This is a genomic window from Lysobacter sp. 05T417 (assembly GCF_056396405.1).
Genome location: NZ_JBFTLK010000007.1, coordinates 226,653 through 281,762, shown reverse-complemented (window position 1 = coordinate 281,762; position 55,110 = coordinate 226,653). Strand labels below are relative to the sequence as shown.

52 protein-coding genes and 3 pseudogenes (2 of these 55 running past the window's edge) are annotated in these 55,110 nt (G+C 68.1%); 20 read left to right on the top strand and 35 right to left on the bottom strand.

Annotated features, from left to right (window positions below; genetic code table 11):
• Positions 1-540, top strand: partial view of an anhydro-N-acetylmuramic acid kinase gene (locus tag AC1DER_RS14845; RefSeq protein WP_477247553.1) — the end only. It extends 612 nt beyond the left edge of the window; the window shows 540 of its 1,152 coding nt (coding positions 613-1,152); its start codon lies beyond the left edge, outside the window; its stop codon occupies positions 538-540.
• A gap of 49 nt (positions 541-589) precedes the next feature.
• On the opposite strand, the gene AC1DER_RS14840 is transcribed toward AC1DER_RS14845, so the two are convergent.
• From AC1DER_RS14840 to AC1DER_RS14830, 3 genes are read right to left on the bottom strand one after another with little or no spacing between them, the layout of a single operon-like run.
• Positions 590-925, bottom strand: a complete 336-nt coding sequence (locus AC1DER_RS14840; RefSeq protein WP_441815824.1) for a hypothetical protein — start codon at positions 923-925, stop codon at positions 590-592.
• A 27-nt stretch (positions 926-952) separates the two neighbouring features.
• Complete coding sequence (locus tag AC1DER_RS14835; protein ID WP_441815823.1) at positions 953-2,362, bottom strand: AmpG family muropeptide MFS transporter; 1,410 nt, start codon at positions 2,360-2,362, stop codon at positions 953-955.
• The gene (locus AC1DER_RS14830) at positions 2,352-3,140 is read right to left on the bottom strand and encodes an exodeoxyribonuclease III (RefSeq protein ID WP_441815822.1); all 789 of its coding nucleotides are present in this window, start codon (positions 3,138-3,140) and stop codon (positions 2,352-2,354) included. Before AC1DER_RS14830 ends, AC1DER_RS14835 begins: the two co-directional genes overlap by 11 nt.
• 67 nt (positions 3,141-3,207) lie before the next feature.
• Between AC1DER_RS14830 and AC1DER_RS14825 the strand changes: the two genes are divergently transcribed.
• From AC1DER_RS14825 to AC1DER_RS14815, 3 genes are all read left to right on the top strand, one after another.
• Entirely contained in the window at positions 3,208-3,771 is a 564-nt protein-coding gene (locus AC1DER_RS14825) for a GNAT family N-acetyltransferase (protein WP_477247556.1), read from the top strand.
• 5 nt (positions 3,772-3,776) lie between these two features.
• Positions 3,777-4,439, top strand: a complete 663-nt coding sequence (gene pyrE, locus AC1DER_RS14820) for an orotate phosphoribosyltransferase (protein WP_441815820.1) — start codon at positions 3,777-3,779, stop codon at positions 4,437-4,439.
• 76 nt (positions 4,440-4,515) lie between these two features.
• Positions 4,516-5,148: a hypothetical protein gene (locus AC1DER_RS14815; protein ID WP_441815819.1), complete on the top strand. Its 633-nt coding sequence runs from the start codon at positions 4,516-4,518 to the stop codon at positions 5,146-5,148.
• Positions 5,149-5,215: 67 nt separating this feature from the next.
• Here the strand turns inward: AC1DER_RS14815 and AC1DER_RS14810 are convergent, their stop codons facing one another.
• From AC1DER_RS14810 to coaBC, 3 genes and pseudogenes are all read right to left on the bottom strand, one after another.
• Positions 5,216-7,534, bottom strand: a complete 2,319-nt coding sequence (locus AC1DER_RS14810; RefSeq protein WP_477358095.1) for a phosphomannomutase/phosphoglucomutase — start codon at positions 7,532-7,534, stop codon at positions 5,216-5,218.
• A 27-nt stretch (positions 7,535-7,561) separates the two neighbouring features.
• Positions 7,562-8,020, bottom strand: a complete 459-nt coding sequence (gene dut, locus AC1DER_RS14805; RefSeq protein ID WP_477247562.1) for a dUTP diphosphatase — start codon at positions 8,018-8,020, stop codon at positions 7,562-7,564.
• Between the two features lie 120 nt (positions 8,021-8,140).
• Positions 8,141-9,377, bottom strand: a pseudogene (coaBC, locus tag AC1DER_RS14800) (bifunctional phosphopantothenoylcysteine decarboxylase/phosphopantothenate--cysteine ligase CoaBC).
• A 222-nt stretch (positions 9,378-9,599) separates the two neighbouring features.
• On the opposite strand from coaBC, the gene radC reads away from it, so the two are divergent.
• The 4 genes from radC (at position 9,600) to AC1DER_RS14780 (ending at position 13,365) form a co-directional block, all read left to right on the top strand.
• Positions 9,600-10,274: a RadC family protein gene (gene radC, locus AC1DER_RS14795; protein ID WP_477247564.1), complete on the top strand. Its 675-nt coding sequence runs from the start codon at positions 9,600-9,602 to the stop codon at positions 10,272-10,274.
• A gap of 72 nt (positions 10,275-10,346) precedes the next feature.
• Positions 10,347-12,035, top strand: a complete 1,689-nt coding sequence (gene argS, locus AC1DER_RS14790) for an arginine--tRNA ligase (protein WP_477247566.1) — start codon at positions 10,347-10,349, stop codon at positions 12,033-12,035.
• A complete protein-coding gene (locus tag AC1DER_RS14785; protein ID WP_477247568.1) occupies positions 12,036-12,857 on the top strand; it encodes an SPOR domain-containing protein in 822 nt (273 codons plus the stop codon). It begins immediately after the preceding gene.
• 100 nt (positions 12,858-12,957) lie between these two features.
• Positions 12,958-13,365, top strand: coding sequence for a hypothetical protein (locus tag AC1DER_RS14780; protein WP_441815813.1), 408 nt, complete (start codon positions 12,958-12,960; stop codon positions 13,363-13,365).
• Here AC1DER_RS14780 and AC1DER_RS14775 read toward each other — a convergent pair.
• Positions 13,349-14,371, bottom strand: a complete 1,023-nt coding sequence (locus tag AC1DER_RS14775) for an NAD(P)-dependent oxidoreductase (RefSeq protein WP_441815812.1) — start codon at positions 14,369-14,371, stop codon at positions 13,349-13,351. The genes AC1DER_RS14780 and AC1DER_RS14775 overlap by 17 nt on opposite strands.
• Positions 14,352-16,250 carry an arginine decarboxylase gene (speA, locus tag AC1DER_RS14770; RefSeq protein ID WP_477247571.1) on the bottom strand — a complete coding sequence of 633 codons (1,899 nt, stop codon included), beginning with the start codon at positions 16,248-16,250 and terminating at the stop codon, positions 14,352-14,354. Before speA ends, AC1DER_RS14775 begins: the two co-directional genes overlap by 20 nt.
• Before the next feature lie 258 nt (positions 16,251-16,508).
• Here speA and speE point away from each other — a divergent pair, with 258 nt between their 5' ends.
• Positions 16,509-17,360, top strand: coding sequence for a polyamine aminopropyltransferase (gene speE, locus AC1DER_RS14765; protein ID WP_441815810.1), 852 nt, complete (start codon positions 16,509-16,511; stop codon positions 17,358-17,360).
• Between the two features lie 79 nt (positions 17,361-17,439).
• Here the strand turns inward: speE and AC1DER_RS14760 are convergent.
• Both AC1DER_RS14760 and AC1DER_RS14755 read right to left on the bottom strand, forming a co-directional pair.
• Positions 17,440-18,305: pseudogene (locus AC1DER_RS14760) on the bottom strand (acyltransferase family protein).
• An 81-nt stretch (positions 18,306-18,386) separates the two neighbouring features.
• Positions 18,387-18,725 carry a P-II family nitrogen regulator gene (locus AC1DER_RS14755; protein ID WP_158732151.1) on the bottom strand — a complete coding sequence of 113 codons (339 nt, stop codon included), beginning with the start codon at positions 18,723-18,725 and terminating at the stop codon, positions 18,387-18,389.
• A 191-nt stretch (positions 18,726-18,916) separates the two neighbouring features.
• Here AC1DER_RS14755 and ubiK point away from each other — a divergent pair, with 191 nt between their 5' ends.
• On the top strand, positions 18,917-19,183 hold the full coding sequence (gene ubiK / locus AC1DER_RS14750) for a ubiquinone biosynthesis accessory factor UbiK (RefSeq protein WP_200608360.1): 267 nt from the start codon (positions 18,917-18,919) through the stop codon (positions 19,181-19,183).
• A 29-nt stretch (positions 19,184-19,212) separates the two neighbouring features.
• The gene (locus AC1DER_RS14745) at positions 19,213-20,727 is read left to right on the top strand and encodes a YifB family Mg chelatase-like AAA ATPase (protein ID WP_477358092.1); all 1,515 of its coding nucleotides are present in this window, start codon (positions 19,213-19,215) and stop codon (positions 20,725-20,727) included.
• Between the two features lie 42 nt (positions 20,728-20,769).
• Here the strand turns inward: AC1DER_RS14745 and AC1DER_RS14740 are convergent, their stop codons facing one another.
• The 4 genes from AC1DER_RS14740 to AC1DER_RS14725 form a co-directional block, all read right to left on the bottom strand.
• A complete protein-coding gene (locus AC1DER_RS14740; RefSeq protein ID WP_477245293.1) occupies positions 20,770-21,264 on the bottom strand; it encodes a hypothetical protein in 495 nt (164 codons plus the stop codon).
• Between the two features lie 46 nt (positions 21,265-21,310).
• Positions 21,311-21,757, bottom strand: a complete 447-nt coding sequence (locus AC1DER_RS14735; protein ID WP_441815805.1) for a hypothetical protein — start codon at positions 21,755-21,757, stop codon at positions 21,311-21,313.
• Between the two features lie 108 nt (positions 21,758-21,865).
• A complete protein-coding gene (locus AC1DER_RS14730) occupies positions 21,866-22,321 on the bottom strand; it encodes a hypothetical protein (RefSeq protein WP_477245296.1) in 456 nt (151 codons plus the stop codon).
• A 79-nt stretch (positions 22,322-22,400) separates the two neighbouring features.
• Positions 22,401-23,579, bottom strand: coding sequence for a putative peptide maturation dehydrogenase (locus tag AC1DER_RS14725; protein WP_477245298.1), 1,179 nt, complete (start codon positions 23,577-23,579; stop codon positions 22,401-22,403).
• 117 nt (positions 23,580-23,696) lie between these two features.
• Between AC1DER_RS14725 and AC1DER_RS14720 the strand changes: the two genes are divergently transcribed.
• Positions 23,697-24,038 (top strand): NHLP-related RiPP peptide, encoded by a 342-nt coding sequence (locus tag AC1DER_RS14720; RefSeq protein WP_477245300.1) that lies wholly within the window; start codon positions 23,697-23,699, stop codon positions 24,036-24,038.
• A gap of 183 nt (positions 24,039-24,221) precedes the next feature.
• A complete protein-coding gene (locus AC1DER_RS14715; RefSeq protein WP_477245302.1) occupies positions 24,222-24,566 on the top strand; it encodes an NHLP-related RiPP peptide in 345 nt (114 codons plus the stop codon).
• Here the strand turns inward: AC1DER_RS14715 and AC1DER_RS14710 are convergent.
• The 4 genes from AC1DER_RS14710 to aceB form a co-directional block, all read right to left on the bottom strand.
• Entirely contained in the window at positions 24,553-27,129 is a 2,577-nt protein-coding gene (locus AC1DER_RS14710) for a putative peptide modification system cyclase (protein WP_477245304.1), read from the bottom strand. The genes AC1DER_RS14715 and AC1DER_RS14710 overlap by 14 nt on opposite strands.
• Before the next feature lie 22 nt (positions 27,130-27,151).
• Positions 27,152-28,210, bottom strand: a complete 1,059-nt coding sequence (locus AC1DER_RS14705) for a GGDEF domain-containing protein (RefSeq protein ID WP_477245306.1) — start codon at positions 28,208-28,210, stop codon at positions 27,152-27,154.
• Between the two features lie 208 nt (positions 28,211-28,418).
• Complete coding sequence (aceA, locus tag AC1DER_RS14700) at positions 28,419-29,720, bottom strand: isocitrate lyase (RefSeq protein ID WP_441815798.1); 1,302 nt, start codon at positions 29,718-29,720, stop codon at positions 28,419-28,421.
• Between the two features lie 75 nt (positions 29,721-29,795).
• Positions 29,796-31,472 (bottom strand): malate synthase A, encoded by a 1,677-nt coding sequence (aceB, locus tag AC1DER_RS14695; RefSeq protein WP_477245310.1) that lies wholly within the window; start codon positions 31,470-31,472, stop codon positions 29,796-29,798.
• A 111-nt stretch (positions 31,473-31,583) separates the two neighbouring features.
• On the opposite strand from aceB, the gene AC1DER_RS14690 reads away from it, so the two are divergent.
• A complete protein-coding gene (locus AC1DER_RS14690; protein WP_477245312.1) occupies positions 31,584-32,552 on the top strand; it encodes a LysR family transcriptional regulator in 969 nt (322 codons plus the stop codon).
• A 60-nt stretch (positions 32,553-32,612) separates the two neighbouring features.
• Here the strand turns inward: AC1DER_RS14690 and AC1DER_RS14685 are convergent, their stop codons facing one another.
• The 8 genes from AC1DER_RS14685 to oleC all read right to left on the bottom strand — a co-directional run bounded on the left by AC1DER_RS14685 (position 32,613) and on the right by oleC (position 39,856).
• Entirely contained in the window at positions 32,613-33,221 is a 609-nt protein-coding gene (locus AC1DER_RS14685) for a 1-acyl-sn-glycerol-3-phosphate acyltransferase (RefSeq protein ID WP_441815795.1), read from the bottom strand.
• A 58-nt stretch (positions 33,222-33,279) separates the two neighbouring features.
• Positions 33,280-33,699: an alternative ribosome rescue aminoacyl-tRNA hydrolase ArfB gene (gene arfB, locus AC1DER_RS14680; protein WP_477245314.1), complete on the bottom strand. Its 420-nt coding sequence runs from the start codon at positions 33,697-33,699 to the stop codon at positions 33,280-33,282.
• Between the two features lie 9 nt (positions 33,700-33,708).
• Positions 33,709-34,455, bottom strand: coding sequence for a pseudouridine synthase (locus AC1DER_RS14675; protein WP_477245316.1), 747 nt, complete (start codon positions 34,453-34,455; stop codon positions 33,709-33,711).
• 4 nt (positions 34,456-34,459) lie between these two features.
• Entirely contained in the window at positions 34,460-36,136 is a 1,677-nt protein-coding gene (ubiB, locus tag AC1DER_RS14670; protein ID WP_441815792.1) for a ubiquinone biosynthesis regulatory protein kinase UbiB, read from the bottom strand.
• The gene (locus AC1DER_RS14665) at positions 36,133-36,786 is read right to left on the bottom strand and encodes a ubiquinone biosynthesis accessory factor UbiJ (RefSeq protein ID WP_477245320.1); all 654 of its coding nucleotides are present in this window, start codon (positions 36,784-36,786) and stop codon (positions 36,133-36,135) included. Before AC1DER_RS14665 ends, ubiB begins: the two co-directional genes overlap by 4 nt.
• 89 nt (positions 36,787-36,875) lie before the next feature.
• Positions 36,876-37,034: a DUF1328 domain-containing protein gene (locus tag AC1DER_RS14660; RefSeq protein ID WP_441815790.1), complete on the bottom strand. Its 159-nt coding sequence runs from the start codon at positions 37,032-37,034 to the stop codon at positions 36,876-36,878.
• A 61-nt stretch (positions 37,035-37,095) separates the two neighbouring features.
• Positions 37,096-38,106 carry a 2-alkyl-3-oxoalkanoate reductase gene (oleD, locus tag AC1DER_RS14655; protein ID WP_477245323.1) on the bottom strand — a complete coding sequence of 337 codons (1,011 nt, stop codon included), beginning with the start codon at positions 38,104-38,106 and terminating at the stop codon, positions 37,096-37,098.
• Between the two features lie 88 nt (positions 38,107-38,194).
• Positions 38,195-39,856, bottom strand: coding sequence for an olefin beta-lactone synthetase (gene oleC / locus AC1DER_RS14650; RefSeq protein WP_477245325.1), 1,662 nt, complete (start codon positions 39,854-39,856; stop codon positions 38,195-38,197).
• 95 nt (positions 39,857-39,951) lie between these two features.
• Here oleC and AC1DER_RS14645 point away from each other — a divergent pair, with 95 nt between their 5' ends.
• On the top strand, positions 39,952-40,335 hold the full coding sequence (locus AC1DER_RS14645; protein WP_477245327.1) for a YkgJ family cysteine cluster protein: 384 nt from the start codon (positions 39,952-39,954) through the stop codon (positions 40,333-40,335).
• 10 nt (positions 40,336-40,345) lie between these two features.
• On the opposite strand, the gene AC1DER_RS14640 is transcribed toward AC1DER_RS14645, so the two are convergent.
• Positions 40,346-41,260, bottom strand: a complete 915-nt coding sequence (locus tag AC1DER_RS14640) for an alpha/beta fold hydrolase (protein WP_477245329.1) — start codon at positions 41,258-41,260, stop codon at positions 40,346-40,348.
• Between the two features lie 269 nt (positions 41,261-41,529).
• Here AC1DER_RS14640 and AC1DER_RS14635 point away from each other — a divergent pair, with 269 nt between their 5' ends.
• From AC1DER_RS14635 to AC1DER_RS14625, 3 genes are all read left to right on the top strand, one after another.
• The gene (locus AC1DER_RS14635; protein ID WP_477245330.1) at positions 41,530-42,060 is read left to right on the top strand and encodes a hypothetical protein; all 531 of its coding nucleotides are present in this window, start codon (positions 41,530-41,532) and stop codon (positions 42,058-42,060) included.
• 126 nt (positions 42,061-42,186) lie between these two features.
• Positions 42,187-43,203 (top strand): NADPH-dependent aldehyde reductase Ahr, encoded by a 1,017-nt coding sequence (ahr, locus tag AC1DER_RS14630; protein ID WP_441815784.1) that lies wholly within the window; start codon positions 42,187-42,189, stop codon positions 43,201-43,203.
• Positions 43,204-43,323: 120 nt separating this feature from the next.
• Entirely contained in the window at positions 43,324-43,686 is a 363-nt protein-coding gene (locus AC1DER_RS14625; RefSeq protein WP_477245333.1) for a hypothetical protein, read from the top strand.
• 1 nt (position 43,687) lies between these two features.
• Here AC1DER_RS14625 and AC1DER_RS14620 read toward each other — a convergent pair whose 3' ends face one another.
• From AC1DER_RS14620 to AC1DER_RS14605, 4 genes and pseudogenes are all read right to left on the bottom strand, one after another.
• Positions 43,688-44,647: a glycerophosphodiester phosphodiesterase family protein gene (locus AC1DER_RS14620; protein ID WP_477358087.1), complete on the bottom strand. Its 960-nt coding sequence runs from the start codon at positions 44,645-44,647 to the stop codon at positions 43,688-43,690.
• 184 nt (positions 44,648-44,831) lie between these two features.
• Positions 44,832-45,854, bottom strand: coding sequence for a 3-oxoacyl-ACP synthase III (locus AC1DER_RS14615; RefSeq protein ID WP_441815781.1), 1,023 nt, complete (start codon positions 45,852-45,854; stop codon positions 44,832-44,834).
• 193 nt (positions 45,855-46,047) lie between these two features.
• Positions 46,048-46,347 (bottom strand): annotated as a pseudogene (locus tag AC1DER_RS14610) (DUF4156 domain-containing protein); the annotation flags it as partial.
• Positions 46,348-46,596: 249 nt separating this feature from the next.
• On the bottom strand, positions 46,597-49,446 hold the full coding sequence (locus tag AC1DER_RS14605; RefSeq protein ID WP_477245337.1) for a M16 family metallopeptidase: 2,850 nt from the start codon (positions 49,444-49,446) through the stop codon (positions 46,597-46,599).
• Between the two features lie 188 nt (positions 49,447-49,634).
• On the opposite strand from AC1DER_RS14605, the gene AC1DER_RS14600 reads away from it, so the two are divergent.
• Both AC1DER_RS14600 and AC1DER_RS14595 read left to right on the top strand, forming a co-directional pair.
• Positions 49,635-50,345 (top strand): SDR family oxidoreductase, encoded by a 711-nt coding sequence (locus AC1DER_RS14600; RefSeq protein ID WP_441815779.1) that lies wholly within the window; start codon positions 49,635-49,637, stop codon positions 50,343-50,345.
• 45 nt (positions 50,346-50,390) lie between these two features.
• Positions 50,391-50,870, top strand: coding sequence for a tRNA (cytidine(34)-2'-O)-methyltransferase (locus AC1DER_RS14595; protein ID WP_441815778.1), 480 nt, complete (start codon positions 50,391-50,393; stop codon positions 50,868-50,870).
• 27 nt (positions 50,871-50,897) lie between these two features.
• Here the strand turns inward: AC1DER_RS14595 and AC1DER_RS14590 are convergent, their stop codons facing one another.
• From AC1DER_RS14590 to AC1DER_RS14575, 4 genes are all read right to left on the bottom strand, one after another.
• Positions 50,898-53,432 (bottom strand): fimbria/pilus outer membrane usher protein, encoded by a 2,535-nt coding sequence (locus AC1DER_RS14590; protein WP_477245340.1) that lies wholly within the window; start codon positions 53,430-53,432, stop codon positions 50,898-50,900.
• Positions 53,433-53,551: 119 nt separating this feature from the next.
• On the bottom strand, positions 53,552-54,346 hold the full coding sequence (locus tag AC1DER_RS14585) for a fimbria/pilus periplasmic chaperone (protein ID WP_477245342.1): 795 nt from the start codon (positions 54,344-54,346) through the stop codon (positions 53,552-53,554).
• A 41-nt stretch (positions 54,347-54,387) separates the two neighbouring features.
• Entirely contained in the window at positions 54,388-54,942 is a 555-nt protein-coding gene (locus tag AC1DER_RS14580; RefSeq protein ID WP_477245344.1) for a fimbrial protein, read from the bottom strand.
• A gap of 8 nt (positions 54,943-54,950) precedes the next feature.
• Positions 54,951-55,110 carry the 3' portion of a fimbrial protein gene (locus AC1DER_RS14575; RefSeq protein ID WP_477358084.1) on the bottom strand. 398 nt of this gene lie beyond the right edge of the window, so only the last 160 of its 558 coding nucleotides appear in the window; the start codon falls outside the window, past its right edge; it ends in the stop codon at positions 54,951-54,953.

Genomic DNA, 55,110 nt, shown 5'->3' with positions numbered 1-55,110 from the left:
ACCGGCCCGGCCAATTGCCTGCTCGATGCGTGGTGCCAGCGCCATACCGGCAAGCCCTATGACGCCGGCGGCGCATTCGCCGCCCAGGGCCAGCCCGATGCCGAACTGCTGACACGCCTGCTCGATGACCCCTGGTTCATGTTGCCGCCGCCCAAAAGCACCGGCCGCGAGCACTTCCATCTGGACTGGCTGCAGACACGCCTGGCCGGAGTGGAAGCCGCGGCGGATGTGCAGGCAACGCTGCTGGAACTGAGCGCGATCACCATTGCCGACGCGCTTCAGGCGCACCAGCCGGGCACGGAACGGGTCCTGGCCTGCGGTGGCGGCGTGCACAACCCGCGCCTGCTGGCGGCGATCGGCCGGCACATGCCGGGCACCACCGTCGAATCGACCGCGCGCCACGGCGTCGATCCGGACTTCATCGAGGCGATGGGCTTTGCCTGGCTGGCCCGGCAGACGATCTCGGGGTTGCCCGGCAATCTGCCCAGCGTCAGCGGCGCGCGCGGTCCGCGCGTACTCGGCGCGATTCATCCTGTCTAACCGACGTCCGGCCTGGCCAACTTACGGCTGAGCCAGCCTCCGGCCCGGCTCAGGGCTTGCGGATGAAGTCGAGCAGATCGCGGTCGATGTCGGTCGGGCCCTGCTGGTCCAGGGTCGGCGTCTGCACATCCTTGGGGCGTTCAACGCGGCCGATGAGGGCGTAGCCGGGGTCGCTGGGGATTCCCTCGAGCGCGGCGATCGCCGACTGCAAGGCCATTGCGTCGGAATCGGTGAAGCGCGCGGCCAGTTCGGCCTCGCAGGCAAACAGGCCGTGCTCGAGCAGATGCATCAGCGACTCCTGCATGCCCCAGCCGCTCTGGCTGGCGACGCGCTTGATGCGATCCAGCAGCAGCGGATCGATGTCGTGCAGGATGATGTCGGTCATGGGTACTCCTTACACGGGCAGCGGGGGCTACCCGGTCAAACCATTGGCTGCGGGCGCACCAGGCGCCGCGCCGGGTCGGCGCACGGCCAGGATCAGGCACAGCAGCAATGCAGGCACGCCGATCAGGGCCGTACCCACGAAGAATAGCGAATAGGCGTCGAGCAAGCTGCGTCCGACTTCCAGATGCTCGACCGCGACCCCGGAAAGTCCCTTCAGGACCTTACCAGGCAGGGCGTAGAACGAGCTCAGCAGGGCGTACTGGGTGGCGGTGTAGCCCACGTTGGTCAGGCTCGACATGTAGCCGATCAGGGCCACGCCGGCGAAGCCGCTGCAGAAATTGTCGACTGCCATCGCCGCGGTGAACACGCCCGCATCGGCGCCATGGTGGGCCAGGTAGGCGAAGGCCAGGTTCGACGCCGGCCCCAGGACCGCGCCGGCCAGCAGCGTCGGGAGGATGCCGAAGCGGACCGCCGACAGCCCGGCGGCGGCGATGCCGACGATGGTCGCCACCATGCCGAACGAGCCGCGCACAACGCCGACGGTTTCCTTGTCGATGCCCAGGTCGGCATAGAACGGATTGGCCATCGGCCCCAGCACGAAGTCCGGCAGACGGTAGAGGCTGATCGCCAGGAGCATCAGCAACGCCCAGCTGCCGTGGTCGCGGAAGAACACCACGAACGGACCGATCAGCGCGTCGAACAGGCCCTTGGGTGTGAACAGCGCCGGGTGCGGGGTCGCCGCCGCCAGCGCACTGGCAGCCGGCTCGCGCGCCACCATCACCGCGACCACGCCCACGCCCATCAGCGCCGCCATCAGTTCGTACGACATCGACCAGCCGACGTGGGCGGCGAAGATCAGGATCAACGCGTCGGTGACCAGCAGCGCGCCGCGGTAACCCAGCGCCGCGGTCGATGTCAGCAGCCCCTGCTGCTCGTTGCTGTCGGCGATCTCGATGCGCCAGGCATCGATGACGATGTCCTGGGTGGCCGAGGCGAACGCCACCACCAGCGCCAGCACGCCGAACACGACCAGCTGGTCGAGGACGAAACCGGCCAGCACCAGCTGCCCCTGCTGCGGCTGCACCAGGGCCATGCCGGTCAGGGCGGCGGCGACCACCAGCTGCGCCAGCAGCATCCAGCCGCGGCGCCGTCCAAGCCAGCGCCCGAGCACCGGCGCATCGAGCTTGTCGACCAGCGGCGCCCACAGGAACTTCAGCGAGTACGCCAGGCCGACCCACGACAGGAATCCGATCGTCGACAGCTCGATGCCGTTCTCGCGCATCCAGAAGCCCAGGGTGTTGCCGACCAGGTAGATCGGGATGCCCGAACTGAAGCCCAGCAACAGCATCACCAGCACCTTGGGCTGGCTCAGGTTGGCCAGCACCAGTTGCCAGCCCTTGCGCGCCGGCTTGGCGGCGACCGCGACGTCAGAGCTCATAGTCGACCGTATAGGGGGCGTGGTCGGAGAAGCGCGGGTCGCGCGCGATCGAACAGGCCCTGAGCTTATCGCGCAGCGACGGCGTCGCCAGCTGGTAATCGATGCGCCAGCCGACGTTGTTGGCGCGGGCGGCGCCGCGGTTGCTCCACCAGGTGTAATCCTGGCCGTCGGTGTGCAGCGCGCGGTAGCTGTCTACCCAGCCGGTGTCGTCCGCGCACAGGCCGTTGAGCCATTCGCGCTCGGGCGGCAGGCAGCCGGAGTTCTTCTGGTTGCTGGTCCAGTTCTTGATGTCCAGGCGCGAGCGCACGATGTTCCAGTCGCCGCACAGGACGTAGTCGCGGCCGCTGGCGAGCCATTCGTCCAGGCGCGGCTTGAGCCAATCCATGACCTCGAACTTGAAGCCCTGGCGCTCGTCTCCCGAGGAGCCGGACGGAATGTAGAACGAGACCACGCTGAGGTTGCCGAAGCGCGCTTCGATGTAGCGGCCTTCGTCGTCGAACGGCGCCCAGCCCATCGCCGTGCGCACTTCATCGGGCTCGCGGCGGCTGTAGATCGCCACGCCGCTGTAGCCCTTCTTCGTGCTGGCGTCCTTGAACCAGGCCTTGTAGCCGTCAGGACGGAATTCCGATTTGAGGCCGTCGGCATCACCGAGCTGATGTTCCTGCGCCTTGGTTTCCTGAACGCACAACACATCGGCATCCTGGCCGCGGAACCAGTCGAAGAAGCCCTTGGTGGCGGCCGAACGCAGGCCATTGGCGTTGAAGCTGATGATGCGCATGCGCACTCCATGACGGTGTGCGGCGATCATAGCCCGGACGCGGCAGGCAGGGCCTATCATTCCCGCCATGCCAGACAGCACCCCGACCGCGACCGCAACCGTCGCCAGCGCCTCGGCCACCGCCACCGGCGTGCGCGTTGCCTGCATCCTCGACGACGCCACCGCCGATGCGGTCCGGCAGTTGCGCGTGAGCGAGGAGCAGTACCGCTACGTCGGCGACACCGCGTTCAACCTCGGCGACAGCCTGCGCGATCCGATGAGCGAGGCGATGGCGGTCTTTGCCCACGACGAGGTGATCGGCTTCTACCGGCTCGACTTCGCCCCCAACGCGGTCGCCGGGCGGCCCATGCACGCACCCAGCGTGGGGCTGCGCGCATTCGTGATCGACCAGGGCCGACAGGGCAGCGGCCTGGGCACGCAGGCGATGGCTGCTTGCTGCGCCGACCTGCGCCAGCGCCATCCCGACCGCGCCCTGCTGGTGCTGACGGTCAACTGCAGCAACCATGCCGCCATCGCCGCGTACCGCAAGGTCGGCTTCGTCGATACCGGCGAGCTCTACCACGGTGGCAGCGCCGGCCCGCAGCACCTGATGCTCATTCCCCTCCATCCCGTTTCGACGCCCGACGCCTGACGCCCATGACCGATCACCGCACCCGTTTCCTGCAGCTCGCCCTGCGCGCCGACGCCCTGCGCTTTGGCGAGTTCACCCTCAAGTCCGGTCGCCTTAGCCCGTACTTCTTCAACGCCGGCCGCTTCGACTCCGGCGCCGCGCTGGCCGAACTGGCCGGCTGCTACGCCGATGCGATCGACGCGCACGGGGTCGGCTTCGACCTGCTGTTCGGGCCGGCCTACAAGGGCATCCCGCTGGCGACCGCGCTGGCATGCGAATACGCGCGCCGCGGCCGCGACCTGCCGCTGGCGTTCAACCGCAAGGAAGCCAAGACCCACGGCGAGGGCGGCAGCCTGATCGGCGCGCCGCTGCAGGGCCGCAAGGTGCTGATCGTCGACGATGTGATCACCGCCGGCACGGCGATCCGCGAAGCCCTGGCGATCATCCGCGATGCCGGTGGCGAGCCGGCCGGAATAGTCATTGCACTCGATCGCCAGGAGGCGGTGGACCCGGCCACTTCCCGACGCTCCGCGGCACAATCGGTCGCAGCCGACCAGGGCCTGCCCGTCATCGCCGTGGCCAGCCTGTCCGACCTGCTCGCCTTTGCCGGCGGCGACGCCGACCTCGCCAGTCAGCGCGAGCGCCTGCTGGCCTACCGCGATGCCTACGGCAGCGACGCGGCGGCCTGAATCGTCACGGACAGAGCCGGCGATGGCGTGAGACTTGCATACGCTTGTGAATAACATTGCCGCCAGCAAGCCCCCCATGAAGAAGACGCTTCCCCTGCTCGCCTGCACGCTCCTGATCGTTGCGACCGGATCGACCCTGGCGCAGCAGAAGGCGCCGACCAAGAAGCTGTACTGCTGGAACGAGAACGGCAGCAAGGTCTGCGGCGACGCGCTGCCGGCGCACGCCGTCGATAGCGCGCGCACCGAGTTCAACGCCAAGAACGGCCGGGCCACCGGCCAGCTGGCGCGCGCCCTGACCGACGAAGAGCGCGCCGCCGCGGCCGTGCAGGCCAAGGCCGAGCAGGACGCCAAGGCGGCGGCCGAGGTCGCGGCCCGTCGCGACCGCGCGATGGCCGAGTCCTACGCCACCGAAGACGACCTGCGTCGCGCGTTCGGCGAGCGCATCGGGGTCATGGACGAGACGATCAAGGCGTCCAGGCTGGGCGTCGAAGGCCGCCGGCAGAGCCTCATCAGCCTGCTGAGCCGGGCCGGCGAGAACGAGCTGTCGGGCAAGCCGGTGCCGAAGAAGGCCAGCGACAACATCCAGACCCAGCACGAGCTGCTGCTGCGCCAGCGGACGATGCTGGCCGCGCAGCTGGCCGAGCGCGACCTGATCGACGAGGATCTGGCGGCCGCACTCGAGCGCTACCACGCGATGAAGAAGAACTAGGCCGAGCCGGTTTCGCAGCGCGACCGGGAAAGCGCCCAAGCACGTTCCCGTACGCCATCCAAACCCATCAGAACGGCAGCACCAGGTCCGGCTTGAGCGCCAGCAACTGGCTGCGGAAGTCGGCCTTGATGCGCGCCAGCGCTTCGGCGCTGTCGGCATCGAAGCGCATCACCAGCACCGGCGTGGTGTTGGACGCACGCACCAGGCCCCAGCCATCGGCGTAGTCCACGCGCAGGCCGTCGATGGTCGACAGGCGCGCGCCTTCGAAGCGGGCTTCGTCGCGGAAACGGTCGACGAAGGTATGCGGGTCGCCATCCGGGGCGTCGACCTTGATCTCCGGCGTCGACACACCGTTGGGCAGCGCGTTCAAGGTCTCGCTCGGGCTGCGCGGCTGCGCGGCCAGGATCTCGAGCAGGCGCGCGGCGGCGTAGATGCCGTCGTCGAAGCCGTACCAGCGTTCCTTGAAGAAGAAGTGGCCGCTCATCTCGCCGGCCAGCTCGGCATCGGTCTCGCGCATCTTCGCCTTGATCAGCGAATGGCCGGTCTTCCACATCAGCGGGCTGCCGCCGTGGCGCAGGATCTGGCCCGGCAGGCGGCCGGTGCACTTCACGTCGTACAGGATCACCGCGCCGGGGTTGCGCTCGAGCACGTCGGCGGCGAACAGCATCAGCAGGCGATCGGGGAAGATGTTCTCGCCATCGCGCGTGACCACGCCCAGGCGGTCGCCGTCGCCGTCGAAGGCGATGCCCAGGTCGGCGTCCAGGCGCTGCACCATCTTGGTCAGGTCGATCAGGTTGTGCGGTTCGCTCGGATCCGGATGGTGGTTCGGGAACGTGCCGTCGATGTCGCAATACAGCGGCGTGACCTCGGCGCCGATGGCGCTGAGCACGCGCGGCCCGATCTCGCCGGCGACACCGTTGCCGGCATCGACCACGACCCGCAGCGGGCGGTCGATCTGCACGTCGGAGGCGATGCGCTGGACGTAGTCCTCGGAGATGTCGCGTTCGCTCAGGTTGCCCAGGTCGCCCAGGTGCAGGCGGTCCTCGGCGATGCGCGCGTAAAGGTCGGTGATGGCGTTGCCCGACAGGGTCTCGCCGCCGACCACGATCTTGAAGCCGTTGTAGTCGGGCGGGTTATGGCTGCCGGTGACCGACACGCACGAACCCGCGCGCAGGTGGAAGGCGCCGAAATACACGACCGGCGTCGGCGCCATGCCGATGTCGATGACGTTGCGGCCGGCCTTGCGCAGACCGGCGATCAGGCCTTCGACCAGGGTCGGGCCGGACAGGCGGCCGTCGCGGCCAACCACGATTTCGGTGAGGCCCTGCTCGTGCATCAGTGAGCCGATGGCATGGCCGATCAGCTCGGCCACGCCGGCATCGAGCGACTGGCCGACCACGCCGCGGATGTCGTAGGCGCGGAAGATGCCGCGGTCGATCGCGACGGGCAGGGCGGTGGCAACGGGCTTGGTCGGCGGCACGGGCGGCGGTTTCACGGGCTGGGGCAGTTGCTCCATGCTCTCCGCCAGCGTCTGAACCGCACCTTCATCTGCCGCCTCGGCCTTGCCGCGGGCCATCTTGAAGTGCGGTGCGCGCCACGCCAGCAGCGCCAGCAGCACGAACACGACGGCGACCACGAAGCAAAGCATCGCATCCAGTCCGAACGGGCCGCCGGCCACGTCGGGCACGGCCGCGGCCACGCGCAGGTCGGTACCCGGCACCTTCGACGCGAGGGCTTCGGCGCCGCCGGCGAGCGTGGTGTCGCCGCGCTCCACGGCGCTGAAGCCGCCCTGACGCAGGGCAAGGTAGCTGTCGTCGGACACGTCGGCCTGGTCCAGGCTGGCGCTGATCTTCTTCAGCGGCAGGCGCGCATAGGCGACGCCGACGGTCTGCCCGTCGGCCCGCGCAGGCGCGGCCAGGGCCAGGTGCGATCCGCCGCCATGGCGAACCAGACCGGCGGTCGGCTGATCCGAGGCGATCGCCGCTTCGATCACGCCCAGGCGGCCATAGCCGCCCTTGGGCAGCGCGGCGTACTCGGCGCTCAGGTCGATCGGGAGGATGACCACGTCCGCGGCGCCTGCCCAACCGGCGCCGAGCAGCTTCGAGGCAGCCGCCAGATCGCCGGAAGCGAGGGCTGACTGCAGCTCCGGCGCCGCCAGACGCTTGGCCAGCTGCTTGTGTTCGTTGATCAGCCCGCGCTGGGCGGCCTGGACGGCGTCATCGCGCACCAGCGCGATCGCCTGCCGGCGCTCGCCGTCCTTGTGCAGCTGCCAGCCGCTCCAGCCGAACCACGCGGCGAGCAGGGCGCATGCCACGACAACCAGCGGCAACACCGACTTGAGCTGCGCGGCAGATGCCGACAGCTGTTCCTTCTCTACACCCATCATTCCATTTCCCCTTGTCAGCGCACGCGGTCAGCGCACGCCGGTATGACCGAAGCCACCGGCTCCGCGCGCACTGGTTTCGAATTCTTCCACCACCTGCAGCGTCGCCCGCACGATCGGCAGGATGACGAGCTGGGCGATGCGATCCCCAGGCTGCATCGTAAAAGCCTCGCGGCCGCGGTTCCAGACGCTGATCAACAATGGCCCCTGGTAATCGGCGTCGATCAGTCCCGTGCCGTTGCCCAGCACGATCCCGTGCTTATGGCCCAGGCCCGAGCGCGGCAGGATCACCGCGCACATGGTCGGATCGCCCAGGTGGATGGCCATGCCCGACGGCACCAGTGCAGCGTCCCCCGGTTGCAGGACCAGGGGTTCGGCGAGCGCGGCGCGCAGGTCGAGGCCGGCACTGGCCGTGGTGGCGTACGCCGGTAGCGGCCACTCCGAGCCGAAGCGCGGGTCGAGGATCCGGAGCTGGAGGATATGGTGCATTCGAGGGTTCTGCGGATGCCGTTGCGGGATGTCGAGTTGATCGACGCAAATACCATGCCATGACTTCGCGCTACCGGTAAGCCGCGGCACCGGTATCGATGCCTGGCGCCGGCCGCGGCGCTAGGCGCGCGGCAGCCGCTGCGCCACCAGGTCCAGCAGGGCATCGGCCAGTTCGGTCTTCGGCGCCGGGCCCACCACCTGCGAAGCGCCATCGGCGGAGTAGACGCTCAGGGTGTTGTCGTCGCTTTCGAAGCCGCTGCCGGCGACGCCGACGCGGTTGGCCGCAATCAGGTCGAGCCGCTTGTTCTCGAGCTTGCCGCGCGCATAGGCCTCGACATGGTCGGTCTCGGCGGCAAAACCGACCACCAGCCGCGGCCGCTGCGCGTGCGCGGCGATGTCGGCCAGGATGTCGCGGGTGCGCACCAGGGTCAGGGTGAGGCCGTCGTCGCCGGTCTTTTTCTTGATTTTGCTTTCGGCGGCCTGTGCGGGCGCGAAGTCGGCGACCGCAGCCGCGCCGATGTAGACGTCGGCCGGCAACTGCGCGAACACCGCGGCATGCATCTGCGCCGCCGAGCGCACGTCGTGGCGCTGCACGCCTTCGGGCGTCGGCAGCGATACCGGACCGGCGACCAGCACGACCTGCGCGCCGCGACGGGCCGCCGCCTGCGCAATCGCGAAGCCCATCTTGCCGCTGCTGCGGTTGCCGATGAACCGGACCGGATCGATGTCCTCGTAGGTGGGCCCGGCGCTGACGACAATGCGCAGGCCAGCCAGCGACGCGTGCGTGCTCATGCCGACCTCATGCCCCGGCCTTGGCCAGTGCCGCGACGATCTCGGCCGGCTCGGCCATACGTCCCGGGCCGGATTCGCCTTCCGCCAGCGGGCCGTCGTTGGGACCGACGATGTCTACACCGCGCGCGCGCAACGTGGCGATGTTGGCCTGCGTGGCCGGATGCAGCCACATGCGGTGGTTCATCGCAGGCGCGACGGTGACCGGGGCGGTGGTCGCCAGGCACAGCGTGCTGACCAGGTCGTCGGCGAAACCGTGGGCGAGCTTGGCCAGGGTGTTGGCGGTGGCCGGGGCGATGACGATGCGATCGGCCCAGCGCGCCAGCTCGATGTGGCCCATCGCCGCCTCGGCCGCGGCATCCCAGAGCGAGGTCCGCACCGGCCGGCCCGACACTGCCTGGAAGGTGGTGGCGGCGACGAAGTGCTGGGCGTTCCCGGTCATCGCCACAGTCACTTCAGCGCCGGCATCGCGCAGGCGCCGCACCAGCTCGGCGGCCTTGTAGGCGGCGATGCCGCCGCACACGCAGAGCAGGATCTTGTGTCCTTGCAGGGCACTGGGTCCGGTCATCTGTGAAACCACCTACCGACAATTCGATGGTTAGCTTACCCGAAGGGGCGCGCTGGCCCGGCGGCGCGGATCGGTGGCACGGGGCCAAATGAGGGCGGGTGGTCGGCCGCACTGAAGCAGCGTCCAGTCTGGAAGCGCAAGCGACCGGCCTGCACGCTACCCCTCGCCCCATGGCGGCCGGCCACCCTCCCTGCATCCCGGCACGGCAAGGACGCTCGCCCCATGCACATCCGCGACTGGCCCAACGCCGAGCGCCCGCGCGAACGCTTGCTCGCCCACGGTGCCGGCGTGCTTTCCGATGCCGAACTGCTCGCCATCTTCATCGGCTCCGGCCTGCGCGGCCGCGACGCCATCGCCACCGCGCGCGAACTGCTGCAGGCGCATGGTCCGTTGCGCGCGCTGCTGGAGCGGGCGCCGATGGAGCTGGCGCGGCTGCCAGGGCTGGGCCCGGCCCGCGCCTGCCTGCTGGCGGCTGCGCTGGAGCTGGGCCACCGTCACCTGGAGGCCGACCTCGAACGCGGCATCGCCATCGACGACCCGATGTCGGCCGGCCGCTATTTCGCCCAGCGATTGCGCGGGCAACCGCGCGAGGTGTTCGCGGTGCTCTTCCTCGACACCCGCCATCGCGCGCTGGCGTTCGAGGAGATGTTCCGCGGCACGCTCGACGGCGCCGAGGTCCACCCGCGCGAAGTGGTCCGCCGCGCCCTGGCGCACAACGCCGCCGCGCTGATCGTCGGCCACAACCACCCCAGCGGCAATCCCGAGCCCAGTGCAGCCGACCGCGCGCTCACCGCCCGGCTGAAGCAGGCCCTGTCGCTGGTCGACCTGCGCCTGCTGGACCATTTCGTCATCGCCGACGGGCCGCCGGTGTCGATGGCGGCGCGCGGCTGGGTGTGAAGGCCGGCCGGCCCGGAACCGTCGCGCCCCGTCGCGTACAATCCCGGGTCCCGCAACACCCGCAGACTCCCCGTGAAAGCCACTCTCCGCGCCCTGGTGGCGCAGGCCATCGACGCCCTCCGCGCCGCCGGCACCCTGCCGGCCGACCTGGCCACGCCCGAGTTCGTGATCGAGCGTCCCAAGAGCCATGCGCAGGGGGACTTCTCGACCAACGCGGCGATGCTGCTGGCCAAGCCGGCCAAGTCCAACCCGCGCGCGATCGCGCAGGCGCTCGTCGAGGCACTGCCGGCCAGCGCCGAAGTGGGCAAGGTCGAGATCGCCGGCCCCGGCTTCATCAACTTCCATGTCGCCGAGAGCGCCTGGCGCGCGCGCATCGGGCAGGTGTTCGAGCAGGGCGTGAATTACGGCCGAAATTCGACCGGGAAAGGCCATCGCGCCGGCGTCGAATTCGTCTCGGCCAACCCGACCGGCCCGCTGCACGTCGGCCACGGCCGCGCGGCGGTGATCGGCGACTGCGTCGCACGCGTGCTCGATGCCAACGGCTGGGACGTGGCGCGCGAGTTCTACTACAACGACGCCGGCGCGCAGATCAACAACCTCGCCATCTCGGTGCAGGCGCGCGCGCAGGGCAAGGGCCCGGGCGACGCCGGCTGGCCGGAAGACGGCTACCGCGGCGACTACATCCGGGACGTCGCCCAGGCCTACCTCGACGGCGCCAGCATCGAAGTCGACGGCCACGTCGTCACCGGCGAGAAGAACCCTGACGACCTCGACGCGATCCGCCGCTTCGCCGTCGCCTACCTGCGCCGCGAACAGAACCTGGACCTGGCCGCTTACGGCGTCGGCTTCGATGTCTACTTCCTCGAGTCGTCGCTGTACAACGACGGCAAGGTCGAGGAGACCGTGCGCGAGCTGGTCAAGCATGGCCACACCTACGAGGAAGGCGGCGCGCTGTGGCTGCGCAGCACCGACTTCGGTGACGACAAGGACCGCGTCATGCGCAAGTCCGACGGCACCTACACCTACTTCCTGCCCGACGTGGCCTACCACCTGTCGAAGTGGCAGCGCGGCTACGAGCGCGCGATCACCGAACTGGGCGCCGACCACCACGGCAGCCTCGCCCGTGTCCGTGCGGGCCTGCAGGCGCTGGACTGCGGCATTCCGCAGGGCTGGCCGGAATACGTGCTGCACCAGATGGTCACGGTGATGCGCGGCGGCGAGGAAGTGAAACTGTCCAAGCGCGCCGGCAGCTACGTCACCCTGCGCGACCTGATCGACGAAGTCGGCCGCGATGCCACGCGCTGGTTCCTGATTGCGCGCAAGCCCGATTCGCAGCTGACCTTCGACATCGATTTCGCCCGCAGCCAGTCGCTCGACAACCCGGTCTACTACGTGCAGGTCTCGCATGCGCGCATGTGCGGCCTGGTGCGCCAGCTCAAGGAGCGCGGCCTGGGTTACGACCAGGCCAACGGCCTGGCGCAGCCGCTCGACCTCGACGATGCACCGGCACGCGAACTGGTGTCGACGCTGCTGCGCTACGCCGACGTGGTCGAGACCGCCGGCCGCGACCTCGAGCCGCACCAGATCGCCGTCTACCTGCTGGAGCTGGCACAGACCTTCCAGACGTACTACAACGACCACCAGTTCCTGGTCGACGACGCCAACACCCGCGATGCACGGCTGGTGCTGGCGATGGCGACGCGCCAGGTCCTGGCCAACGGTCTCGAACTACTGGGCGTCAGCGCCCCCGAGGTGATGTAAGTGGCAGCACGACGCGGCAAGACACAGGCAAAGCGCAACCAGGGAAATGGCGGCGGCCTGCCGGGCTGGGCATGGATGGTCCTGGGCATCCTGCTGGCGGTCGTGGTGATCCTGGTGGCGCCGAAATACCTCAAGTCCGGCGGCGACGGCTTCTTCCGTCCGCAGCCGAACCCGGATGCCCGGCCGGCGACGGTGTCGAGCGGCGAAGACGATGCGATCGCCGCTGATGGCGACAGCAGCGAGCCTGCGTCCAAGCCCAAGCGTGGCAATGGCGAGGCCAAGAAGGACACCGATTACGACTTCTACACCCTGCTGCCGGGCAAGGAAGTGCCGATGTCGGACGCCGAACTGGCCGCCAGCGAGCAGGCCGAGGCCAAGCGCAATGCCGCGGCGCAGAAGGGCAAGAAGGCCGACGATGCCGAGGCGGCAGCGGACAAGGCGTCCAGCGCCACCGTGGCAACGCTGCCCAAGCCGGTGGAGACCGCCGCGGCTTCGACGGCGGCCACCACCACGGCCAGCGAGCAGGTGCCGGTCGCCACGACCACGACTGCTACGGCCAGCACGTCGGCCGCAGCCGTGGCCGATGACGGCACGCGCTACCTGCTCCAGGCCGGCGCGTTCCAGGCGTCCGGCCAGGCTGAGGAAATGAAGGCGAAGATCGCCCTGCTCGGCCTCAGCGCGCGGGTTGAGTCGGCCGCCATCAAGGGCTCGACCGTCTACCGCGTCCGCATGGGGCCGTACGGCACTGCCAGCGACCTGGCCGACGCCAAGCGCAAGCTCGCCAGCGGCGGGTTGCCGGCACTGGCGATCAAGGTCAAGTAACCGGCCAGTACGAGCCGGTGGACCGCTTCCGCATCGCGACCGCGGTCACCGCGCCGGCTCACATTGCCGGCTAGACTGCCCCGATCTGCAGGGGGACGGCATGGACAAACGCATTCTTTGGGGCTGCATCGCGGCAACGGGCCTGCTGGTGCTGTTTGCCCTGGTCACGATCGTGTTCGATGCGCACTTGAACCAGGCCATCCGCACGCCGCTGGGCGACCTGCCCCTGCTCGACCTGCTGGGCGTGCTGGTGGCGATGGCCGCCGGCGGCGCGATTGCCGGCGCGCGCTTCGCCCGGATCGCCGCCCTGCTGATGGCAGTGGTCTGGTTGACGAGCGTCACGGTGCTGTCGGCCAAGCCGTCGATGCCGCTGCTGCTGGTGCTCAAGTTCAACGCGATGGCGATGCTGCTCTCGCTCGCCGTCGCGGTGCTGGGCGCCCGTCTTGGCGCCCGTCTTGGCACCCGTTTTGGGCCTGCGGCCCTGGCGCGGATCAGCCGCCGCGCTTGAGGGTGATCAGGGCCGAAGTGTCGGCTTCGCCCTGGCCGTGTTCGATCAGTTCGGCGTAATCGGCCAGGGCCTGCTCGACGGTGGCCAGGCGCAGGCCGCAATCGCGTGCGATGGCCTGCACGATGCGCAGGTCCTTGAGCATGTGCGCGCACTTGAAGCCCGGTGCGAACTCGTCGCGCATCATCGTCGCGCCGCGCTTTTCCAGGAACCAATTGTTGGCGGCGCCGGCCATCAGCGTCGGCAGCAGCCTGTCCGGGTTCAGGCCGAGCTTCTCGCCCAGCGCCAGGCCTTCGCTGACGGCCTCGTTGATGCCGGCGACGAGGACCTGGTTGACCGCCTTGGTCGCCTGGCCGGCGCCGGTGGCGCCCATGTGGCTGACGCGCGCGGCGTAGCTGTCGATCACCGGACGGACCTGGTCGAGCACTTCCGAATCGCCGCCCGCCATCACCGACAGCTTGCCGTTGCGCGCGCCCTCGACACCGCCGGACACCGGCGCATCGATGAAGGCGATGTTGTGTGCGCCGAGCATCGCCGCACAGCGGCGCGCGGTGTCGACCGCCACCGTGGAATGGTCGATCACGACGGCGCCTGGCTTGAGCACTTCGGCCAGCGCAGCCACGTTCTCGAGCACGTCGGCATCGAGCGAGACGCACAGCACCACCACGTCGCAGTCGGCGAAGTTCGCCGCCGAGCGCGCCGCCCGCACCGACAGCTCGGCCGCCATCGCGTCGGCCTTGGCCTGGGTGCGGTTTCCGACCGCGGTGAGCAGGCCCTTGTTGTGTATGTAACGCGCCATCGGCGCGCCCATCGCACCCAGGCCAATCAGTCCAACTTTCATCGTATTCATTCCGCTTGGTGGCAGGCGGGGCAGCGGTCGCTGCCACCTTCCTGACTGAAAACGCGATCCACCGCCGGGCGGGGACCGCTGTAGTCCGCGCCGGGGCGCGGAGTCGTGTTGTGTTGACGCTGATGCAGCGCCCTGGCGCTCAGGCCAGCGGCGTGTCATCCAGATAGGTGTAGCCGGTCAGGCCGGTTTCCAGGGCCGCGTCCATCCGTGCGGCCTCCTCGGCCGGCAGGCCCGCTGCGGCCACCTTGGCCTTGTAGGCGGCTCGCAGGTCCGACAGCCTGTAGCCGACGTAGTCGAGCATGACGTCGGTGGTGTCGCCGCGGCGCTGCTGGGTCAGCTGGTAGCCTTCGGCAGACTTGTCGTCGACGCGGACTTCGATCGCATCGGTGTCGCCGAACAGGTTGTGGATGTCGCCGAGGATCTCCTGGTAGGCGCCGACCAGGAAGAAGGCGATGCGGTAGCTCTCGCCAGCGCGCGGCGCGTGCAGCGGCATCGAGGTGTCCAGGCCTTCGTTCTCGACGTAGGTCTTGACCGTGCCGTCGGAGTCGCAGGTCATGTCGGCGAGGATGCCGCGGCGCGTCGGCGCCTCGTCCAGGCGCTCGATCGGCACGATCGGGAACACCTGGTCGATCGCCCACACATCCGGAATCGATTCGAACACGCTGAAGTTGACGAAGTACTTGTCGACCAGGCGATCGTTGAGCTCGTCGAGCAGCTCGCGATGGCTCTTCTCGTCGAAGCTCAGGCGTTTGCGCACGGCGTGGGCGATGGCATAGAACAGGTCGTCGATGCGCGCGCGGTGCACCAGGTCGATCTGGCCGAGCGCGTACAGCGACAGGCCCTCGCTGTGGTGATGCTGGGCCTCGTGGAACAGCTCCACGGCCGGGCGCTGGTCGAGCTCGGCATAGACCTCGCGCAGATGACGGATCACCGCCGGCTCGTCGTCGTGCTCGTCGGGGATGCGGCCTTCCGGCGCTTCCTCGACCTCCGACACGTTGGCCACCAGCACCGCGTGGTGCGCGGTCATCGCGCGGCCGCACTCGGTGACGATGCGCGGCGGCACCAGGCCGTGCTCGGCGCAGGCTTCGGCCAGCGGCTGGACGATGTTGCTGGCGTACTGGTGCACGCCGTAGTTGATCGAGCAGTAGCCGCGCGAGCGCGTGCCTTCGTAGTCGATGCCCAGGCCGCCACCGACGTCCATGTAGGCGATGCCCGCGCCCAGGCGCGACAGCTCGACGAAGTAGCGCGTCGCCTCGCGCATGCCGTTGGCGATGTCGCGGACGTTGGAGATCTGCGAGCCCATGTGGAAATGCAGCAGCTGCAGGCAGTCGGTCATGCCGGTGTCGCGCAGCTTCTTCCACAGGTCCAGCACCTGGCGCGGCGAGAGGCCGAACTTGGCCTTGTCGCCGCCGCTGTTCTGCCACTTGCCCGCGCCCAGGCTGGCCAGGCGCATGCGCACGCCCAGACCGGGCTTCACGCCCAGCGCCGCGGCTTCTTCCATCACGATGGCCAGCTCGGACGGCTTCTCGATGACGATGAAGGTCTGCATGCCGAGCTTGCGGCCGATCAGCGCCAGGCGGATGTACTCGCGATCCTTGTAGCCGTTGCAGACGATCAGGCCGCCGGGGCGGCTCAGCGCCAGTACGGCCATGAGCTCGGGCTTGCTACCGGCCTCCAGGCCAAAGCCGTCGCCGTGGTGCGAGGCCAGCGTGCCGGCCACGCCCTGGTGCTGGTTGACCTTGATCGGGTAGACCGCGGTGTAGCCGCCGGCGTAATCCCACTCGGCCTGGGCCTGGGCGAAGGCTGACTGCAGCTTGCCCAGGCGGTCGCCGAGGATGTCGGGGAAACGCACCAGCAACGGCAGCTTGGCGCCATTGCCGCGGGCGCGGTCGACCACTTCCGGCAGCGACACGTCCGGGCCCTGCGCACCGCGCGGACGGACCACGACCTGCCCGGCCGCGTTCACGTCGAAGTAACCCTCCGACCAGTGCGGGATCGAGTAGGTCTTGCGGGCCTGATCAAGCGACCAGTGGGACATCGGCGAGGGTCCGGCGGAGGTGGGGGACGCGCATTCTACAGCCCACCGCCCCGCAGGCCGTCGACAGCGTCGGGACACCTCCGCGAGCGCTTCCCGCGGCGCCCAGGGAGCCGGTCCGGCGTCGGCGCATGGGGACGGCCAGGGTTGTCACGGCCGGTCCGGTACAATGCCGCCCCCTTTCCCCGCCTGCCTCCGGTCCGCTCGCGCGCACGTCGACGGACATCCCCGGACAGGCCATCTCCCCTGGGACGAACCGGCATGAGCAACGACACCTCCTGGCATTACGAGAACTTCGAACCGACCGGTTCGGCGATCGGCTATCGCATCACCCGCAAGCTGGACGAGGTGCAGTCGCCGTTCCAGAAGATCGAGATCTTCGAGAGCACCGACTGGGGCAACCTGATGCTCATCGACGGCGCGATGATGCTGACCACGAAAGACAACTTCTTCTATCACGAGATGATGTCGCACCCGGCGCTGTTCACCCATGCCGCGCCGAAGAAGGTGGTGATCATCGGCGGTGGCGACTGCGGCACGCTGCGCGAGGTGCTCAAGCACCCGGGCGTGGAGAGCGCGGTGCAGTGCGATATCGACGAGCAGGTCACGCGCATGGCCGAGAAGTGGTTCCCGGAACTGTGCGACGCCAACGGCGACCGGCGCGCGACGCTGATGTTCGACGACGGCATCGCCTACATGAAGAACGCCGAGCCCAACAGCCTCGACGTGGTCATCGTCGATTCGACCGATCCGGTCGGCCCGGCCGAGGGCCTGTTCAACAAGGCCTTCTTCGAGAGCTGCTTCCGTGCCCTCAAGGACGACGGCATCCTCGTGCAGCAGTCCGAGTCGCCGCTGATGCTGCTGGAGCTGATCAAGGAAATGCGCGCGGAGATGGGCAAGGCCGGCTTCACCAGCTTCCAGACCCTGCCGTTCCCGCAGCCGTGCTATCCGACCGGCTGGTGGAGCTGCACGCTGGCGCGCAAGGGCAAGGGTTTCGATTTCCGCGAGGCCGACGCGCGCGCGAAAACGTTCCAGACCCTCTACTACACCGCCGACACCCACCAGGGCGCGGCGAAGCTGCCGCCGTTCGTCGCGGCCGCGCTGGGCGAGTAACCCCTGCGCCACGGCTTCACCAGAAGTTTCACCAGGAGCCCCGCGATTGCGGGGCTTCTGGTTTCCGGACGCGCGTGCTTCAGCCCGCTGCGGTGAGCGTATCGCGCCCTTCACCGGTGCTGCGGCGGGAGGCGTGCCGCAGCGCGCGAAGCTGCAGGAACGGCCGCTCGACCGCGTAGTGCAGCGCCGCGCCCACGGCGAGCGTCGCCACCGCGTAGACGGCGAAGGCCAGCAGGCCGCGCCCGTGGAGCCACGGGTCGAAATGGACTTCCACCGCACTAAATACCGGCTTGTGGCTCAGGTACAGGCTGTAGGACACCGCCGCGATCCACGCGGCGCCCGGCACGCGCCAGCGGCCGATCCAGCTGCGCGTGCCCGCCGCGGCGACGACCAGGCAGGCGATCGCCGCCGACAGCACCGGCCACCCAATCGAATTGCCGGCCAAGCCGCCGCGCTGGCGGAACAGCCATAGCGCCAGCGCCATCATCGCCAGGCCCAGCAGCGCGAAGGCATTGCCACGTTCGCCCATGCGCGCCCACAGCGCCGGGCGGTACACCGCGATCGTCGCCAGCACCACGCCCGCCAGCAGGCCGTCCAGCCGGTTCCAGGTCGGGTAATAGATGTCTTCGATGTACCAGTTGCGCGGTGGATCCAGGGCGTTGTCGTGCAACCACACGCCGCTGCGCAGGCCGATGCCGGCCAGCAACACCAGCACGCAGACCGTGATGAACTTCGTCGCCGACGGCCGCCTCGTCAGACACCACGCCAGCGCCGGGAAGACCAGGTAGAAGTGCTCCTCCACGCACGATGTCCACGCCCATCCCAGCCGTAGCGCGAGAGCCAGGCGAAATCGGGACCGAGGCCGCCGACCAGGAAGGAATGGAACAGCATCACCCAGATGACGGCGATGGCGCGCAGCAGGTCCAGCCCGGGGAGTCGGCTCATTGGTGATGGGTGTGGTGGTGTTGCGCCATTCCGTGGCGCGACGGGCCTGCGGACAGGCGTGCTCGTCGTTCGATCGTGGCGTTACAGCGCGTCGCCGTCCATCTCGCCGGTGCGGATGCGCACGGCGCGTTCCAGGTCCCAGACGAAGATCTTGCCGTCGCCGATCTTGCCGGTGCCGGCGGCCTTCATGATTGCCTCGACCACCGCTTCGACCTGGTCGTCGGTGATGGCGACCTCCAGCTTGATCTTGGGCAGGAAGTCGACGACGTATTCAGCGCCGCGGTAGAGCTCGGTGTGGCCCTTCTGCCGGCCGAAGCCCTTGACCTCGGTGGCGGTGATGCCGGCCACCCCGGCCTCGGCCAGCGCCTCGCGCACGTCATCGAGCTTGAACGGCTTGATCACCGCCATGACCATCTTCATCGAATCTCTCCCGGTCCGGACCGGACCCGTGCTACGCGGCAGGATAGCGAAGACCGCGCCCGCGCGAGTAGCCATGCGCTACAGTGGCGCGCCCCGCTCGGAATTTCCTTACAGCAGGTTGCAGCAGGCGCCTACGGCGTCCTCACAGCCCTCGCCCCAAGCTGCGATAACTGCTGGAGGACACATCGCCCATGATCGACCTCAACCATATCGACGACCTCGCCCGCCGCCTCAGTACCCTGGTCCCGCCGGGCCTGCGTGAAAGCCGCGAGGAGCTCCAGCAGAACTTCAAGTCGGTGCTCCAGTCCGGCCTGGCCAAGCTCGACCTGGTCACGCGCGAGGAGTTTGAGGTGCAGCGCGCGGTCCTGCTGCGCACCCGCGAGAAGCTCGACGAGCTGCAGCGCACCGTTGCCGAGCTCGAAGCCCAGCTGGGTGGCAGCGCCTCGCCGCGCCACTGACCCGCCTCCCACACAGCCCCCCCTTTCCGATGAACCTGGCACTCGTGCACAGCCGTGCGCGATCGGGCGTTTGCGCGCCAGCGGTGCGGGTCGAGGTCTATCTGGCCGGTGGCCTGCCCTCGATGTCGATCGTCGGCCTGCCCGAAGCGGCGGTGCGCGAGGCCAAGGACCGGGTGCGGGCGGCGATCCAGTGTGCCCAGTTTGAATTCCCGGCCCGGCGCATCACCGTCAATCTCGCCCCGGCGGACCTGCCCAAGGAAGGCGGCCGGTTCGACCTTGCCATCGCCCTGGGCATCCTTGCCGCCAGCGGGCAGATCCCGCTGGAAGCCCTCAATGACTACGAGTTCGTCGGCGAGCTCGGCCTGACCGGCGAGCTGCGGGCAATCGACGGCGTGTTGCCGGCGGCACTGGCGACCGCACAAGTTGGACGGCGCCTGATCGTCCCCGCCGGCAACGGCGCCGAGGCCGCGCTTGCCAGCCAGGTCGAGGTGCGCACCGCGCGCACGCTGCTGGAGGTCTGCGCCCAGCTCACCGGCCGCAAGACGTTGCCGCTGGCCGAGGCCGTGCCTGGCGTGCGTGCCGTGCAGCCGGACCTGGCCGACGTGCGCGGCCAGGTGCTGGCGCGGCGCGCGCTGGAGATCGCCGCGGCCGGCGGCCACCACATGCTGCTGATTGGCCCGCCGGGCTGCGGCAAGACGCTGCTCGCCTCGCGCCTGCCCGGGCTGCTGCCGGAGGCGTCGGAAGCCGAGGCCCTGGAAGCGGCCGCGATCGCCTCGATCAGTGGCCGTGGCCTCGACCCGGCGCGCTGGCGCGAGCGTCCGTTCCGCTCGCCCCACCACACCGCCAGCGCAATCTCGCTGATCGGCGGCGGCGCGCAACCGCGACCGGGTGAAGTGTCGATGGCCCACCACGGCGTCCTGTTCCTGGACGAACTGCCCGAGTGGGAACGCCGCGCGCTGGAAGTGCTGCGCGAGCCGCTCGAGTCGGGCGTGGTGACGGTGTCGCGGGCGGCGCGCAGTGCCGAGTTCCCGGCCCGGTTCCAGCTGGTGGCGGCGATGAATCCGTGCCCGTGTGGCTGGGCCGGTGACGCATCCGGCCGCTGCCACTGCAGCGCCGAATCAATCCAGCGCTACCGCGGCCGCATCTCCGGGCCGCTGCTCGACCGCATCGACCTGCATGTCGAAGTCGCACGCTTGCCACCGGCGCAATTGCGGCCGGACGCGCCGGCCGGCGAAGACTCCGCGACGGTGCGTGCCCGCGTGGTCGCGGCCCGCGATCGGCAGCTGCACCGCAGCGGCAAGCCCAATTCGCAGCTGGGCCAGGCAGAGACCACCCGCGTTTGCCGCGTGGCGCCCGACGATCACGCGCTGCTTGAGCGCGCCGTCGACGCGCTGCAGCTGTCGGCGCGGTCGATGCACCGGATCCTGCGGGTGGCGAGGACCATCGCCGACCTGGCCGGCGGTACGCCCATCGCTACGGCACACCTGACCGAGGCGATCGGACTGCGACGCGCGGCGCGCGCACTGGACGCACAAGGCACGTGACAGGCGCCAGCGATCTGGCCCCTGCAAACCCGGTTGATTGACTCAGCCGCAGCGGTCGCCGCAGACTTTCGGACGCTCGAGGAAGTCGCGCGCGCCCTCGCGGGCTTCGCGCATCTCGGCTTCGGTGCCGCAGCGGGTGACGTTGACCGTGGTCCCGGTCTGCTTCTCGCGCCAGCACACCTGCTTGTTGTCCTGGCCGGCGCGCGTGCCCTTCACTTCGGCATTGATGCGCTCGAGCGCGTTCTCGAGCTGCACCTTCTCGTCCATCGACAACTGATCCAGCCGCGTCTTGCCTTGCGTCACTGCGAACACTTCCCGCTGCGACTTGTGGATCAGGTTGACCTGGCGCGCGGTCATGCCATTGCTCTTGCCTGCATCGAGGTCACGCTGCAGTTGCTGCTGCTGGGTGAGGATCGTCTGCAGGCCATCCTCGTGCGAAGCGGACTGCTGCGCAGCCGGCGGTTGCGCAGCTGGTTCCTGTGCGCCCGCCGCCGTCATCGCGGCGGTCAGCACTGCCAGCCATAGCCATCGTTTCATCGCCGCCCCTCCGGTGACTGCCTGCTACAGCGGGCAGATCAACGCATCAATTGACCTTGCCGCCACGGTCCATCTGGTTGCGGGCGGCGTCGCGCTCCTGGTTCCATTCCGCCGCGGTCTTGCACACGCGTTCCTTGCGCGTGCTGCCCAGCACCGCACGGCGCTCGCACACCATGCGCTCGTTCTCGGCCTTGTTGACTGCACCTTCGATCCACTCGAGCGTGTTGAACACTTCGGTCTTCTGCTCTTCGTTGAGATCGCTCGTGGAGCGCTTGCCTTCGATCAGGTGCAGCAGTTTGGCCTGCTTGCTCAGCAACTCGTCGCGCTCGGTCGCCGACAGATCGCGATACGGCCCGTCCTTGTTCTCGACGCCGTAGCGGATCTGTTGCTGCTGGGCGCGGATGTCGTCGAGCATCAGCACGCGGCTGTCGACGGAGGCATGGGCAACCGGCGCCGACAGCGCCAGGGCGAGGAGCAGACCTGCAAATTTCATGGGGGTATCCGACCGCCGGGGGAAGGGCTTGACATTACGCCACCTCCCCGGAGCCAACAACCGCCCGCAGGCGTGGGCCCCGGGCCTGTGGCCGGGGCCCAGCAAGCTTCAGCGCTTGAAGTTGTTCAGGTTCTCGAAGTCTTCGCGGGCGCGGTCCTTGGCCTCGCGTTCCTGGGCCGCCGTACGGCAGATCCGCTCGGTGCGGGTACTGCCCAGCGGCTTCTCGCGACGGCAGATCATGCGCTCGTCGTCGCTCTCCCGGTTGATGGCCACTTCCATCCACTCCAGGGTGTTGAACACTTCCGCCCGCTGGTCCTGGCTCAGCTCGCTTTCCGACGCCTTGCCATCGAGCATCCGCATCATGGTTGCCTGGCGCGACAGCAGTTCTACGCGGGTGGTGTCCGGCAGGTCCTTGTAGGGACCGCGCTGGGCAATGATGTCCTGCTGGATCTGCTTCTGTTGCGTCGTGATGGCAACGATATCGAGCGACTTCGGCGCTGCGTTGCCGTCCGCAGCCGCGGTGAACGATGCCAGCGCGAGCGCGGCAAACAAAACGAAACGCATTGGTGATCCCCTATTGGTACCAGGCCCCCCTTGGGCCCCATGGATAAGCTAGCCGGGCCGGCGGGTGTTGTCGATGAGGTCAATTCTCAGGGGCGGCGGCGGCCACCCAGACCGCCCCGGCCGGGTCCAGTTCGGCCGTTTCCATGACCTGCCCGCGCCAGCCGAAGCCGCAGATGGCCAGGGCCCCCTGGTGGATGGGGTCCAGGCCGAACGCCTGCTCCAGCTCGACCTCGTTGATCGCGCCGGTGATGAACGCGCCCAGCCCGGCCTCGGTCGCCGACAGATAGAGGGTCTGCGACAGGTGCCCGCCCTCCAGCGCGACCACGCGGTAGCCCTTGGCGTGGTGGCGGTACTTCCAGAACGTGCGGTCGAAGCGCGGCGACAGCAGCACGACCACGTGGGCGTCGGCGAACCAGTGCTGCTGGGCGACCATGCCCATCACGAACTCGCGCAGCGGCTTGTCCGGCCCGGCCAGCGGCTCCAGCGCGTGCTCGTGCGCCTGGTAGTGGTACAGCCCCGGCTCGACGCCTTCAACATGCTGGACGATCAGGTAGCACTCCATCGGGTGCAGGCCGCCGCCGGAGGGCACGTTCTTCTTGAGGAACACCAGGTCGTCGCTGACCCGCACCTGGGCCTGGGCGGCGAACACCCGCTGCAGCAGCTGCGCGAACAGCTCGTAGGGCACCTTGCGGGTGGGATCGAAATTGCGGCAGGTGGCGCGACGGGCGAGCAGGTCGTCGAAAGCGGTCGGGGCGATGCGGGGCAGCGGCCTCAGGGTCGAGGCATCGGCGCGGCTGGCGGCTTCGACCGGCGGGACGCCGAGGACCTGGCGCATCTGCACCGCGGTCTCGGTGCCGCTGTCCTTGGAGTTCTGCACGGTGTTCACCTCGCTCCAGCGGGTGAAGGCATGCAGCGTGGCGGCGAGCGGATGCCAATAGGTACCGCGCAGGGCTTCGTCGCGTGCGCGCATGGCGGAATGGGCAGGGGCGTCGCTGACCAACAGCCCTTCGGCGAGCAACCGCTCCACGGCGGTGCGGTCGGCGATGCCGGCGTCGTCGATCCACTGGCCGGGGCTCAGGTCGCCCAGCAATTCGCGCTCGGAAGCGTCCACTTCGACCTCCGTGCCCAAGTGTGGCGCCAGCGCCAGCCAGCGGCGGTCGCGGCGCAGACCGTCACCGCCGCCCAGCAGCACGGCCAGGTCGAATTCGGTCTGCTCACGAGGCTCGAGGAACAGCACGGCACAACGACGGATACGCATCCCCAGCCCCCAAAGGTCGAAGCGACTACTTTGCTTGCAACCGGCCCGGGGCGGAAGGAGCGTGCCTGCTCGGCACCCGCTCGGGTGCCGGTCACTGCCACCTAACGAGGGATCGTCATGCAGCTAGCTGTCGATGTGAGCAGTTCTGTCCGTCCGGTCGAAGCGAAACCCCGCACTGCCCCTTTCGATCCTGTCGTCGCGGATCGGTTGCTGGCGCTGTTGAGTACCGATGATGCGTTTCGACTGCAGTTCCAGCAGAGCCCGCAGGAAGCCTTGGCAAGCATTGGCTTTGCCCCTCCAGCAGGGGAAGAGTGGCCGATGTGCTTCTTCGGCATCAGCTTGGCATCCAAGAAGCAGATTGCCGAAGCCCGAAATGAAATCCGTTCGATGCTGCTGAGTGGCTTGAGTCAAACCACTCCACAGCTCGACACAAGTATCCCGGGGCGGGTGCGGAATTGATTCAAACAGGTTGATCGCGGCAGGGAGTATCAGGCCGATGGGTCAGCCACGCGGGGGCACCGGCCTATTACTGGTGCCCTTTCTAGATCCCGCCCCCGGCGACCATGCAGGTTGTGACGAACGGCACAGGCGGTTAGATTGCGCCATCACGGCCTGCCACGGGCCTATGAGGGGGAAACGGGGATGAACAAGGCACTGACCGCACCGCTGGATCCGACGATCGCTCGTCGGCTCCTGGACCTGCTTAGCACCGATGATCTGTTCCGCGCGCGCTTCCAGAACGACCACATCGCGGCACTGGTTTCCATCGGCTACGAGTCGCCTGACGCGGGCCAGATGACCGCTTGCGGCCTGCTGCCTTCCGCTCAGCCCGAAGCATTTCGTGACTGCAAGGTGCAGGAACTGGCGCCCAAGGAAGCCATTGCCGGGGCCCGAGAGGAGATTCTCGCGATGCTGACGCGCGGCCTGAATCAGACCACCCCCAAGCTCGACGCCCGCACAGCCGAGGCTCGCTTCACCCTGAAGTAGGCGAATGGCGCGGAGCATGCGTCCAAGCGGGAGCGAGATGCTTAGTGACTTCGCTCCCATCGCTCGCGTGCCCGTGCTGCTTGAGCGCCTCTGCCTCCCGCAACGCGGCGAGGTTGCTGTCGGCAACATTTAGGGCCTGCACGCAGATGCCGCATTCAATCTCGGCGTAGGCGAGACCGCGGTGCTGCTGCAACCAACGGGCCTGCTCCAGCGCAGGCCCGCTCTGGCCCGCATCCGTGTAGGCCTCCATTAGGGCAACGTGCGTCTGATATCGCTCCCTCCCGGTCACCAACGGGAGAAGCATGGCGATCGCATCTGTCGGCCGTCCGTCGCGACGAGCTCCTTCGGCGCGCAGCACGGTCGACAACTCCCTGACGCGTGTGGTCGAAGCGACCTGATGCTTACCCACCGCAGCCAGCGCGCGGGCATCCAGCGAGCGATCCCCCATACGCTGCGCGATGAGCGCAGACAGCAGGGCCAGCATTGCGTCACTTTCAGCGTCCGCATCGTAGTCCTGGGCAAGCGCCGAAAAGGCACCCTCCGCCGCCTTGTGGACCGAGGTCAGTGCGCTTTGGCGATTACCTGAGAGCCAGTCGGACACCGCTCCTGGGAGTAGAAATGCGCGGCTGTCGAATCCCGTTCCCTTTGCAAGGGCGCCCGCTTTCGCAGCCAACGCCTTGGCCTGTGCCCAGTTGGCACGATCCACGGCCATGCTCAAGCGTTCCTGATACGCATGGCGATCGTCTGCTTCCAGTTTGCTTTCGATAACGGCCGCTTTGTCGTATTGACGCTGGGCTGCCTCTACGGCCAGCTTTCGGCGCAGGCTGCCACTGTTTCCACGCGCGATCGCGTCATCGAATGCCTGGGTTGCCTGGGCATATTCCCCGAGCGCGAGATGCGCACGACCCTGTGCGTCTACGTCGATCACGGTGTCCGGCTGAGGAAGCTTCGCAGCTACTCTGGCGAAGGTCAGGGCTTCTCGGAATCGATTATCCGCAAGGAGCCAAAGCGCGGCATTGCTCTGTCCCGGCCCGAAGTCCGGGTACAAACGTGCCAGCTCCATCCATTTCCCGGTTGCAGTCTCTGGGGCATCGAAGCGCGCACCCCAAGCATCGAGGTAAAGCGCCTCTCTCGGCGGCAAGCGCGCGCGCAATGCTTGCGCACTACGGAGGGGCGCTACCGCCTTGGGCGCCTGCATGCGGGCGACCTGAACGCGCACCTGGCCCAACCAGGCCAATGCGAACTTGGGGTCGAGCTCAGTGGCCCGTGCGTAGTACCGCATGGCATCGTCGTACAGCCGCTCGCCGTATGCCTTCTGGCCAAGTGCGAAAGCTCGCAACGCGTCGAGGTTGCCGGTCGTTACCTGCGGAAGCGGCGCCGAATCCTGCTGAATGGATTCGATCGTCTCGCCGAGCGTCTCGCGCAGCGAGGCGGTTACATCGTCGATGGACGCGAGCGTCGAGTCCACGCCTGCACCGTCAGCGGTCTTGGCATAGACCGTAGTCTGGGTATGCGGATCAATCACCTCGGCGCTGACCCGAACTTTGCCGCCGACTTCAGCAACGGTTGGCAGGATCACCGCCCGCGCGCCATCACGAAGCGCAATCTCCGAAGCAATCGCGCGATCCAGCGCGGTGTCCGGCTTCAGCTGCATCCGCGCCAGCGTGTCACGCGCCTTCAGATCGCTGAGCACATTCACATACCGTGACTGCTCCAGGCTTATCCGGAACGCCTGCTCCAGCGAATCGTCGAGCACGCTCTGCCCGGTCAGGTTGCGCAGGTCCGCCACCACCACCCAGTCGCGCTGGTTGAAGGCGATCGCCGGGGCTGGCCGGGTCATGAACCAGATGCCGACGCCGAACAGGGCGACCACGGCCGCCTCGGCCACCAGCGATGCCGGGCGGCGCCACAGCGGGATGTCGCGCCAGGCCTTGGGCGTGTTCGGCGGCATCCGCAGCGGGGCGATGCCGGGTTCGCCGACCTCGTAGATCTGCTGGCTCTCGGGCACGCCCTTGAAGCGCCAGCGGCCGTGCAATTTCCACAGCAGCTGCTGGCCGCGTTCGCCCAGCTCGCGCGCGGCGCGATGCGCCAACGGCTCGGCGACGGATGACAGCAGGATCTGGCCGGGGCGGGCCATCGACATCAGGCGCGCGGCCATCGGCTTGGCCAGGCCTTCGACTTCCAGCGGCTTGGCACCGGCGAGCACGGCTTCGTCGGTATTGCGCCAGGTCAGCACTTCTCCGACGTGCAGGCCGGCGCGGGCCTTGAGCTCCATGCCGCGCGCGGCGCTCATCACTTCCAGGCTGCGGACGTAGTCGAGGGCGAAGCCGAGGCCGTCGATGGGCCGCTCGAACATCAGCAGCAGGCCGTCGGAGCGGTCGATCAGGCGGCCGCGCCAGCGCTGCTGGAGATCCAGCACGAGCCGGTCGTGGTCGCGGAACAGCGTCGCCGCCTCGACGTCGCCAATGCGCTCGACCAGGCTGGTCGAGTCGCACAGGTCGGTCAACAGCAACGTGCGCAGCTGCGGCGCATCGATGGTCGGGCGATGGGTCATCTCATTCATCGCTGGGGCGTTCCTCTTCGGCCTAGGCCGAGGTCAGTTCCGCATCGTGGTCCTGCCATTGCACTCGATTGCCGCCCATGCGCTTGGCGCGGTAAAGGGCGGCATCGGCGCGCGCATACCAGTCGTTCCAGTCTTTTTCCGGGTCGACCAGGCAGGCGCCGACGCTGAGCGGGCACATCAACGGGGCGCCATGCACCATCTGCATGAGGCCCTGGGCAGTGGAGACGATGAAATCGGCGAAACGCATCACCTCTTCGCGGTTGTCGGCGACCACCAGCAGGCAGAACTCGTCGCCGCCAAGGCGGCAGGCGAGGTCGTCGGGGCCGGCGACCGAGCGCAGGATGTTGGCCACGCCCTGCAGCACGCGATCGCCGATCAGGTGGCCGTGGTCGTCGTTGACCTGCTTGAAGCGGTCGCAGTCGATCAGCAGCAGGCCCATCGCCCGCGGCATGCCGAGCTTGCGGTACTCCTGCAGGTGCAGGGTCAGGCCGCGGCGGTTGTAGAGGCTGGTCAGCTCGTCGGTGCGGACCAGTTCCTCGGTCTGGTTGAGCTGGTGGGTGGCGGCGTAGAGGCTGTCGAGTGCGGACTCGAGTTCCTCGTTGCGGCGGCGCAGGCGGCGGATCAGGCTTTGTTCGTTGAGCACCACGCGCAGGATGGCGCGGCGCAGGAAGTACGAGACCAGGCCCGGGTCGCGATCGACCAGGCGCTGGAATTCCTCATGGCGCAGTTCGATCAGCAGGCCATCGCTGGCGGCGACGGCATCGGCGCTGCGGACGTGGTCGCCGATCAGCAGGCCCAGTTCGCCAAAGAATTCGCACGGACCCAGGCGCTTGCCGACGAGGTCCTCGCCGAAGTCCAGATCGATGACACCTCGCGCGATCACGAACATGGTGGTGCCCAGTTCGCCGCGACGGAACAGCAGCTGCCCTTCCTCGACGCGTCGCGGACGGCCGATCTCGGCGAACAGTTCGTATTCCGAATCGGTAAGCACCGCCGTCGCCACATCCGCCGACGCCGTGCTGGGACTGCCTGCGATGATTGGTTCGCGGGGTTGCATCAACGCCGCGCTGTCGCGATTCATCCCACGATCCCGGTCCGTGGTGAGGCTGGAGAATAGCACCTGAACGCGAAATACAACGCTGAAAAGGCCGCCGGGAGGTCGAGCGCCCGGTGCCGTGCCACCGGGCGACATGGCGCGCTGACTGGGCCCGGGATGCTCGGGAAAGGCCTGAAAACCAGCCCTCCCCGGCATTTCTCACCGGGGAGGGAGCGGCAACCGAGACTTTTTCTCAGGCGGCCGCGGCGCGCTTTTCGTGGAACTGCTCTTCCTCGGTCGACCCCTTCAGCGCCGTCGTCGAGGACTTGCCACCCTGGATGGTCTGGGTCACCGCATCGAAGTAGCCGGTACCGACTTCGCGCTGGTGCTTGACTGCGGTGAAGCCCTTGTCGGCCGCGGCGAACTCGGCTTCCTGCAGCTCGACGAACGCGCTCATCTGGCGGCGCGCATAGCCATGGGCGAGGTTGAACATGCCGTAGTTGAGGCTGTGGAATCCGGCCAGGGTGATGAACTGGAACTTGTAGCCGTAGGTCGCGATTTCCTTCTGGAACTTCGCGATGGTGGCGTCGTCGAGGTTCTTCTTCCAGTTGAAACTCGGCGAGCAGTTGTAGGCCAGCAGCTTGCCCGGGAACTTCGCGTGGATCGCTTCGGCGAACTTGCGTGCGAACTCCAGGTCGGGCTTGCCAGTCTCGCACCACACCAGGTCTGCGTACGGTGCATAGGCGAGGCCGCGGCTGATGGCCTGGTCGAGGCCGTTCCTGGTCTTGAAGAAGCCCTCGACGGTGCGCTCGCCGGTGATGAAGGGTTCGTCGTTCGGGTCGATGTCGGACGTGATGAGGTCGGCGGCTTCGGCGTCGGTGCGGGCGACGATCAGCGTCGGCACGCCCATGACGTCGGCGGCCAGGCGTGCGGCGACGAGCTTCTCGACTGCCTCGCGCGTCGGCACCAGCACCTTGCCGCCCATGTGGCCGCACTTCTTGACGCTGGCCAGCTGGTCCTCGAAGTGCACGCCGGAGGCGCCGGCCTCGATCATGCCCTTCATCAGCTCGAAGGCATTGAGCACGCCGCCGAAGCCGGCTTCGGCATCGGCCACGATCGGCTGCAGGAAGTCGATGTCGCCGCTGCCCTCGGCGCACTGGATCTGGTCGGCGCGCAGCAGGGTGTTGTTGATGCGGCGCACGACCTGCGGCACCGAGTTGGCCGGGTACAGCGACTGGTCGGGGTACATCTCGCCGGCGATGTTGGCATCGGCCGCAACCTGCCAGCCCGACAGGTAGATCGCCTTGAGGCCGGCCTTGACCTGCTGCATCGCCTGGTTGCCGGTCAGCGCGCCGAGCGCGTTGACGAACGGCTCGCTGTGCAGCGAGGCCCACAGCTTGTTGGCGCCGAGCCTGGCGATGGTGTGCTCCACCGGCACGGTGCCGCGCAGGCGCACGACGTCCTGGGCGCAGTAGGGGCGGTCGATGCCGGCCCAGCGCGCGTTGTTGGCCCAGTCGTGACGGAGTTGTTCAGCGGTCTGCAGTGCGGTGGTCATGGCGGTGCCCTCTGCTCTTTTCTTGGAGCCCTCCCCTTCAAGGGGAGGGTTGGGTGGGGATGGGTTGCAACTGCGTCAATCAAGACGTGCGTAGGCCGGCAGGGTCAGAAAGTCCTCCAGCACCTCCGCGTGGGTCAGGCGATCAAGCACGCCGATCGCTTCGTTGATGCGGCTCGCGCCGGGCATGCGCGCGCGGTCGCCGAGGCGGCCGGGCAGATTGATGAAGGCGCGTTCGAGCAGGGCGAAATCGACCTGCGTGCCGTCGTCGAGGTGCAGGCCGTCCCCGGGAGGCACTCGGCCGACCGGCTGATCGGCGTGATGCAGCCACTGCCACAGCTGGGTGCGGGCGATCTCTGCGGTGGCCGCGTCCTCCATCAGCCAGTGGATCGGCACGCAGCCGTTTCCGTCGAGCCAGGCGGCGAGGTAGCGAACGCAGACTTCGACATTGCCTTCGAAGCCGGCGCGGCTGATCGTGCCGAGCGAAGGCTTGATCAGGTCGTCGCGGGTGACCCACACGTCTTCGCGCAGCACGTGCCGCTGGTTCGGCGTGGGCATGCGTTCGTCAAAGATCTCGCGTGCCAGCGGTATCAGCGCCGGGTGCGCGACCCAGGTGCCGTCGTGGCCGGCGGTGACTTCACGCAGCTTGTCGGCGCGGACCTTGGCCATGGCGACTTCGTTCGCGGCTTCGTCGCCGCTGATCGGGATCTGCGCGGCCATGCCGCCCATCGCGTGGGCGCCGCGCTTGTGGCAGGTCTGGATCAGCAGTTCCGAGTAGGCCTTGAGGAACGGCTGGGTCATGGTGACCTGGGCGCGCTCGGGCAGCACCTTGTCGCGGTGCCGGCGGAAGGTCTTGATGTACGAGAAGACGTAGTCCCAGCGGCCGCAGTTGAGGCCGGCGATACGGTTGCGCAGCGCGTGCAGGATCTCGTCCATCTCGAACACGGCCGGCAGCGTCTCGATCAGCACCGTGACCTTGATCTGGCCCGGCGCCAGGCGCAGCTCGTGTTCGATGTGGCCGAGCACGTCGTTCCACAGCTGCGCCTCTTCCATCGACTGCAGCTTGGGGAGATAGAAATAGGGTCCGCGATCCTTCGCGGCGAGCACGTCCGAGTTGTGGAAAGCGAACAGGCCGGCGTCGAACAGGCTGCCCGACATCGGCACGCCGTCGATGCGGACATGCTTCTCGTCGAGGTGCCAGCCCCGCGGGCGGACCATGAGCACTGCCTGCTCCTCGAAGGGACGCAGGGTGTAGTGCTTGCCGGGCGTGCCATCGGCACCGGCAGCGGTGAACTCCAGGGTGCCGGCGACCGCGTCGATCAGCGCGCGCTGGCCGGCGATGAGGTTGTCCCAGGTCGGCGAGGTGCTGTCCTCGAAGTCGGCCATGTAGACCGTCGCGCCGGAGTTGAGCGCGTTGATGACCATCTTCGGATCGACCGGTCCGGTGATCTCGACGCGGCGGTCGAGCAGGGCCTGCGGCAACGGTGCGACCTTCCAGTTGCCGTTGCGGATGCCGGCCGTGTCGGCGCGGAAGTCGGGCAGGCCGCCCGCGTCGAAGAAGGCCTGGTGTTCGGCGCGGGCGGTCAGTCGGGCCTGGCGCGCCGACTCGAAACGGCGATGAAGTCCGGCGAGGAACCGGAGTGCAGCGGGGGTCAACACACGGTCCTGGCCCTCGGTCTGGGCCAGGACCTCAATAGCGCCCTCGTTTCCCCCCTTCGTCTCGCCGTCTTGCCGCTTGGCCATCACTGCCGACATGCCTGTAACTCCTTGGTCACCTTGGAAGGTCACCATGCGGCGGCGTGTGTTATTTGACAATCAAGATTTTTCAATGCTAATCATTAGATTCCTTAATACGCGTTGAAACCAATGGCCACTCAGCCGCCCAGCAGCCCGCGGTTCGCCTACAAGGGAGACCGCCTCAAGCCCCTGCGTGCGTTCTGCCAGACCGCTCGCCTCGGCTCGGTCTCACGCGCGGCTGAGGCGCTGTACCTGAGCCAGCCGGCAGTGACCCTGCAATTGCAGGCGCTGGAGCGGGAGCTGGGGATTCGGCTGCTGGAGCGCAGCGGGCGCCGGGTCACCCTCACCCGCGAGGGCCAGGAGCTCTACGAGCTGGCGCGACCGCTGGTGGAGGGCCTGGACGCCCTGGATTCGGTGTTCCTGGAGAAGATCCGCGGCCTGGATGCGGGCGAGCTCAATGTCGCCGCCGGCAGTTCGACGATCCTGTATCTGTTGCCGCGGATCGTCGAAGCCTTCCGTGCCACTCATCCGGAGGTGCGGCTGACGCTGCACAACGTCACCGGCGCCGGTGGTCTCGACCTGCTGCGCTCGGACGGAGTGGATCTGGCGGTGGGCTCGATGCTCGACGTCCCGGCCGACCTTAGCTATGAGCCGGTCTACCGCTTCGAGCCGATGCTGATCACGCCGCGCGACCACCCGCTGGCCCACAAGGAAGACCTGCACCTGCAGGACCTGTCGCCCTATGGCCTGATCCTGCCGCCGCAGCGGTTGACCACCTACCGCCTGATCGACCTGGTGTTCCAGCAGAACCGGGTGCCCTACACCGTCGCGCTCGAGGTCGGCGGCTGGGAGGTGATCAAGCAGTACGTGGCCATGGGCCTGGGGATCAGCATCGTCACGGCGATCTGCCTGACCGAGGCCGACCGCGAGCGGCTGTCGGCACGGTCGTTGGCGGAGTATTTCCCGTCCCGGACCTATGGCGTGGTGGTCCGCAAGGGCAAATATTTATCACCACAGGCCCGGGCATTTACAGAATTAATAAAGCCGGCGCTGTTTGAGCGCGAGGACTATTACTCGACCGGGCAGTCGGAGAGATAGGTAAAAAGCTGACCCCTCCCCGGCCCTCTCCTCCGCTTCACGGAAGGGAGGGAGACAGCGTCAGGCATCGTGGTTCTTGCCCTTCGAGACGCCGCGGTACCAGCTGCGGATGCGGTGGAGGTCGGTGTCGAAGTCCTCACCCAGGTGGAACGGCGGCCCGATGCCGATCACTTTCTGGCCGTAGTGGAAGTACGCCGGCACCACCGGCACGGCGGCGGACTTGGCGATGCGCCAGAAGCCGGGCTTCCAGCGCTCCACCACTTTGCGCGTGCCTTCCGGCGCCAGCGCGTACCAGAGCCTGTCGGCTTCGCGGATCATCCGCGCCGCCTGCTCGACCACGCCATGGGCGGCCTTGCGGTCCACGGGGATCACGCCCAGGCGACGCATCAGCGCGGCCATCACCGGCAGCTTGAATAACGAGTCCTTGCCCAGCACCTTCAGGTCCAGGCCCATCGCCATCTTCGCGGCGAAGCCCCAGATGCCGTCCCAGTTGGACGAATGCGGCGCGCCGATCAGGACCAGGCGCGGGATGTCGGGGAACGCACCGACCATGCGCCAACCACCGGCGTGGAGGATGGCGCGGCCGAGCCAACGGGTGAAGGCATTGGGTTTGACCCGCGGCGCGCTCGGCGGCAGCGTCAACACCCGTTGGTCGTCAGTCTCGGCCATTGGCCCCTCGTGGCTGGTGCGCTTTCATCGTGCTGTGCGGTCGTCGGTCGCGGTTGCGTCAGTCCCAATCGCGGACGACACGACCGCGCTTGATCGTACCGCGTTCGCGCTTGCCGCTGAGGCGGCGTTCCTTGGATGCGCGGGTTGGCCGGGTGGCCACGCGTGGCGTCGGCGCGACCAGCCCGGTGCTGATGAAGGCGGCAAGGCGTTCGCGTGCATCCTCGCGGTTGCGGTCCTGGGTGCGAAAGCGCTGGGCGCTGATCACCAGCACGCCTTCGTCGGTGATGCGGCGGTCGCGCTTGGCCAGCAAGCGCGTCCGCACCGGTTCGGGCAGCGACGGCGAGCCGGCCAGGTCGAAGCGCAGTTCGACCGCGGTGGCGACCTTGTTGACGTTCTGGCCACCCGGCCCGGACGAGCGCACGAAACGCTCGACCAGTTCGTCGTCAGGGATGGCCAGGTTGTCGCTGATCTCGAGCATGGCGCAACTTTACCAATCCGGCTGCGAATCGCCGAACAGCGCCAGCGCCTTGGCGAACTCCGCATCGACCGGCGCGACCACTTCGATGCGCCGCCCATCGAGCGGATGCACGAACGCCAGGCGACGCGCGTGCAGCAGCATGCGATGGATGCCGAGCATGCGGAACTGGCGGTTGTGGCGACCGTCGCCGTGACTGGTGTCGCCGATCATGTGGTGCGAGAGGTGCTTGAGATGACGGCGGATCTGGCGGAAGCGGCCGGTCTCGGGCTGCGCGCGCAACAAGGCGTAGCGCGAGGTCGGAAAGTTCGCCGACGGCAGCTCGAGCTCGGTCGTCGCCAGCCGGTCGAAGCGGGTGATGGCCGGCTTCTTCAGCGGCTTGCCCGGGCCGCCGTCGAGCGGGTAGTCGACGACGAAGCGCTCGTCGGGCCAGCCGCGGCAGATCGCCCAGTAATCCTTCTCGACCTCGCGCGACATGAGCACCTTGCCCAGCGCAGAGGCGGAGTCGCGATCGAACGCCAGCAGCAGGCAGCCGCTGGTGGCGCGGTCGAGGCGATGGACCAGGAAGATCGGCTTGCCGAACTGCTCGCGCAGGCGATCGGCGGCGAAGTCGGTCTCGCCGCGCGCCAGCGCGCTGTCGTGGACCATCAGGCCGGCGGGCTTGTTGACCACGGCCAGCTGCTCGTCGACGTACAGGATGTCGAGGGCTTCCAGCTCCTGCGATGGCGGCAGGCAGTCGGGAAGCGATGGGGCGCTCATTGGACTAGTTCCGGCGGGGCCACGCGGCCAGCAGGGCCCACACGCCACCGAGGCCGGCGATCCATGCCGCTGCCGGGATCGACCACATGCGCGGGCCGCCGGCTTCCAGGCCGTACAGCACCGTGGCGCAGATCAGCAGGCCGATACCGAGCACGGCGGCGACGGTGCGGCGCTGGGCCGAGCGGATCGAACGGTTGAGTTCGGCCAGGTCGTGCGAATGCAGGTGCAGTTCGGACTTGCCTTCCACCTGCTGGGTCAGCCAGGCGTGCAGCAGGCGCGGCATCTCCGGTGCGTGCGTCACCAGTTCCGGCAGGCGCTTGCGGAACTCGCTGGCCAGGCGCTGCGGGCTGTAGCGCTCGATCAGGATCTTCGACAGCACCGGCCGTGCGACCGCCCAGATGTCGAGCTTTGGATCGAGCAGGCGACCGACCCCTTCGATGTTGAGCAGCGTCTTCTGCAGCAGGATCAGCTGCGGCTGCAGGGTCAGCTCGTAGCGCTGCGCGGTGCGGAACAGCTTGAGCAGCACTTCGGCCAGCGAGATCTCGCTGAGCGGGCGGGTGAAGTACGGCTCGCAGACCGCGCGCGCGGCCGCTTCGAGTTCATCGATGCGGATGTGCGACGGCATCCAGCCGGCGCGCACGTGCAGCTCGGCGATGCGGCGGTAGTCGCGGTTGAAGATCGCCATGAAGTTCTCGGCGAGGTAGTACTGATCCTCGTCGGAGAGCTGGCCCATGATGCCGAAGTCGAGCGCGATGAAACGCGGGTTGTTGCGCCGCGCCGGGTCGCTGTCGACCCAGATGTTGCCGGCGTGGGCGTCGGCGTGGAAGAAGTTGTCGCGGAACACCTGCGTGTAGAACACGCGCACGCCCTTGGCGGCGAGTGCGTGACGGTCGATGCCGGCGGCATCGAGCGCGGCGATGTCGTCGGACGGGATGCCACGCACGCGCTCCAGTGTCAATGCGCGCTCGGCGGTGTGCGACCAGATCACCTCGGGCACGTACAGGTCATCGCTGTCGGCCCAGAATCGGCGCAGCACGCTGGCGTTGGCGCCCTCGCGCTGCAGGTCGAGCTCGGCGGCGAGGGTGTTCTCGATCTCTTCGACAATCGCACGCGGGCGGATCTTGTCCGCGCTCGGGTGGGTGCGATCGACGATGCCGGCCACGACCTTGAGCAGCGCGATGTCGCCCGTGATCTGCTTTTCGATGTTCGGCCGCAGCACCTTGACCACGACCTCGCGCGACACGCCGTTGGCATCCGGCGGCAGCGTCGCCGCGTGCACCTGGGCGATCGAGGCCGAGGCCAGCGGGCAGGTGTCGAACTGCGCGAACGCTTCGCTGACCGGGCGCTCGAGCGCGCGCTCGACGATCAGGCGGGCCGCCTCGCCGTCGAACGGTGCGACGCGGTCCTGCAGCAGCGCCAGTTCCTCGGCAACGTCTGGCGGCACCAGGTCGCGGCGCGTGGACAGGATCTGCCCGAACTTGACGAAGATCGGGCCCAGCTCCTGCAGCGCCAGGCGCAAGCGCGCACCGCGCGACATCGCGGCGATCTCGCGCGAGGCGCGCGGGACGAACGGACGCGCGACCTTGAGCCACGGCTCGACCGGCGTGTCGTCGAGAAGATCGTCGAGGCGATACCGCAACAGCACCCGGCCGATGCGCCATGCACGGAACACCGGCTTCATGCGTCGCCCCCGGCGCGCATACGCAGGCGCCCCACGCGCGCGGCCAGGCGTTCGACATCGTCGCGCAGGGTATCGACGTCGTCGTGGAAGGCGTTGAGTTCCTCGCGCGGGATCACGTCGCGCGACTCCTCGGTGACGTACTCGGCGGCATTGCCGGCGAAGGCGCCGGCGGCGCCGCGGGCATGGCGCAGGCCCGCGGCCATCGAGTTGGCGATCTGCACGCCCAGGATCTCGCCGAAGACACGGACGAACGGCTGCTGCCAGTCGGGATCGAAGCGCTCGGCCAGCCGCTGCAGTCGGCGCGCCAGGTCGGCGTCGCCTTCGATGCGCAGCTTGCCTACGGGGGGTGCGTCGTCGTTGCGCAGGAACGGCAGCTGCGAGAGGAGCCCACCCAGGGTGCTGCGCACCGACAGGTCCGGCTCGCCCTCGTCTTCGATCGGCCCGACTTCGAGCCGCTCGCCGGCCACGCGCACCTGCAGCGCCAGCGGCGGCGAGGCCACACGCAGGGCAACGCGGCGCCCGTCAAGGGTGCGCAGTCCGTCGCGGGTATCGGGGTCGAGTGCCAGCGCGCGATTGAGCGCGGCTTCCAGGGCGCGCCCGGCGATGGGCTTGAGCGCGGCCAGGGGCGAGGGCGGGGCTGGGTCGGTCATCCCTTCATTGTAGCCCTGCCCCCGCTAATGCCAGCGCCGGACGGGCGGCCGTCCGGCGCGGGTTGCAGTCTCGGGACTGATGCGGAAGGTCAGACGCGTCTGCCGCGCAGCATCGATACGACGGCCAGGATCAGGAACACGACAAAGAGGATCCAGGCGATGTTGCTGGCCGTGCCGGCAATGCCGGAAAAGCCCAGCACAGCGGCAATGATCGCGATTACGAAGAACACCACTGCGTAGTGCAGCATCGGAAACCTCCGGCGTCTCGCGCCTGATGGGTGTATGCCGATCCTGCATAGGCATTCGTTTTCAGTGAGTGACGGCCGCGTGTTCCGTCCATGCGGCCTTCAGCCGGGTGAGCCCCTCGTGAATGCTCACGCGCGGCACGTAACCGAAGTCGCGCTTGGCCGGTCCCATGTCGTACCAGTGCGTGGTGCTCAGCTGCTCGGCGAGGAAGCGCGTCATCGGCGGTTCGCCCCGCAGCGGCAACGCACGCCACAGACCCTCGCAGAGCACGCCGGCGATGTAGGCCGCGCGGAACGGAATGGTCTTGGTCACCACCGGCGCGCCGGCTGCCTCGAGCAGGCCGTTGACGATCTCGCGCACCGTCCGGGGTTCGCCGTTGCTGATGAAGTAGGGGCGTCCTGCGCAGGCCGAACCCGGCGCGAGGTGATCGAACGCATCCAGGTGCGCCTGCGCCGCATTGTCGACGTAGGTCGTGTCGATGCGGTTCTCGCCATCACCGACGAAGCGCAGGCGGCCGGCCTTGGCGCGCTCCACCAGGCGCGGCAGCAGCTGGTTGTCGCCAACGCCCCAGATCAGCCGCGGACGCAGGGCGATGGTGGCCAGAGACGTGTCGTTGGCAGCGATCACGGCGCGTTCGGCAATCTGCTTGGTCGCCGCGTACGGCGCCTTGAGATGGTCGCCGTAGGGCACGTTCTGGGCGGTGCCGCCTTCGACCGGATGGGTGGCGCGGTGGGTCACGCTCGGCGTGGACGTGTAGACCAGGCGGCCGATGCCATGGGCGCGGCAGGCGGCGAGCACGTTGTCGGTGCCGACCACGTTGGCCTCGTGGTAGCTCTGGTAGCTGCCCCAGGCGCCGGCCTTGGCGGCGTTGTGGAACACCGCATCGCAGCCACGCGCAGCGGCGACGATGGCATCGCGCTGGGCGAGATCGCCCTGGACCTGGGTCACGCCGATCGGGTCGAGCGCGTCGTAGCGGCCACGGTTGAAGCTCACCACTTCATAGCCGCGCGCGCGCAGCCCGCGGCACAGCACCTGCCCCAGGAAGCCACCACCGCCGGTTACCAGAATCTTCATTCGTCGCCTTGGTCTTTACCGGGCCAGCGCAATGCGGGTCCGGCCGACATCGTACTGCGCCTGATTGATGGAGTTTCCAACGCCGTTCTCACGTCCCGATGTAAACCCTGCTGGCCGCCCATAGCGCCAGCTTCTCGCGACCGATTTTTGCGTTGTGGCGGATGTCCACCGGGAACTTCGGATGCAGGGCGAACCCGGCTATTGCGGCCGTATGCGTGCCGGTGGCGCCCAGTGTGCGCAGCTCGGCTTCGATCCGCGACCATTGCCCCGCGGCCACGCCGCTCATCAGCTCCACGCACAGCACCGGTCGTTGCGCGCCGGGCGGGCCTACGCCCACCAGCGCCGTGCGTCGAACGTCGGGGTGGGTGTTGAACACCGGTTCGACCTGCTCGGTGTAGAGCGGCCCCTGCGCGGTTTCGACGCGATGCGATTTGCGCCCGCAGAACCAGAGCCGGCCCTGCGCATCGAGGTAACCGACATCGCCCATGCGATGCACGATGCGCTCGCTGCCGTCGGCCAGCGGCTCGCGGATCTTCGCCAGGCGCGTCTGCGCCTCGCGGTTGAAGTACAGGTCGGTGACGGTCGGGCCGGCGACGGAAATCTCACCGACAACGCCCGCGTCGACTTCGAGCTGCGGCGACCACCGCGCGATGGCCTCGTCGCTGATGGCGATGATGCGCACCTCATTGGGCGCAACCGCGCGGCCGACGCAGGTGCCGGCACCGGCCTCGGTCGCCTCACGCGTGGCCTGCAGTTCGCGGCCTTCGATCACCGCTACCGGCAGGCATTCGGTGGCGCCGTAGGGCGTCCAGAACTGGGCGTCCTCCGGCAACAGCTCGCGCATCTTCGCCACCACGTCGGCCGGAACCGGCGCGCCGGCGGACGTCACGCGCTTGACCGTCGGCAGCGGTGCGCCGTGTCCGGCCAGCACCGCCATCAGCGCCGGCGAACCAAACAGCTGGTCGACGCCGAACCGCGCGATCGCGTCGTGCAGCTTGCGTGGATCGGCCAGGGCCGGCTTGGTCGGGTCCATGTCCGGGATCACCGAGGTCAGCCCCAGGGCCGGATCGAACAAGGCGAACGGCGGGAACGTCGGCAGGTCCACGCCACCGGCCTGGATGCCGAACGCGTCGCGCAGCATCGCCACCTGGGCGACGAAATGGCGATGGCGATAGACCACGCCCTTGGGGACGCCGGTCGACCCGCTGGTGAAGAGGATCGCGGCGACTTCGTCGGGTTCGGTTGCCGCCAGCTGCGAACCTGCGCCGGCCCCCTCCTGCTCGATCCGTGCAAGGGTCGCATCGGCCAGCCACGCCCTGCGCCCCGTCGTGATCCGCACCCGCGCCGAGCGCGCCCAGCCCAGCACCACCCGGGCGACCTGCGCCAACGGGATGCCGATGAAGGCCTCCGGCTGCGCTTCGTCCAGGCACTGGCGCAGCGCGCGCCGGTCGATGCCCGGATCGACCAGGACCGGCACCGCGCCGGCCTTGAACAGGGCGAACATCAGCAGGAAGAACTCCGGCGACGGCCGCACCATCACCACCGTCCGGGTACCGCGGCCGATGCCACGGCGGGCCAGCCCGGCGGCAATGGCGTCGCTGCGCTGGTCCAGTTCGCGGTAGGTCAGGGTCAGGTCGAACCGCGCCAGGCCGTTCGGCCCGCGGCTGCCGGGGCAGCGCATGGCGATGCGCTCAGGGAACCGGGCGGCCAGCGATGGCAGCGAGGAGGCGATATTGCAGGGGGTGTTCATCTGTTCATTTTGACCTGTGCGGGCGGCGCTTGCGTCGCGCCGGCAAAGCCTCAGAATCGCGACCCCGAACTGCTGTTTCCGGACGCTGTCCGCCCATGCAACACCCCTGCCTGACCTGCGGCGCCTGCTGCGCCTTCTTCCGCGTGAGTTTCCACTGGTCCGAGGCCGACCCGGAACTCGGCGGGCGCGTCCCGCTGGAACTGACCGAATCGCTGCGCTCGCACGAGCGGGTCATGCGCGGCACCTCGCAGGCCCGGCCGAGTTGCGTTGCGCTGGATGCAGACATTGGCCGTTACAGCCGCTGCACCATCCACGACCGGCGCCCGTCGGTGTGCGCGGCGGTGCCGGCATCGTGGGAGTTCGGCGCCGCCAGCGCGCAGTGCGACAAGGCGCGCCTGGCGCATGGCCTGCCCGAGCTGACCCGGGACGACTGGGCCGGGGTCGGCGAGGCGGCAAAGAACCCGTTGCCGGCCCTGTGACCTGCGGGACTCAAAGCGGGTGCGTGTCCAGGAACTTGCGGATCTTCGGCACCAGCACGTCGCCCTTGTCCTCCAGCACGTAGTGCCCGGCATCCTCGAATGCATGCACCTGCGCCTGCGGCAGCGCGTCGGTGAAGCCCTTGAGGAAGTGTTTGTCGAAGACGAAGTCGCACAGGCCCCAGCCAATGAAGGCCGGGCGGTCGGCGTATTCGGGCAGCTTGCGGCCCATGGCCTGCACCAGCGGCCAGGCAGCGTCGCCTTCACCGAGCGGAATGTCCTGGACAAAGCGCGAGGTGGCGATGCGGTTGGCCCAGGTGTCGTACGGCGCCAGGTAGGCGCGGCGCACGTCGTCCGGCATCGGCTGTTCGACACCGACGCGCGCGGTGACGGCGGCGAAGGCATTGAGGCCGCGGATCAGGCCCGTCCCCACGGACGAATCGCGGCCCAGGCGCAGCGACTTCGGCAGCGGCTTGGCCGCCGGCAGCGGGAACGCGCCGGTATTGAGCACGACCAGCCGGCGGATCTGCGCCGAATGCTTCAGGCCCCAGCCAAAGCCGATGCCGCCGCCCCAGTCGTGCACCGCCAGCGTCACCGGGCCGCTCACGCCCAGCTGCTGCAGCAGCGTCTCGACGTCGTCGATGCGCGACTGCAGGGTGTAGCGATAGCCGGGCTTTGCGTCAGCCGCGTCATCGGGCTTGTCCGACAGGCCCATGCCAATGTGGTCGGGGACGATGCAGCGGTAGCGGTCGCGCAGGCCGAGCACGAGCCGGCGCCAGTAGTAGCTCCACGACGGGTTGCCGTGCAGCATCACCACGACCTCGCCTTCCTTCGGACCTTCGTCGAGGTAGCTCATCCAGACGTCCGGGCGGACCTGGAGGCGCTGCGGGGCGAAGGGGTAGTCGGGAAGCGGAAGTTCGATCGTCATGGGGGCTCGATGGCGCTCGCACAGGGCCGCGAGCCGGAACAAGCGGCCATTATCCCGTGCCCGGGGGAGTCGTGCGCGATTTGGCCACCGATTGCCTGCTTTCCCCGTGACCGCCCGTGCGCGTCCTGCAGACGCCGGCATCACATTGATGAGCCAAGGGCGACGCGATCACCGCAAATTCACGGGTACGCAACTGCATGCGCATGAGGATCGAGCCGATGACTGCGAACCGGTGACTGCGAACCGGTGACAGCCGACAGGAGCGTGTCATGAGCGACCACGTGATCACCGGCGAGGTTTCCAACAGCAAGGTTGCCGCGGTCCTCGACAGCCAGGCCGCGGCACTGCAGGCGGCCGACAGCATCCGTCGCACCCTTCACCTCAAGGACAGCCAGGTCCGGGTGGTGGCGCCGCACGACCAGCGCGCGGGCAAGAAGCTCGAACCTGAAAGCCAGGGCATTTTCTCGACCATGTTGCGTGCGCACTTCTGGCTGGGTCTGCTCGGCGCGGGTCTCGGCGCCGCGCTGTTCGGCGTGCTGTGGGCGCTGAAGGTGCCTTTCATCGTCAATTCCGCGGCCTATGCCGCCGGCGCGGTGATCTTCTTTGGTGCGGTGGCCGGCCTGATGTTCGGCGGCCTGGTCACCCTGCGTCCCGACCACGACCTGTACATCCTCAAGGTCAAGGATGCGCTGAGGGAAGGCCGCTATGCGGTGGTCGTGCATGCCCTGTCGCACGCACAGCGCACACAGGCCGCGGAGCTGTTGCGTCAGGCCAGCGGCGAGGTCATCACCACGCTGTAGGCGCTTCGGCGGAATTCGTATCGCATTTGCGCCGGCAGAATCCATGCCGACGGGGATTTTCATCCTCCCGATGCGCTGCGAGGCGTAGCGTGATCCGCCTTTGCTGCGGCAGATGCGGAGAACGTGATGGCGACGATCAAGGCGTGGGCCGCGCAAGGCCCCGGCAAGGCATTGGCCCTCCAGGACCTGGACCTGGGGCCGCTCGGCCCCGAAGAAGTCGAAGTGGATGTCGAGTACTGCGGCATCTGCCATTCCGACCTGTCGATGCTCGACAACGAATGGGGCATGACGCAATTTCCGCTGGTCCCTGGCCACGAGGCCATCGGCCGGGTCTCCGCGCTCGGAGCCAACGCCAAGGGGCTGGAGGTCGGCCAGCGCGTCGGCGTCGGCTGGACCGCGCAGACCTGCATGCATTGCCGGCAGTGCCTGTCTGGCGACCAGAACCTGTGCGCATCGAGTACGGCCACCATCGGCGGTCACCACGGCGGTTTTGCGCAGAAGGTGCGCGCGCACTGGGCGTGGGCGATTCCGGTGCCCGAAGGTCTCGACATCGCCAGTGCCGGCCCGTTGCTGTGCGGCGGCATCACCGTGTTCAAGCCGTTCCTGGCCTACGACATCAAGCCGACCATGCGAGTCGGCGTGGTCGGCATCGGTGGCCTGGGCCACATGGCGATCAAGTTCGCCGCGGCTTGGGGCTGCGACGTCACCGCGTTCACCTCGACCGCGGCGAAGGCCGATGAGGCGCGCCGGTTCGGTGCGCATCACGTCGTGGCCAGTCGCGACTCGGCGGCGATCGGCGCCATCGCCGGCAGCCTCGACCTGCTGCTGGTCACCGTCAACGTGCCGATGGACTGGGACGCGATGGTCGGCACGCTTGCGCCGAAGGGGCGCATGCACGTCGTCGGCGCCGTGCTGGAACCGATCCCGGTGGCGGCTTTCAGCCTGATCATGAAGCAGCGCGAGATCTCCGGTTCGCCGACCGGTTCGCCGACCGACATCGCCACCCTGCTCGACTTCGCCGCCCGCCACGACATCCGGCCGCAGGTCGAGATGTTCCCGATGAGCAAGGTCAACGAGGCCCTCGACCACCTGCGGGCCGGCAATGCGCGTTATCGCATCGTGCTCGATGCCTCGGCCATGTAGACGGGACGCACGCTCGCGATTGTGCGGATCTGATGCGTTGCACCGGCGTAACCGCCCGCTAACGCGAGCGGCAAGGGTTGCATGGGACGATGGCCCATCCACGCAAGAACGGAGTTCCGCATGAAGACGTACATGGCCGTCTACACCGGCTCGGCCGAAGCCAGCGAGAAAGCCGGGCGCAAGCTCACCGATGACGCCGCGCGCCAGGCGCGCGATCGCGCGGGCATGGAAGCGTGGGCAAAATGGGTCGATGCGAACCGCGATTCGATCGTCGACATGGGCGCGCCGCTTGGACGCACCAAGCGTGTCGGCCCGGACGGCATCAGCGACACGCGCAATGAACTGGCCGCCTACACCGTGGTGCGGGCCGAATCGCACGAAGCCGCGGCGAAGCTGTTCGTGAACCACCCGCACTTCACGATTTTTCCTGGCGAGGCGGTCGAGATCATGGAATGCCTGCCGATTCCGGGCGCGCCGGCCTGAATCAGCGACCGGGCACACCTTCGCGTGGCTTGTGCAGGTAGATCCAGTCGCGGGCCCGCGCTGGCGAGTCCACCAGCACCGCATCGGCTCCCAGCGTCTGCGCGTGCTGGAAGTCGGATCGCGTGTTGATTCCGATCCACAGCAAGCGCGCGCTGCCGTGACCCTGGCGGAAGCAGGCCATCGTGGCGTCGGTCCACAGCTCGGCATCGACCTGTGAGTGGCCCTCACCCAGCGTGAACTTCTCGGTGACCTCGAGGCGACGGCGCAGTTCGAACGCCGACCAGCGTGCGACCTTGGGCGGCTCGCATCGACCTGACAGCAATTGCGTCACCAGCCGCCCGCGGGAGTCATCGCGTGTCTCGAAACGCTGCGCGCGGGGGTAGCGCGCCCACAGCGGATCGAACGACGCGTCGGTGGAATAGAGCAACACGCGTGACCATTCGTTGCGTCGCTGCAGGACGTGGGCGACAGCGGCAACCAGTGGCTCGGGCGGCAGCGATTTCATGTCGAGCACCACCGGCACCGAACGCGGAATCCGCGCCAGGGCACTCTCCAGCGTGGGCACCGGCACGGACCGGCTCCGGTACGGATACCGGACCGCGCCATCGGCGCCCTCGACCCGGAAGTTCCAACCCGCGTTGACCCGCTGCAGCTCCCGCCACGTCCAGGCGTTGACCGGACCGCGGGAGTTGGTAAGCGCCGACAGGTCCTGCGGCCGGTAGAGCACCGGCACCCCGTCGCCGCTCAACTGGACGCTGAGCCAGATCGCATCGGCGCCGTTGGCGAGCGATCCCCGAACCGCAACCAAGGTGTTCTCCGGGTAGTCGGCCGCTCCGCCGCGATGGGCCACGATCAATGGCGGTACGAACCGCGCGGAATGGTCGGCAACCGGAGGCTGGGCGACGGCCGCAACGCAGTGCATCGATCCGATCAGCGCGCACAGGCGCAGTGCGGTACGCATGAGAAGCCTCCGTGGCAAATGCATGCAACCACCCTAGCCGCAGCCGCCGCACCGGGTCATGACCAAATGGAGCCGATCGTTGAACGCCATCGGCCGGGCTTGCATGCGCTCGACACGGCGCAGAAACGCGAACACCCGGCCTGGGCCGGGTGTCTTGCATTGCGTCACGCGGTTGCGGAGCGTCTTACCAGACCACTTCCGCCATCGAGCAGTTCAGGCCAGAACCAATCCCGAGCAGCGCCACGCGCGTGCCCTTCTTCAGGCGGCCGGCAGCGCGCAGCTTGCTCAGCACGATCGGCACCGAAGCCGGACCGATGTTGCCGTGCTCGCCGAAGATCGTCATGACCTTCTTCGGATCGATGCCGAACGCCTTCAGGAACGCCTGCGTGTGGGCCTTGCTGACCTGGTGGATGACGAACTCGTCGAGCTCCTCGACCACCCAGCCCATCGCGGCGCGCGCGGCGACGAACGTCGTCTTGGCCAGCTTCAGGCCTTCGATCATCAACATGCGGCCGTCGGCGACCATGCGGTCATGCGCCATGTCGCCGCGGCACAGCTGGTTCCATTCGGTGGCCGAGCGGGTCACGCTGCCGCGGTAGCGCGGCGCGCCCGGAACCAGCTCGGTACGGGCCAGCACCATGGCGGCGGCACCGCTGCCCAGGGTGAGCGTGGCCATCTCGTCGCGGAACTGCTCTTCGGTGACGTCGTCGCGGCTGAGGCGCTCGAGCGTCTTCTCGTAGGCCAGGTCGGCGGTCTCGCCGTTGACGACCAGGGCGTAATCAATTTCGCCGCGCTCGATCATGCGACTGGCGATGTCCATGCCATTGAGGAACGCCAGGCAGGCATTGGCCACGTCGAAGTTCTGGCAGGTGTCGGGCAGGCGCAGGTTGCCGGACACGATCGAAGCCGTCGACGGCTCAAGGTAGTCGCGGCTGACCGAGGTGCTGACGAGCAGGCCGACGCGATCGGCGTCGATGCCGGCATCAGCCAGCGCCTTCACGCCGGCAAGGGTGGCGGCATCGGATGCGCGCACTTCACCGTCCCAGAGACGGCGCTCGCGCACACCGGCGACTTCCTCGAGCACGTTGTACTTGATGCCGAGGCGATCGAGCGTGGGCTTGAGGCGCGCGTTGATCTCGTCCGAGGTCAGCCGGCGTGGTGCATCGATGTGAGCGAGGCCGGCAATTGCTACGTGCTGGAACAACATGGGGATCGGACCGGAGACGGATGAACACACCATGTTAACGCTTTATGGGGCACCCCACCATGCGGTGGCGTGTGGTAGCCGCCCCCGGCGACGGACGGTCGGACCGGCCGGTGTGCCCGCCTCAGCGGCCGATCGGATAGGTCTGGGCGCTGCCGCCGGCTCCGGGAGCTGCCGAGGCGGCCTTCCCGGCACCACAACGCCAGGCCGCGTAGCGCTGCGAGCCGTTCAGGGGTTCGCCCATCGGCTGAACGGTATCGGCTTGCAGGCCCGGGGCCTCGTTGCGTGCAGCCGTTTCCAGCTCCTCGCGGACGCGCAGCGGGTTGCGTTCGTAGAAGCCGACGCCGGCCTTGACCGAGACCTCGACCTCGCCACGCTTCTCGCATCCGGCCGGCGCACTGCTGCCGTCGATCACGCGAATCGCCGATGCGCCCGGCGCCATCGGCACCCAGGTGCAGCCGCCGATCGCGAACAGCGAACCGACCGCCAGAACCATTCCCCACATCGACTGACGCATTGCCTGCTCCGAATATTGATTGAATCGATGTGCCCGAGGACTACGCGAACAAACCAGGCCATCGAATGGACGCGATTGTCGTCGTACTGGCAGCCGTTGTGAACGAGGTGAAGTGAACAACGACTGAGGCGGCGGTCGCGGTTCGGCAACATGACCGCATTTGCGGGTGCGAAAGGCCACCTGCACCAACCCCTCTCCCGGCAAGGGGAGAGAGGTCACCGGTGCCGGTTACTTCCCGGATGCGTTCTTGCCGTCGGAGTCGAGGACCTGCACGTCGCCCAGCTTCAGCGCGCGCACCGGCTGCTCGATCTGCTTGATGTCGCCCACGACCACCCAGGTCAGTGCGTCCGGATCGATCGTGGCGGCGGCAGCCTTGACCTGTTCCGGCGTGAGCGCCTCGATCTCGGCCTTGCGCTTGAACACGTAGTCGTCAGGACGGTCGTAGCGGACGATCGCGCTGATCGCGCCCAGCACCGCCGAGGCGGTTTCGAACGAACCGGGCAGGCCGCGGATCTCGGTCGCCTGGATCTTGGCCACCTCTTCCGCGGTCGGCGGCTTCTGGCCGCTGGCGTAGGCGCTGATCTCGCGCTGCAGTTCCTTGAGCGAGTCGGCGGTCTTGTCGATCTGCACCGGCGCGAACGCCATCCACGGGCGCTGGCCAAGTGAGTTGGCCGAGAAGCTGTAGGCGCCGTAGGCCCAGTGCTTGTTCTCGCGCAGGTTCATGTTCAGGCGCGACGAGAACTCGCCGCCCAGCACCGAGTTGGCGATGTCGAAGCGGACCGAGCTGGGGTCCTTGGTCGACGGCACCACTTCACCGGCAAAGATGTTTGCCTGCACGGCGCCGGGCTGGTCGATCAGGAACACGCGCGGCGACTTCGGCCGGGCCACTTCGCCGATGGTCGGCTTGGGCGGCGCCTCGCCGGTGCCCTTCCAGTCGCCCAGGTGCTTGTCGAGCAGCGGCACGATCTCCTTGAGCGTGGTGTCGCCGACGACAATGAGGGTCGCATCCTGCGGCCGCACCCAGGCCTGGTGGAACGCGACCAGGTCTTCGCGCGTGAGCGAGGAGATCGACGCCTCGGTGCCGCTGCCGCTGAACGGCATTGCATAGGCATGGCCTTCGCCGTAAAGCAGCGGCGGCAGCACGCGCAGTGCGGCGCCGTTCGGGCGCGCCTTCTCCTGCTTGATGCCCGCCACCCAGGTCGCCTTGACCCGGTCGATCTCCTTCTGGTCGAAGCGCGGCGCCCGCAGCATCTGCGAGAACAGGTCGATGGACGGCACCAGGTTCTGCTTCAACGCCGACAGGAAGACCTTGCCGCCGTCGAGCGATGCGCCTGCGCCGATGTTGGCGCCCAGCGATTCGGCACGGTCGCCGAAGGCCAGTGCATCCAGCGTGCCCGCGCCTTCGTCGAGCATGCCCATGGTGAAGCTGGAGGTGCCGAGCTTGCGGCCCTGGTCGGCGCTGAAGCCGCCCAGGAACTCATAGCTCATCTGCACCACCGGGATGTCATGGCGCTCGGCGAGGATCAGGCGGGTGCCGTTCTTCAGCGTCGCGCGCTGCAGCGAGGGGAACTTCAGGTCGGGGAACTGGCTGGTCACCGGCACGCCCTTGCTGCGGTCGACCAGGCTGGGCGTGGTGGTGAACTTCGGGTCCACCGGCGGCAGGGTCAGCGGCGCCGGCGTCACCGATGGATCCTCCGCGATCGCGGTGCGCTCACCCGGCACCACCAGCAACGTGTGGCTGCCGTTGTCGAGCCACTTGCTGCCGATCGCCTTGAGGTCCTTCGGCGTGGCGGTGTCGATCACCTTCAGGCTGTCGCGGAAGCAACCGGGATTGCCGGTGTAGACGGTGCATTCGGCCAGCGCGTCGGCCTTGCCGCCGAAGCCGCCGATGCGTTCGATGCCGCGGACGAAGCCGGCCTTGAACACGGTGCGGGCCTGTTCGACCTCGGTCTTGCTCGGGCCGTCCTTGAGCAGGCGCTTGATCTCCTCGTCGATCACCGCCTCGACCTTGGCCGGGTCGACGCCCTGCTTCACGTCGGCGGTGACCAGGAAGTTGGAGCTCAGCTGCGAGGCATAGGCCGAGGCGGAAACGCTGTCGACCAGCTTGTCCGCGTGCAGCAGGCGGCGGTCCAGGCGCGAGGACTTGCTGCCGCCGAGCACCTGCGCCAGCAGCTGCAGCTGGTCGATGTCGGTGGTGCCGGCCTCGGCGACGTTCCAGACGCGGTAGATGCGTGCCTGCGGCACCTTGTCGGTCATGGTCGTGCGGGTGGACTTTTCCAGCGGGGCGACGTCGATCCTGGGCTGGGCCATGGTCGGCGTGGCCGGGATGTTGCCGAAGTACTCGGTGACCTTGGCCTTCGCGGTGGGCACGTCGATGTCGCCGGCCAGCACCAGCACCGCGTTGTTGGGGCCGTACCAGGTGCGGAACCAGCCCTTCACGTCGTCCAGCGAGGCCGAGTTGAGGTCGGCCATCGAGCCGATGGTGCTGTGGTGGTAGGGATGCGTTTTGGGATACATCGCCTTGCCCAGCTCGTCCCAGACCTGGCCATAGGGCTGGTTCTCGCCCTCGCGCTTTTCGTTCTGGACGACGCCGCGCTGTTCGTCGAGCGTGGCCTGGTCGATCGCGCCGAGCAGATGGCCCATGCGGTCGGACTCCATCCACAGCGCCATGTCGAGCGCGGTGGTCGGCACGTTCTGGAAATAGTTGGTGCGGTCGGAATTGGTGGTGCCGTTCTGGTCGGTGGTGCCGACCAGCTCGAACGGTTCGAAGAACTCGCCGCGATGGTTTTCCGAGCCGTTGAACATCAGGTGTTCGAACAGGTGCGCAAACCCGGTGCGGCCAGCCGGCTCGTCCTTGCTGCCAACGTGGTACCAGATGTTGACCGCCACGATCGGCGCCTTGCGGTCGGTGTGCACCACCACGCGCAAACCATTGGGAAGGGTGAACTCCTCGTACGGAATGTCCACGGTCGCTTTCGGCGCGGCCTCGACGGCGGAGGGCGCGAAGGCGGTTCCGCCGATGACCGTGGCCAGGGCGACGGCGAGGACCGCGGCGCGCGGTCGGAGGGATGCGTACATGGAGACACTCCTGATTGGGGAAACCCGGACTCCCTTGTCCGAGTGGAACCCTCATCCTAGGCCACCGGCGGATGCAGGCACTAGGCCAAAAGTCCCAAGGACCCGTAGTCGCCGTGCCTCCGGACCAACGCGGCACAGCATCGGCCGGGGCCATACACTGGCGCCTTCGCCGCCCAGGGTCGACCGCGATGAGTGACTCCCCGCTTGCCCGCCGCAGCCTGGTCACCGGCGCCAACCGTGGCCTCGGCCTGGAGTTCGTGCGCCAGCTGCTCGCCCGTGGCGACCGCGTGATCGCAACCAGCCGCCATCCCGGCCGCGCCCACGCGCTCAACCAGCTCGCAGGCCAGAACCCCGGGCGTCTGCACGTGCTGCCGCTGGACCTGACCGACCCGAAGTCGCACGCCGAACTCGCCCGCGAGTTGCCGCTGGTCACCGACGGCATCGACCTGCTGATCAACAATGCCGGCGTACTGCATTCGGGCGAACGCTTCGGCCATGTCGCGGCCGCGCAACTGGACGACAGCCTGCGCACCAACGCCGGTGGACCATTCCTGCTGACCCAGGCACTGGCCCCGCACCTGGTCGAAGGCGCCAAGGTCGCCAACCTGTCCTCGATGCTCGGCTCGATCGCCTCCGTGGACGGCTTCCACACGCCGACCTACGCGATCTCGAAGGCGGCGCAGAACATGGCCACGGTGCTGCTCGCCCAGGCATTGCGCGAGCGCGGGATCACCGTGATCGCGCTGCATCCTGGCTGGGTGCAGACCGACATGGGCGGCAGTGGCGCGCAGGTGACGGCAGCCGATTCCGCGCGCGGGCTGCTGGCCGTGATCGATGCGGCGAAGCTGGCCGACAGCGGCCGCTTCATCGACTGGCAGGGCAAACCCTTGCCGTGGTGACGACGGCATCCTTACCACCACTGTCTGCGCTCCACACTTGAAGCCATGTTCGACGTCATCCTCTTCCAGCCCGAAATCCCCCCCAACACCGGCAACGTCATCCGCCTGTGCGCCAATACCGGCGCGCGGCTGCACCTGATCCGGCCACTGGGGTTCGACCTGGAGGACCGCCAGCTCAAGCGCGCCGGCCTCGACTACCACGAGTACGCCACGCTGCAGGTTCACGACGATCTCGATTCGGCATTGGCGGCGATCGCGCAAGCCAATGGCGTGCCGCCACGCCTGTTCGCGCTGAGCACGCGCGGCACGGTGCGCTTCGATGGTCCCGCGTATGGCCCGGGCGATGCGTTCCTGTTCGGCCCGGAGACGCGTGGGCTGCCGACGGAGGTGCTCGAGCACGTGCCGGCACAGCAGCGCCTGCGCTTGCCGATGCGGCCGGACAACCGCAGCCTCAACCTGTCCAACGCGGTCGCGGTGGTGGTGTTCGAGGCGTGGCGCCAGCAGGGATTCAGCGGCGGGCAATAGCCGTAGCGGTTCTGCGGCGGCGCGCCGTCATTCGCACAACACGTTCACCACTGCATGGGTGGCCTTCGCACGACGCGCCGCTGGCAGGACGTAGTCGAGCGCACAGGCCTCATCCGCTGCTTCACCCCAGCGCACGTGGAGCGTCCCGTCGTCGGACATCAGATTGCCGGCCACGATGCGCCCGGCCTGCGCGACCGTTCCGACGCTCCTGCCGGAGTCATCGATGACATCGGCGCCAAATGGCAGAGGGGCTCCATCTGCACGCCTGGCGTGCAGGATCGCGGCGCGACCGGCGCTGGTGGTGTCGAACTTGACCAGGGTGATGGCCCCGGCCGTGGGCACCGTCTGCTCCTGGCTGGAGTTGAGCTGCACATGCAACGGCAGGCCTCGGGGATCCACTTCGATGGCGCTGCGCGTGAACGGCGACAGGTTCGACACCACCGCGTGTCCCCAGCGATCGATGCGCAGGCCGCTGCCATTGGGAACGGTGGCGCCCCTGGCGCCCTTGGCCCGGATGATGGCCAGGGTATCGCCCATGGTCGGGGTCAGGACTACGCCGCCGGAGTAGGCCACGATGCCACCGGAGATGCCGGCCCCGGCCTGGTTGTAGCGGTTGGACTTGCTGGCGCTGGCGGAAACGATGGCGGACGGCAGCGAGTAGGAGGCGTTCGCGCCAAGGCTGCCGGTTGCCCGCGCACTGCCATCGCGATGGCGGCTGGCATTGACTGCGTAACTGAAGGCACTGTCGCGGCCGAGCGCGCCCGTCAGCGATTGCTGGAGGCTTGTTGCGCCCAGCGAATCGCGCTGCACGGTGGTCTGCGCATAAGGCGCGCGTGGGTGTCTACCCAGGGCGGCGCCAATGGTGAAGATCACGCGGTTGTCCCAGGCAGCGCGCCCGAGGTCGAACTGGCGCGAAGCGGAGAAACCAAAGGTGATGCGGCCGTAGGCGTTGTTGTAACCCATCTGGAACTGCGTCTGGGTTTGGGCGCGGTTCCAGTAGTCCTGGCGTGAACCCGTCAGGTAGAACGAGCCCCCGCCGCCGGGCAGGTCCTGGTTGACCGACAGCTGCAAGCGGCCACGTTCGCGATCGGGTTCTGCCAGCAGGTCGTCCGGACGGCGATGGTTGATCGCCACCGCATCTTCGAGGTCGAGATAGTCGTCACTGGAGTAGCGGTACGCCGCCAGCGTCAGATTGGTGCGGGTCGGAGCGATCACTTTGCTGTAGCTCAGTCGCAGGCTCTGGCCACCGCGGTCTGGTTGTGCCGGCAGGCCGGCCCGGGACCGCGTGATGTCCAGGCCGATCGCACCTATCGCCGTATTGAAGGCCGCACCGGCGACTGCAGCCGCGTACTCGTCCGACGCCGTGATCCCGCCATAGGCCGTGAGCCGGTTGCCCAGCCCGCGCTGGTAGGTGGCCTGCAGCAACGCCGGGGTGGCATCGACGGAAGGATGGCGATACTCGCCAGCGGTCAGGCTGAAGCGACTCACCCCTGGCCGCAGGGCGTTGACCGCCGCGGCATAGGGCACCCTGGAAATGCTGACGCTGCCGTCGGCCTCGGTGACCACCACTTCAAGGTCGCCGCCATAGCCACTCGGGTACAGGTCGTCGATCTCGAACGCGCCGGCGGCGACGTTGGCTTCATACAGGATGTTCCCGCCCTGACGGATCTGCACGCGAGCATTGCTGCTGGCAATGCCGTGCACCGTCGGAGCGTAGCCGCGCTGGGATTCGGGATGCATGCGCTCGTCGCTGGCGAGCTGGATGCCGCGAAAGCCGACGCTGTCGAACACCGTGCCATCGGTAAAGGACTCGCCGATGGTCAACTGACTCTTCAGGGGAACGACCGCGCGCTGCAGGTAGGTCTGGATGCCCTGATAGCGAACGCCCGTGTGCTGGTGGTGGTTGAAGTTGCCGATATGACGCAGGCGCCACGGCCCGGCGTTTGCCCCGGCATTGATACCTGCGTAAGCCTGCGTCGCGGTGTCGCGGCCGGATCCGGAGCGGTAGGCGTTGGCGTTGTACTGCAGGCGAAACGCACGGATGCCGTCGTCCCACAGGCTCGGGTCGACGTAGCCTCGTGCCTGCCGCAGCAGGGCGGCCTGGGGAACGCCGATATCCAGGCGCTGCTCACCGTTGTCGAATACCGCGGTGGAATCCGCAATCAGTTCCGGCAACGTGATGCACGCGCCCGCATCGGCCTCCCGCAAACGGGTCATGGCCTCGGGCGACAACCGGGTCATGTCGATGCCAAGACGTCCCAACAGATCCTCGCCGATGCAGGGCTCCGCGTCGTGTCCCGGCGTCATGACCTGCATCACGACTTCAACCTGGCCGCTCGGGGCCTGATTGACGTGCAGGTCGGCCAGGTACGTACCCGGCAAAGCAACATTGGCCCTGGCAAAGCGGCTTATGTCCACCGCGCTACCGTCGCTGCCGAACTGCAGGAACGCGTCGTTGAATTCCACCAGCGAGCCGGAGTCATCGGCAGCTGGACCGCCGGTCCAGGCGGACGCCCCGCCGCTGGCCAACAGCGCCGTGACGGCAACACTGAGGGGACGCATACGCAGGCACGGCATTGGCGGTCTGGCCGCGCACATGATGGATCTCCGGATAGCCAGTCCCTGCCCGCGACGCGACTCCGGGACGGATGGCAGTTCGGTCGCGCTCACCGGGTTGTCTGTCAGCGCACGGGGGGCAGCGAGGGAGCTACGTGCGGGCTTGCCTGGTCAAGCGCTGCCTCACCCTCGATGACGCCGCCGTAGTCGTTGATGGCGTGATACAGCAGCTTGGCTCCAGCAGATTCCGGCACGTCGCCTTGCAAGGGAAACGCCCTGGTCTCGCCCGGGCCGACCATGCCACCGTCGCCGAAGCGCGCGGTCTTGCCGCCTCCTGTGACTTCGACCAGCGACAGCGAGACATGGAAAGGCGTCGGGTTGAATGCCTGCAGTGCGCTGCGATCGCCTTCCGCTGCCAGGCGCCACCGTAGTTTCGACGGCGCCGCGCCCGCGTCGCCGGCCCTGAGCGTGTCGGGACGGTAGAACAGCTTGATCCTGGTGCGAAAGGCCATCTGCAAGGTGTTTGACCCGGCCGCTGCACCAGGACCTGGTTTCGGAGGCACCTCGAGCATGTTCAGCCAGAACACGGATTCCTTGTCCTGCGGCAGTGGTTCGCCGGTGTGGATGATGCGGATCGTCTGAGCCTTGCCGGGGTCGATGCGGGCGACCGGCGGTGTCACGGTGAACGGAACTTCGATCGTGGCGGGCGTCGCGTTCGGGTCACCCTCGTCCAGCCATACCTGCGTGAGCGCCGGCGTCCTGCCGTCGTTGCTGAGCTTGACGGTGACCTCCGCCTCGTGTGCCGGGTAGATCACACGCGTGCCCGCGATGACCACGGATGCTCGTGCTTCCGTCACGAACGCGCACACTGCAAGCATCCCGGCGCACAGGACCTTGCCGAGATGGAATTGACTGTTCATGGAGGAGGCCTGCGGCATCGCACTGTGCGACACGGCCCGGCTCAGTTGTAGATGAGCGAGTAGGTGACGCTCGAGGTCACCGCTCCCACTGCCAGCGCCGTGCTGGTCAGGCGATGGTAGCGGGCAACGTAGTTGAGCGTGACCGCACCGCTGGCCGGGATGGTCGCCAGCGCCGAGTTCTGCGAGGCAATGGACGAGCCGACATTGATCGGCGTGCCGTCACTGTTGAGCAGTTGAATGCGCAGGCCCGCCGAACTCCCCGGGCCGCTGGTGATCAGCTCGCCCGTGGCCAGATCGACGCTCGTGCCGGGTTCGAAACGCGTACGGACCGAACCGGTGCCCTGGGAACAACCGCTCAATGCGATCTGGAACGGCGTATCGCCGGATACCGAACCAATCGTCGACAGGTTCGATCGGGAGATGGTCGCCAGCGGCACCGCGATGTTGCGGGCGCCGTCGGCGGCCGTGCCGTTGATCGAGCACGTCTGTGCCGTCATTTCCCCGGTGATGTTGACGGCGCCGTCGGACGCAATGGCCGCCAAAGAAACAAGTGCGAGCGCGGGAAAGGCCCCGAGGGTGGTCAGCTTGTTGTTCATGCGCGCGCTCAGTTGTAGATCAGGGAGTAGGTCACGGTCGCTGCGATGGCTCCGGCGCCGAGCACTGGCGTGGTGGCCGCGCGCTTGTAACGGGCGATGTAGTTCAGCGTGACGGCGCCGCCGACGGGAATGTTCTGGGCGACCGAACCCTGGGTTGCGTCCGGCGCC

Excerpts from the sequence above, each read along its gene's own strand:
- AC1DER_RS14840 (WP_441815824.1), bottom strand. The coding sequence starts at position 925 with ATGACCGACATCATCCTGCACGACATCGATCCGCTGCTGCTGGATCGC.
- AC1DER_RS14835 (WP_441815823.1), bottom strand. The coding sequence starts at position 2,362 with ATGAGCTCTGACGTCGCGGTCGCCGCCAAGCCGGCGCGCAAGGGCTGG.
- AC1DER_RS14830 (WP_441815822.1), bottom strand. The coding sequence starts at position 3,140 with ATGCGCATCATCAGCTTCAACGCCAATGGCCTGCGTTCGGCCGCCACC.
- AC1DER_RS14825 (WP_477247556.1), top strand. The coding sequence starts at position 3,208 with ATGCCAGACAGCACCCCGACCGCGACCGCAACCGTCGCCAGCGCCTCG.
- pyrE (WP_441815820.1), top strand. The coding sequence starts at position 3,777 with ATGACCGATCACCGCACCCGTTTCCTGCAGCTCGCCCTGCGCGCCGAC.
- AC1DER_RS14815 (WP_441815819.1), top strand. The coding sequence starts at position 4,516 with ATGAAGAAGACGCTTCCCCTGCTCGCCTGCACGCTCCTGATCGTTGCG.
- AC1DER_RS14810 (WP_477358095.1), bottom strand. The coding sequence starts at position 7,534 with ATGATGGGTGTAGAGAAGGAACAGCTGTCGGCATCTGCCGCGCAGCTC.
- dut (WP_477247562.1), bottom strand. The coding sequence starts at position 8,020 with ATGCACCATATCCTCCAGCTCCGGATCCTCGACCCGCGCTTCGGCTCG.
- radC (WP_477247564.1), top strand. The coding sequence starts at position 9,600 with ATGCACATCCGCGACTGGCCCAACGCCGAGCGCCCGCGCGAACGCTTG.
- AC1DER_RS14780 (WP_441815813.1), top strand. The coding sequence starts at position 12,958 with ATGGACAAACGCATTCTTTGGGGCTGCATCGCGGCAACGGGCCTGCTG.
- AC1DER_RS14775 (WP_441815812.1), bottom strand. The coding sequence starts at position 14,371 with ATGACACGCCGCTGGCCTGAGCGCCAGGGCGCTGCATCAGCGTCAACA.
- speA (WP_477247571.1), bottom strand. The coding sequence starts at position 16,250 with ATGTCCCACTGGTCGCTTGATCAGGCCCGCAAGACCTACTCGATCCCG.
- speE (WP_441815810.1), top strand. The coding sequence starts at position 16,509 with ATGAGCAACGACACCTCCTGGCATTACGAGAACTTCGAACCGACCGGT.
- AC1DER_RS14755 (WP_158732151.1), bottom strand. The coding sequence starts at position 18,725 with ATGAAGATGGTCATGGCGGTGATCAAGCCGTTCAAGCTCGATGACGTG.
- ubiK (WP_200608360.1), top strand. The coding sequence starts at position 18,917 with ATGATCGACCTCAACCATATCGACGACCTCGCCCGCCGCCTCAGTACC.
- AC1DER_RS14745 (WP_477358092.1), top strand. The coding sequence starts at position 19,213 with ATGAACCTGGCACTCGTGCACAGCCGTGCGCGATCGGGCGTTTGCGCG.
- AC1DER_RS14740 (WP_477245293.1), bottom strand. The coding sequence starts at position 21,264 with ATGAAACGATGGCTATGGCTGGCAGTGCTGACCGCCGCGATGACGGCG.
- AC1DER_RS14735 (WP_441815805.1), bottom strand. The coding sequence starts at position 21,757 with ATGAAATTTGCAGGTCTGCTCCTCGCCCTGGCGCTGTCGGCGCCGGTT.
- AC1DER_RS14730 (WP_477245296.1), bottom strand. The coding sequence starts at position 22,321 with ATGCGTTTCGTTTTGTTTGCCGCGCTCGCGCTGGCATCGTTCACCGCG.
- AC1DER_RS14725 (WP_477245298.1), bottom strand. The coding sequence starts at position 23,579 with ATGCGTATCCGTCGTTGTGCCGTGCTGTTCCTCGAGCCTCGTGAGCAG.
- AC1DER_RS14720 (WP_477245300.1), top strand. The coding sequence starts at position 23,697 with ATGCAGCTAGCTGTCGATGTGAGCAGTTCTGTCCGTCCGGTCGAAGCG.
- AC1DER_RS14715 (WP_477245302.1), top strand. The coding sequence starts at position 24,222 with ATGAACAAGGCACTGACCGCACCGCTGGATCCGACGATCGCTCGTCGG.
- AC1DER_RS14710 (WP_477245304.1), bottom strand. The coding sequence starts at position 27,129 with ATGAATGAGATGACCCATCGCCCGACCATCGATGCGCCGCAGCTGCGC.
- AC1DER_RS14705 (WP_477245306.1), bottom strand. The coding sequence starts at position 28,210 with ATGAATCGCGACAGCGCGGCGTTGATGCAACCCCGCGAACCAATCATC.
- aceA (WP_441815798.1), bottom strand. The coding sequence starts at position 29,720 with ATGACCACCGCACTGCAGACCGCTGAACAACTCCGTCACGACTGGGCC.
- aceB (WP_477245310.1), bottom strand. The coding sequence starts at position 31,472 with ATGTCGGCAGTGATGGCCAAGCGGCAAGACGGCGAGACGAAGGGGGGA.
- AC1DER_RS14690 (WP_477245312.1), top strand. The coding sequence starts at position 31,584 with ATGGCCACTCAGCCGCCCAGCAGCCCGCGGTTCGCCTACAAGGGAGAC.
- AC1DER_RS14685 (WP_441815795.1), bottom strand. The coding sequence starts at position 33,221 with ATGGCCGAGACTGACGACCAACGGGTGTTGACGCTGCCGCCGAGCGCG.
- arfB (WP_477245314.1), bottom strand. The coding sequence starts at position 33,699 with ATGCTCGAGATCAGCGACAACCTGGCCATCCCTGACGACGAACTGGTC.
- AC1DER_RS14675 (WP_477245316.1), bottom strand. The coding sequence starts at position 34,455 with ATGAGCGCCCCATCGCTTCCCGACTGCCTGCCGCCATCGCAGGAGCTG.
- ubiB (WP_441815792.1), bottom strand. The coding sequence starts at position 36,136 with ATGAAGCCGGTGTTCCGTGCATGGCGCATCGGCCGGGTGCTGTTGCGG.
- AC1DER_RS14665 (WP_477245320.1), bottom strand. The coding sequence starts at position 36,786 with ATGACCGACCCAGCCCCGCCCTCGCCCCTGGCCGCGCTCAAGCCCATC.
- AC1DER_RS14660 (WP_441815790.1), bottom strand. The coding sequence starts at position 37,034 with ATGCTGCACTACGCAGTGGTGTTCTTCGTAATCGCGATCATTGCCGCT.
- oleD (WP_477245323.1), bottom strand. The coding sequence starts at position 38,106 with ATGAAGATTCTGGTAACCGGCGGTGGTGGCTTCCTGGGGCAGGTGCTG.
- oleC (WP_477245325.1), bottom strand. The coding sequence starts at position 39,856 with ATGAACACCCCCTGCAATATCGCCTCCTCGCTGCCATCGCTGGCCGCC.
- AC1DER_RS14645 (WP_477245327.1), top strand. The coding sequence starts at position 39,952 with ATGCAACACCCCTGCCTGACCTGCGGCGCCTGCTGCGCCTTCTTCCGC.
- AC1DER_RS14640 (WP_477245329.1), bottom strand. The coding sequence starts at position 41,260 with ATGACGATCGAACTTCCGCTTCCCGACTACCCCTTCGCCCCGCAGCGC.
- AC1DER_RS14635 (WP_477245330.1), top strand. The coding sequence starts at position 41,530 with ATGAGCGACCACGTGATCACCGGCGAGGTTTCCAACAGCAAGGTTGCC.
- ahr (WP_441815784.1), top strand. The coding sequence starts at position 42,187 with ATGGCGACGATCAAGGCGTGGGCCGCGCAAGGCCCCGGCAAGGCATTG.
- AC1DER_RS14625 (WP_477245333.1), top strand. The coding sequence starts at position 43,324 with ATGAAGACGTACATGGCCGTCTACACCGGCTCGGCCGAAGCCAGCGAG.
- AC1DER_RS14620 (WP_477358087.1), bottom strand. The coding sequence starts at position 44,647 with ATGCGTACCGCACTGCGCCTGTGCGCGCTGATCGGATCGATGCACTGC.
- AC1DER_RS14615 (WP_441815781.1), bottom strand. The coding sequence starts at position 45,854 with ATGTTGTTCCAGCACGTAGCAATTGCCGGCCTCGCTCACATCGATGCA.
- AC1DER_RS14605 (WP_477245337.1), bottom strand. The coding sequence starts at position 49,446 with ATGTACGCATCCCTCCGACCGCGCGCCGCGGTCCTCGCCGTCGCCCTG.
- AC1DER_RS14600 (WP_441815779.1), top strand. The coding sequence starts at position 49,635 with ATGAGTGACTCCCCGCTTGCCCGCCGCAGCCTGGTCACCGGCGCCAAC.
- AC1DER_RS14595 (WP_441815778.1), top strand. The coding sequence starts at position 50,391 with ATGTTCGACGTCATCCTCTTCCAGCCCGAAATCCCCCCCAACACCGGC.
- AC1DER_RS14590 (WP_477245340.1), bottom strand. The coding sequence starts at position 53,432 with ATGCGTCCCCTCAGTGTTGCCGTCACGGCGCTGTTGGCCAGCGGCGGG.
- AC1DER_RS14585 (WP_477245342.1), bottom strand. The coding sequence starts at position 54,346 with ATGAACAGTCAATTCCATCTCGGCAAGGTCCTGTGCGCCGGGATGCTT.
- AC1DER_RS14580 (WP_477245344.1), bottom strand. The coding sequence starts at position 54,942 with ATGAACAACAAGCTGACCACCCTCGGGGCCTTTCCCGCGCTCGCACTT.